The organism is Bradyrhizobium sp. USDA 4452 (assembly GCF_054063575.1).
Genome location: NZ_JBSSGK010000002.1, coordinates 1 through 49460 on the forward strand (window position 1 = coordinate 1; position 49460 = coordinate 49460).

The window sequence follows — 49460 nt, forward strand, 5'->3', positions numbered from 1 at the left end:
CGAAAAAGCCCACTGTCCACTCGGACAATGGGCTCATGTGCAATGGTTGGAATCAGATGACGATGCTATCGCCAGCCCAACGCGGCAGGCCGGCGATAAAGCCTGGCTTGGTGTTGGTGTCGAGCAGGATCTGGTCAGACAGGCGCTTGGCGGCGGAGACCGCCTTCCGGTTCTTCAGCATCTGCGTGCCGTCATGCGGCGTCCAGAAGCGGGAGCGCGGTACGAAGGGCTCGTTGATGCGGGCCTTGAACCTGCTCCACTTCGACGGCATGGAGACCTTCAGCTCAGCAGTCTTCGGCTTGACGCCATATCGCCCCACGCCCATGAACTGGATCGAGCGCCGCTTCGCCGGATATTCGACCGATGCGTCGTAGACCGGGTAGCGCATGTAGAGACGGTAGCCAGCCCGAGACGGGACATAGAACTTGTGGAAGTTCACCCGATTCGAGAAGACGGCGTTTCCGCTTTCGTGCCCGGCCTGGACGACCAGGTCCGGCTGCGCCTGCACCGGCTCCAGCTGAGGGCTGATCGAGCTGCGCCAGGGCGCCTTCATGATCGGCTCGATCGAGACGATCCGCTTGTAGGCGGTCGACGGGATCGGAAACTTGCGCTTCAGATTGAAGGGCGTGTTGCAGAAGACCGAGTAAGGCAGCTGGGCCTTGATGAAGAGACGGAAGTAGCTTCCGTAGTTCTGGACCTTGGTGTCGGTCTCAGTACCGTTGACAACCCATCGAGCGCGGCGAGCGGTTCGCTCTGCAGCTCGGTTGGGATACGGAAACTTGCCGTTCAGGAAGCGATGCGCCCGCCCGCCGCCCATGAACATGCGATAGTCAGCGGTGGCGTTCTCCCATTCCTGCCAGGTTCGGACCTGCGGCAGCTTTTGCAGCCAGGACTCGCGCTGCTCCTTGGTCAGCGATGGACCGGAGAACAGCGTGCTCGGAGGCGTCTGCGACTTCAGGAGTTTGCTGTCGATGAGATCGAGATACGTCTCGATGCCCTTCAGCGTGCCCTTCAGGCGGTGGTGCTTGATGGCGTTGGCGACGACGCTGCGTCGCTTGGTGACCGGCCAGCTCGAGTCCCAGAGATCGACCGAGAGAGCCCACGCCAGATAAGGCAGGAGGTTCTCGGGACATTCCCACGGGTTCCAGAGAAGCCGGATCGGAATGTTCAGATCCAGGAGGCGATCGACCTGCGAAGCCAGCGTCCGCTCGTATTCGGTCGCGTTCGGCGCCAGGATGTGGTCCATCAGGCGCTTCGGATACTTCGCCATGTTACTCCACCCTGAGCTGCTGCGGCGTGATCGCGGCGCTTTCGATGATGACGCACTGGTCGGTGCCGGCTACGACGTTCTCTGCCGGCGAGATAAGATCGACCGACTGGACGCCCTCCTGGTTGAGGGCGGAGATGATCGCGGACCTGGTGAGGTCTCGGCCGATCAGCGAAACGTTGTCGCGGACCTTCTGCAGCGCCTTGCCGATATCGGCCATCACCAGCGAAGCGTCCGGACCCGGATAGAGCCAGATGTTTGCGACGATCTGAGTGGTGATCGGCCTGACCGGCACGACGCTGACCACGTCGGTGAGCGGCCGAATGCCCTTCGAATTGATACGATCGCGGACCAGTAGGATGGTCGCCGTGGTCGGCACCGGATTGGATCCGCGTGCCATGACGGTGATCTTCACCCTGCCCCTGTCGTCCATCTTCACCGCGGTGGCGTCCCGGACGTTGGTCGGGTCAGCGGTAAGCGCCTGGAAGATGTAGGCGCCTTCGGAGCCGGCGGTCGAGAATGCCTCGGGCGCGAGCTGGGCTCGGCGGCGCAGGCTTTCGTCCGTTTCGCCGGCAGCGCGCTCGACGCCGAAGAATGCAGCCAAGTTGTCGAGATCGCGGCCCTTAGAGAAGGCCAGCATGACGGCGCGAGCCGCCGAGTTGATGCGGGTTCGCACCAGCATTTCGCCGTAGGCTTCCGCCTCCAGGACAATGTTGGTCGGCGACTGCTCAAGCTTCAGAGCAGCCGCGAGCTTGTCGTTCTTGGAGAGCACGTCGTCCTGGTACCGCTTGAGCAGCACCTCGAAGTCGATGGTCTCGATGACGTCGGGCGGCGGCAGCCGCGCGAAGTCGATGTAAAGCGCGGGTGACTCGTAGTTCGGCATCAGGCCCTCGCCTTAGATTGTTGTTTTTGTTCTCTTGAGCTGCGCGTCGATAAGGTCGACGCCCTCAACGGTGATGGTGATGTCGCCGGTCGAGTCGAACGCGTCGATCGACACACGGGAAACCTTGAACTCCGGTTCGTAGGTGTTGATGGCGGAGATCGCCGCCATCATTCCGGTCATGAGGGTTTCCTCATTTCCCGGCTTGTCCTGCATGTCGACGAATTTCGATCCCCACCACAGGCGCATCAGTCGAACGCCGATGCGGGTGGTGAGGATGCACTCGATGGACTGCTTAATGCGTGGCCAGCCCTGAACGTATTCGCCCGTCTTCCGGTCGATATCGATCAGATGCTCAGTTGCCAGCGCCATTCGCAGGAGCCTCCGTCACGACTGCGCCGGCAGCAGCAGTCTTTGCCTTCTTGGCGGGAGCGGCCGGAGCCGGCTTATCCTCGACCTTGGTCAGGGCGTGACCGAGATATTTGGCCTGCCCTTCCGTGAGCGTCACGACCTTGCCAACGGGCTGCTTCAGCCCGCCCAGCCAGATTTCCTTGTCGACGGTGTATTGCGGCATTGTTCTTGTTCCTTGTTACGCAATCTTGGCCCAGACGACCTGCGAGGGACCGGACTCGGTCATCACTCGTTTGTCGGCCATCTCCTTCGGGCCGGTGACGCCGAGATTGACTCGGCCGCCGTTGATGTAGACCCAGCGTCCATCCACGCCGCAGGAGCACTCAGAGGCGCCCTTCACTTCGACGTAGCTTTCCTGGATCGTTACCTTGGTCTTGTCCTTGCCCTGGCTGACGACGATCGAGGAGTCATCGAGCTTGATGTTCGCCTTGTCCTCACCGAACGAAACGTTCAGGTCTTTCTCGGTCCACTTGATGACGGCGGTCTTGTCCTTGAACTGGATCTTGACCTGATCCTTGTCCATGACGACGTCGGCCTTTTCGCCGTCATCGCCGTAGCGGAGGTGGACCTTGTCCTCGTCCTGCCGGTAGTAGGACTTCTTGTCGCCAACCGTCTTGACGATCTTTTCCTGGTCCGTCAGCACCTGCGTGGTGTCGGAATGACCTTGCTCCTCGACCTGCGGGATCTTGCGAGAGGCTTGCTGCTTCTGGCCGGCGCCCTGCCCGTCAGCGCCAGCTGCTCCACCCGGAGCCTGAAGGCTGCCGCCGTTGAGCACTGTCTGGACGGTCTGGACGATGTTGCCGACCGAGGTCAGGTTCGTCAGGCCCTGCAGCTGAGCGAGCTGGCCGAGATTGGCGAAGCCCGACATGTTGCTGATATTGATCAGGCTGCTGATCTGGCCGAAGTCGCCGACGTTGGCGAGGTTCAGGTTGGCGAGGCCGCCCATGTTACCGAGGTTGCCGATCGCGCTGGTGAAGTTCGACATGTCCAGGCCGTTGAGACCGGCCATTCCAGCGAGGCCGCCGAGATCACCCATGGCGTCCATGTTGGCGCCCTTCTTCTGGATGATCAGGTGGTGCAGGTTCTTCGTGACCCGCTGCCAGGTGCTGTACTTGTCGTTGCCGCCCTGTTGGCCGCCGTCAGCAGATGCGCCGCCGGCACCGCCGAATGAGCCGCCCTGTTGGCCACCGTTCTTCTGATCCTCTTCGTCCTCGACCAGATGGACGACTTCATCCGGCTTGTCGTGGGGCGACGGGGTTTCGGGCCCGTAGTGGTAAGGCTCGGCGGTCGCCAGCTCCATCATGCCGTTGACGCCGCGGAGCAGCGCGTACTGGCCCTTCTTCGGAGGGACCGACGACTTGATCGTGCCGTGGGAGAAGCTCTTCCACGGCTGCCAGTCGCTCTTGACGGTGTCGCCGCGCTTGCCGCCCGAGCCGCTTGGGGTGTCGTCCTGCCCATCGTTGAGCTTGACGTACCAGCGCTGCTTCTCGAACTTGACGTCGACGATCTTGCCGAGCCGCTCCTTGCCTTGGATCTTGCGCTCAAGATCCTGCATTCGCCGCTCCATAGCGTGTAGAGCGCGCATGGCGGTTAGTCCTCTGGGGTGATGTCCAGCGTCTCTTCGGCGTGGGCGCCGCTTGCCAGGTTGATCTGGCCGAGCGCCGTGACGCGGCTGCGGGGCACCTTGTTGATCCGTTCTCCGTTGAGGAAGAAATACGAGCGCTCGACCGACCGGTTGACACCGATCATCAAGTCGCTGGTCCACTCAACGATACCGACGGCGATGCCTTCTCGTCGCAGCTCTGGCTGGCTGATGCGTTTGAAAATGACCTTCGTGGCGGGCGCCGCGTTGGGGTCGCCGAAGGTATTCAGGTTCGCCATGATGGCGATCTTCTCGACCAAATCCCAGGCGTCCGCGTCCCCGTCCAACTGGACGTAGCGGTTCTCGTCGATGATGACGACAACCACGCGGAGGCAAGCGTTCAGCTCGCCGGTCGAGTGATGTTCGGTCGGGACATTCATGACTGCGACGCGAGCGCAAGGCGTCTTCAGCGTCCAGTCTGCAATGTCTTTCTCATCAAAGAGGCCATCGTACCAGTCGACGTTCTGGATCTCAGGCGCCGCTGCCTTGATGGCCTCGATGATGTTGTTTCGGAAGTTGACGATCGCGCTCATTAGGTTGCCTTCAGGTGATCGCGGATCATCTTGCTGATGCGCCGCGCGTTCTCAGCGGAAAAGCCCATGAACGGGCGAGCTGGTGAGTGCGGCGTCGTCTTCTTCTTGTACTTGCCGCGGCTGTTCTTCACGCCGTCCTGCACGTACGAGCTATACTTGGCGTCGGAGACGACCTGGAAGCCGTGGTTGTCGACGTCGCCAGTGTGGATGCCACCGACGAGCTTGCCGGTCGCATACAGCGGCCAGTCGGTGCCCTTCAGCTTGATCGTGAGCGCCGCGAGACCTGCCCACCTCTCTCCGGAGGGGCTGGTCTGGGTCTTGTTGATGCGGTTCTGCGTCGAGCGGACCATATACTCGGCGGCCTGTTGCCACACCGGCTCCATGTGCTCCGCATCCTGGAGGAGCTTCGTGATCCGCTTGTTCAGCTGAGCCAGAGACTCAGCATTCATCCTGACGCTAAAGCTGGGCATTACGCCCTACCGCAGTCGAACGACCCTCCAGAACGCTTCACGTTCGGGTTCGTCGTCTCTCCGGTCTCCGGGTCAGTCTCCGGCGGCAGCCCGAGGCCGACCTTGCCGGTCGAAATCTTCTCAAGCAGCGCCAGCGCGTCCTCGTATCGGACCCGCATTTCATCCGTACGCCCGCCGCGGCCGAGCGCGATCTTATAGACCGCGATGTCGATCGCACAGTTCTTCACCACGCCGGGCGTGGGAACTACCGGGATCGTGTACTGGGCCGACAGGTAGGCGTCGCAAATCTCGTCGGCAGCCAGAAGCCCCTTGTCAACGACGAGAGGGTCTGGCGTGCCGTCACGGTCGTAGTCAGCGATCTTGACGAGAAGATCGGTGCCGTAAAGCTCGTCGATGTCTTCCTTCGTCGCGTATCCCATGACCACTCCTGCCGATTACTCGGACTTCTTCTTGGCCTTGCTGGCCTTCTTCTTCGGCGTCGCGGCCTTACCCTCCGTGTCGGGGGTCTCTTCGCTGTCGCCCTCGCCTTCGTCGCCAGCCTCGTCGGCGGCTTCGTCAGCCTGCGCTTCGGTCTGCTCGGGCTGCGTCTCCGCAGTCACCTCGACCTCGGCTTCGGGCTCGACCGTTTCCAGTTCGGGCTCGTCGTTGCCGTGCAGGTTGGCGAAGCGAGCGGCCCGGACTTCATCCGGCACGAGCTTACGGATGCGACGCTTGTAGTTCGCGGTCGCTTCACGGGTGCGGAAGCCTTTTGCTCCAAGCATTCTTGTTCTCCAGAGTCACAAAGAACCCTCCCCGGCTTCGAGAGCCAAGGAGGGTCTTGTGTTTCAGCTGTTAACCGTCAGGGGCTGACGATTAGGCGGCCAGCTTGTGCTTGAACGCCACGATGCGGATGATCTTCGCATCGTAGACGCGCTTCCAGTTGGCGACGTCGGCCAGCTCGGTGTTCGACGGGGTCACGCCGGCCTGGTTCGTGCCGAGCCACTTGACGCCACGCGGATGCATGACCCACTGGCGACGGTTCACGATGTACTCCTGGCCCATGCCCTTCAGAGCCTGGCGCTCGACTTCCACCGGCACCTTGGGCGACTTCTCGCCGAAGCCGACCGCACCGGGGCCGAAGATGTAGGTGGTGAACACGCGGTTCGCACCGGCGCCGGTCACCGGCATGCTGTCGTCGACGATGACGGTCTTGCCGAGGTAGGTCGGGATCGTCAGCTTGCCCTGGGAGTCGGGCACGAAGTCGATCAGGTCGGCCTTCACCATCGCCTTCAGGGTCAGCGAGTGGACGGCCACGGCGTTCAGACCGCCCTGCTCGTCGCCGAGCAAGAAGGCTGCGTCGATGAACGAGTCGGCGTCGAAGTTCTCGGCACCACCGGTCAGGGTGGAGATGTCGTTGACGTTGGCCGCCATGTCGGTCGAGCCCATGGCGCCGGCCAGGGTCGCGAGCAGAGCGGTCTGCATGCGCTTGTTCCACCAGTCGGCGAAACGGTTGGCGATCGCGTCGATCGGGTCCGCGCCGGACAGGTCGGCCGCGAGGTCGCTCGAACCGAACGCCTTACCGCGCAGAAGCTTCACGGCCACGTCCTGGCCGGTCGTCATCTTGCTGACGGTCAGGTCGGTCGTGTCGTCGAGGATCTGCTCGGCGTCGGAGGCGTCGAGGTCGTTGAAGAACGGCATGTTGACCGTCTTGCCTTCGATCTCGGCGTCGATGACGCTGGAGAGGTCGGTGATGATCCCCGACTGGAACAGCTCCGACTTCTGCGTCGAGAGCACCTGGACGTACTTGTTGAACTTGGTCGGGACGATCATGTCCGCGAGACGAGTCTCAGTCATTTCTCACTCTTGAGTTTGACTGGCCTTTGCCCTCTTTGGGTGCAGCTTTTTGCATTCATGCAAACGCCGGGGCGCGAACGTCCCGGCGGTTGCGAAGAATGAGCGTGTTGGGGTGTTAGTCCGTGACGCCGGCTGCAGCCTTGAGCTGCTTGGCCAGTTCGGGTTTGGTGTTTTCCAGCACCATCTGCTGGGTGATGTTGCGCGTTTCCTTGGCCCAGGGGTTCACGACCCCGCCGGCCGGCGGATTGCTGGGGGTGTTGGGGTTGGTCCCCAGGCCGCGCTTCTCGTCAGGCTTGAAGAGAGCGGCGCGGCTCTCGCGGATCTCAGCGACGAGATCAGCGACGGTGAACGCGGTGCCCGCGTGGTCCTTGATGCGCGGGTTGCCGTTGGCGTCGATGACATCGACGACGACATTCCCGTCCTTCATGGACGTGCGGACGAACTTGCTCACCAGGAGTTCGACGGCATCCCGCGCGTCGTCCAGTGGGTTGGCTTTTGCGACCTCGGACTTGATCTGGCTGTCGCCCATCAAAGTCTTCAGTTGCCCCGTCAGGCTGTTGTTCGCCGTCTCCAGGTTCTTGACCGTGGTGGTCAGCTCGGTCTCACGCACAGTCCACTGTGCCTGGAGTTGACCCTTGAGGGTCTCGACCTTGGTGTTGGCGATCTGCTCAGCCTCTTTCGTGGGATCGAGTGCGGACAGTCGTGCCGCCGTTTCAACCGCGGTCTTCGCGGCTTCCGGCGTGATGTCTCCGAAGGCGGTGACACGCTCGATCGCGGTGCGAGCCGCGGCGGCGTCGAGGCCTTCGTAGGGCTTCAGCTGCGCCTGGAGCACGGAAACGTTGTTGCGTTCCGCACCGAGCGCCGTCTTCAGGCCCTGGGTGTTGTCGAGTTGGAAACCGTCGACCGGCGTGACGTTCAGGAAGAACTTCCCGTCCTTCTGCACGTAGTAGCCGCGGAGGCCCTCGTCGAGTTCATTGAGATCAGTAACGACTGCTTTGAGCATATCCATCCCGGAAATGCGGGGCATCCCGCCCCTCGTGATAAAAGGACCCCATGGCGTCCCGCCGTGTGGTCCGGTGAATCCCCCAGGAGCGGGGGAATCGAAGTTGCCAGCAGCGATCGGTCGAGGTCCCATCCCGGGAGGCTCGGTTGATCGGTGCTGGCGAATTGGGTGAGCCGCTGAGCGGCCCAAGAGTTCTGTCCGCCCTTGGCGGATGAACGAGACTGGCTGGCACGGCAGGTCTCGAACCTGCGACACCCTCGTTAACAGCGAGGTGCTCTACCGGCTGAGCTACATGCCAAGAAGTTGTTCAGCGGCGGCGCGGGCGTGCGGCGCGCTCTTTGGTATCTCTGCCCGTCTTGTGCAGGATGCGAGCTGAGACCGCTGAAATCGCGCTCTACCGGAGGAATCCAGGAGCGCGCGAACCCACGACGCAAAAAGACCCGCCAGGCGATTGATCCTGGGCGGGCTAGAAGTCGGAGTGAGATTGGTGTTGAGCGGGCACCCATACGGTGTGCCTATGATCTCGCAGGCAGAGCCTAATCGAGCGCTCAGGCAGCCAGAGAAATTTCCTCCACGGGAGTGAAGTCCCGCTCGAAGGCCTCGGGCTTCTCGAACCCGATCGAATTGTCAGCGTAGAAGACGACGATGTCGCCCGCGGCGCAGGACTGCACGCCGAACGGTGTGCTGTAAGTCAGACCGCCCAGGCTGTTCATCTCCAGCTCACCCGATTGAATCCGGGTCACCAGCCATTGCGGCGGCGTCTCGTCAGCGGCTTGACCCCAGAGTGGCAGGCGGAAGGCTTGGACGAGGTTTTTGCTGAGGAAGAGCTGCACGGTCACTCCATTTGCATTCAAGCAAATCTATACGCATGATATGGGGTTTCTGTCAAGGGTCGATCCAAAGAAAATGCAAATCAGTGCTTGCCGAAGAAAAGCCAGATCAGCCACAGCGCAAACAGGGCGGGAACCGCCTTCCCGAGCAGGAAGGCCAGCCCGACGTTGCGAGCCATCCTGACATCTCCTGCTATCTGCTGGACGTGTTTGTCGCCGGGCGGAGCACCCAATACCTCCGGCCGCGGAAGGCTGCCGGAGGGCATCGGAGGATCGTCGTCAGGTGACAAGTACGGGGCCGGGAGGCCTTTCGCCCGCGCTTCCAGGTTCAGAATGTGCTGCCACTTTGGGATCTTTCGCGCCATGCTTGACCTTCTTCTTGCCCTTGACCGTGAACTTGGGCTCGAAGCAGATCGGGCAGCAGTAGTACTCGTCCCCGACCAGCTTATCGAACAGAACCACGGACTTCGGGATCATCCGCACAAGCTCGCGCACCAGCGTGCCCTGCTTCAATGAGCAGGGCTCGCAGAAATATTGCTCGGCTTTCAGTTCCAGTACGATCTCAGCCATGGGACGCGCCACCTACCATGTGCATTTGCACCCGTCAATCAGATTTGCTTTTTGGGCCGATCCTGATTGTTGGGGAAATCAAACGTCTTCGGGGTACCCCCGGTTCCGTTTGCAGGCGTGTTGCTGTTGGCCGCTGCCGGGTCCGTCGTCTTCGACGGGGCGGCGGCTGGGTCGGTGGCGCTGGCGTTCGGATCGGTGCCGGCCGTGAGGGCCTGGTCGATCGCTGCCAGCGCGGTCAGCTCGTTCTGAATGTTGAAATCGTCGCCGAGCAGGTTCCGCTTGTAGACTTCGCGCAACAGGGTCTCTCGCGAGATGCCGCGCTTCTCGTACATGGCGACGAGCTGCTTCACCTCCTCGATCCGATCCTTGGTGTTCGAGAACTCGGTGTTCAGGATCACCTGGACCTGGCTGTAGTCCTTGCCGGTCCACTGCCCCATGAACTTGATCGCCTTCTCCAGCGCGTCCTGGCAGTTGATCGCCATGTCGTGGACGACGGAGTGGACCCGCGTTTCCTGGATGTCGCGCTCGTTCTGCGGCACGTACTGACGGTGCGTGCCCGTGACCGGGTTGAGCGCCATCATGTCCATCTGCATTTCGAGCTTGTCGAGATCCTTGGCGCCGCTCTCGATCGCCGTGCCGCGGGGCTCGACGTAGTACCAGCGGCCATTGGCTTCCGGCGCGTAGAGCACCTTGTAGGGGCCGATCGCGAACTGCTTCTCGTCTTCCGGGTCGATCTGGACGCCGGAGCACGCCAGCATCGGGAAGCGCGCCGCCGACAGGATCGACCGCTGGTCCGAGCTGGAGATCCAGTGCTCGATCTGCTTGTAGGCGAGATCGATGAAGATCGGCCGAGCCAGGTAGTCGGCTTCCTTTTCGCCGGCATACATGGTCACGAAGGGAACCTCGGCCATGTTCTGCAGCGGGGTCTCTTCGATGAAGTCCCAGTTCGAGCCGCCGGACTGAGCCTTCTGCTCCCAGAGCTGCACGATGCCCGACGTCTTGGTCGGGTCAATCTCGATCACGCGGATCTGGTTGTAGAGCACCTCCTTGAAGCCGTCGCGCTCGGCGCGCTGGCTGCGGATGCGGACGTGGACGGTCTTGGTGTCGCCGCCGACATACATGTCGTAGGCAGCTGCCACGTCGTCGACCTTGTACATCTTCATGAAGGGGCGAGCGCCGGATGCCTTCTGATCGGCGAGGCTCTTCATGTTGTAGGTATCGGGATGGTCCACCAGAAGGTGGCACATGCCGTCGAGCATCGAGTTGTTGAAATACTGGTGCCCGAAGATGTGCAGGTGGTTGCCCTGCAAATCGATGTCCTGGGTCCACAGATCGAGGTCAGGATCGCCGTTCTGGACCTTCAGCAGGGTTCGGAAGGGCTTGGCGGAAGCCGCATCCACGGCCTCCCTGAGCTTGTTGAGAGCGAACGTGGAAGCCAGTCGTGCCTGGTACCGGGTGTCCGACTCCTTCTCGTATTGCGGAAGGAAGGTGGCGCCCTGTGCCCGCATGGTCTCCGTGCCGCCGTAGACGGCGCGGAGCATCGCGGTGCGGGTCTGCATCGTTTCCGCGGCAGACGAGAGCTGCCCGGGATTACCCGTCTTGGGGGACGGGGTGTATTTGATCTGAGTGTCGGCCATTTCTTGGGGACGTCCTGACTTTACCAGTCAAGGATCGCGGCCTTGCGAGGTCCGAGGAGTTCGTTGAAGGCGTCGGACGCTGCGTCCACCTGGTCATCATGGGTGCCAAGCGGGAACATTTCCAACTCATCGGTGAAGCACTCATTCCAGTGCGCCTTCACCATCTTCATGTTGCGACCTTCGCACTGCGCAGCGAACGCTGCAGCGCGGGTCTCCTTCGAGCCTGTGGGGCGGATTGCCTTGATGCGATAGCCGGCGAGCCGGCGGATGAAATTCTGGGCCTGGCTCTTGCCGGCCTGGCCCGGGTCTTGCGGGATGACGATCTGGACCGAGTGTCCGTCGCTGCGCGCGGTGTCGAAGATCTTCTTCTCGACTTCGAGCGCGGAGCCGCGGAAGCGGATCACGTTCTCGATGTAGAAGATGCCGTTCATGTCCTTCGACATCAGGACGCCGACCGTGTAGTCGCCGTCAGCTGTCGCGGCCAAATCCCATGCGCGCACGCGGACGCGGCGGGCCGGCATCTCGCCGGGCTGCTCGAACCAGGCGGCGCTGAACATGCCGCCGTCGTCGGCCATCGGCTGCTGCTGGTAGAGAGCAGCGAAAGACCGTTCGCCCAGAACGTCCATGCGGTCGGTGAGAGCCGCATAGGAGAACCGGTTCGGCGCCAACGGCTCGTTCGGCTTTCGTCCGAGGGCGTCGCCGGGGACCGTGCCATCGTCGTTGAGGATCAGATCCTCGGTGCCGTCCTCGCGCTTGATCTTCTTGGTGTAGGGCAGTGCCGGCAGGTACAGGATGTCCCACGGCAAACCCTTGCCTGACTGCGCCAGGTCGACCAGGCGGCCGGCGATGTCGTCGTAGTGCCACCGCGTCAGCGTGAGGACGATTGCGGCGTCCTCTTCGAGACGGGTGTAAACGACGTCGCGGTACCAATCCCACTGGTCCTGACGGAATGAGGCGGAGTTGGCGTCCTTGCGGTCCTTGATCGGATCGTCGATCAGGAACAGGTTTGCACCCTTACCGGTGGTACCGGTGCCGACGCCGACCGCGAAGTATTTGCCGCCCTTCTCCAGCTCCCATTCATCGGCAGCGCGATTGTCGGAGCGGATCTTGGCGTCCGGGAAGAGCGTCTTGAACTCTTTGCCCTGGACGATGTTGCGGACGTCGCGGCCGAAGGTCGTTGCGAAGTCGCCGTTGTACGATGCCGAGATGACGTTCTTCTCGGGGTTCCTCGCCATGTACCAGGCGGGAAAGCGGCGGGTGGACAGCTCCGACTTGCCATGTCGCGGCGGAGCGAACAGCATCAGTCGCTTGATCTCGCCGCGCTCGACCGCCTCCAGCTTCTGGGCAACCAGGTGGTGGAACGGGTCGGCGTAGTATTTGTGGAGCGTGTACTCAGTGAAGTCGATGAGGTGCTCGCGGCCCCTCCGACGACGCAGGAGTTCGGCCGCCGCCTCCTCCGGGGAGACGTCGATCAGGTTGTTCATTTTGTTCTTGTTGTTGAGATGGAGCGGCGCGGCGGAATCGAACCGCCGTCTTGGCGAGCGACGCAGAAAGGTTGATCAGACCCACCGCTGCCGCCGTTGCGAACCGGTCACCGCGAAAAGAGGACCCCACGCCCTCTGGCCAAGAGGATCGTCCTGTTGATTCAGGACTTCGTATTGCGGTCGATCTGACTGCTCGTGCAGGCTGCTATGTGCGACTTAGTCCGCGCCCTCGTGGAAGGTTCTTTGGCGGATACCCCTTACCGAGACCAGTTTCGGCACAGGCAGTCAGATGCGATCCCGTCAGGGGTCTTGTTTGCTGGATTAGAACTTGAAGCCCGGCGCCTGGATCTCCAGGTCGGCCTTGCTGCTGGAGCGGACGGCGACTTCCACGAAGGCGGTCGGAGCGCCATTAACGGTCGGGTCGCCGTAGAACTTGACGATGCGGAGCCACTTCCCGTCCGTGTCCTGAACGAGGTCGGACACGGTGACGAGACGGGCATCTTCCACCTGCAGTTTCTGGTGGACGATCGAGATCGAAGACATGAGCTGCTCCTTAGACGATGTGCAGCTTGGCTGCGTCGTATTGGGCGAACACGCCCTTCTCCCAGAACCCGACCTTGCCGCGCATGGTGAAGGAATCGCCGGTCTTGGCGTAGTTGGCGAACGACGTCGCGGCTGCCTCGACGTACTCGGTGGCGCGCTCGTCGAGCTTCGGGATGTCGATCAGCGCGGTGCCGATCTTCAGGGCGTCGGTTGACACGTTGAGGCCGGCGAAGAACGCGGCGTCGTTGGTGTGGTTCTTGACGATGAAGTGGCGGGAACCCGTGAGGATCTTGGCGGCACCTTCGATCTCGCTCAGCGACTGGACGGTGCTGCCGACGACGTGCATGACGGTCACGTTCATCTTGCCGTCTTCGACCATGGCGAGCAGACCGATCTCGCTGAGCAGGGTCAGCGTGGGGGTCAGCAAGCCGGCCTGGATGTCGATCACGGTGACCGGGCTGCTGGGCAGCGCGTCGAACACCTTGATCTGGCCGTCCGAGCTGGACAGGTCGATCACTTCCGTCACGTCGGGATGGAAGCGCTTGAGATTGCCCTCGGGCATCTGCGTGTCGATCGCTCGGGCTTCGACGCCCTGAGCCTTGAAGTAGTCGAGCACTGTTCGTGCCACGACGGTCTTGCCGACACCGCCTTTATCGGCGCCGACGATTACCAGGTGGGGAAGTCCCATCTTGAGTTCCTCTTTGGGAGTTTGGATTTGGATCGGCGGAGGGTCCGGCTGGATCTCTCGCTTCACTTCGGAGAAGTTTCGCGCCTGCTGCTGGCTCATCTCCAAAAGTTCACGCCGTTGCTGGCGGATGCTTTCGGAGACGCCCATGGCGCCTCGCCTGTCGACAGCCATCGGTCACTCGCTAGTTCGGGGTGCCGTAGGTGTCGTACAGCTCCGGTAGCAGCCCCATGTTCGAGAGCACCTGAAGGACGGTCTTGGCGGCGGTCTCATCGCCCCGGATGGGGATCAGGGACTCGCGGGCGAACACGTCGTCGAACAGGCGCTGGTCGATCGCCCTCGCCTCCTCCTCGGTCTGCTTGCGACCGTACGGCTGGTACGGCTTCACGCGCTCGATGATGAAGTTGAGGTTGTTGTAGCTGTTGAACAGGCTGCGAGCTGACTGCTCCACTGCGTGGCGCTCGCGCCCATCGGAAACATAGGCGACACCGAGCAGCAGCGGAGAGTCGGTCACGATGAAGTCGACCTTGCCGACGAGGCGCCGCTGCCGGCGTTCCTGTTCAGCCGTGACGTAGAGCTGGCGCTTCAGATCGCTCCAATTCTCGTCGTAGGTCAGCTCCTTGGCGAACTCCGTCACCAGCTCGCAGCGGACGTTGAGGAGCTTCAGGAGGAAGAACACACCTGCAGCGGTGGTGCTCTTGCCGGCTCCGGGGGCCGCCGATGAGATTGATGACGAAGCTCATGTTGCCTCAGTGAACGGTGTCTGACTTCTTTGCCGGCGGCTGCCGCGGTGATGCGGCCTGGCCTGCGATCTCGAGGAGCTGGTCCTCGGTCATCTCGTTGGCCGGCTTGGTGACGTTGAGGTTGGTGGTGTTCTCGTCCTTCTGGCCGAGGTAGTTCTTGCCCAGGAAGATCGCGGCGGGCGCGTTCTTGTCGGCGAGTGCCAACTGCTTGCGGCGGAGCGAGACCTTCGCGTGCATCAGGCCGTCGTCCCAAACCTCACGAGCTTCGGGATATTCGCCGAGGAAGGTCGAGAAGGTCTTCTTGCAGACGCCCAACACGGCGGCGGCTTCTTCCTGGGTGCAGAACAGCTTGCCCAGCTCGCCGAGCGTTCGGAGCGTCACTTCGTCCGGCTGGAGCTTGGTGTTGCGGCGCTTGATCGGCTCGGCAAGCACCTCGTCGAGGAAGGCAGTCTCCTCGCCTTCCTTCTTGGCGGCAGCCTCTGCAGCGGCCTTGCGCGCAGCAGCTTCCTCCTTCGTCGGGCGACCCCGACGACGCGGCGTGTCAGTCATGTGCTTTTCTTCTTGTTATTGGAGCGTCGTGACGATGTCGTCTTCGTCCATGTCACGCAGATCGAGAGTGACGTACAGGCCATCCGGTGGCATGACCAAACCGATCACGACAGCCTCCTCCGGGTCCTCTGTGTAGTCGCCGAACTTGTCGTAGAAGTCGGTGATCGGGACGACGAAGCCGTGGTCGTGGACAGCGACGCGGTTCTGCAGATCGAACCGGTAGCCCATCAGTCTCGCAGGCCGGGGAAAGCCAGGTCGACCCACTTCAGGATCTCCTGCTTCGGCGCAGCTCCCGTCTTCATTGATGTGACGATGCCGTCCTTGACGGCGACGAGCGCCGGCACCTGGCCGACCTTGAAGCGCTGGGTGGCGGCCACGCAGTGCTCGACATCGGCCTTGACGAAGGTGACCTTGCCGGCCAGCTCCTTCTCGATCGCGTCCAGCGTCGGCGTCATCGCCTTGCACGGCTGGCACCAGCGTGCCTCGAACTTGATGACGACCGGCCCCTCGGCCTGGAGAACGTCGGCGGGGAACGAGCTGTCGGTAACGGATTTCATCGGGAGAAGATCTTCTTGAGTGAGGAGATGCCCGCCACACCGCAAATCGTCAGGACGATTTGTTCCTGCATGGTGTTGTAGGGCGCGGGGAGCGCGGCAATCTTCCAGCTGCCGACCTCATGGCCGAGCAGCGGGATCGAGTCGAAGACGACTGCCGCAACGTGAAAGAACAGGACGGCGAAGGCGACCGGCACCATCCAGGCGGTGAACCAGTGCTCCCGATCGTCCTTGCGCATGTCGGCCGCCATGCGGGCGACCTCGACCTTGTAGCGCAGCTCGGCGACATTCAGCTGGACGTCGCCGCCGACCGCGGTCTTGAATTTCTCAAGGTCTGCGTCGGTCTTCTTGTTCAGCCAGTCGAGGAACGAGGTCCCGAACTTGGGCAAGAGGCCCATGATGATTGAGAACAGCATTGCGGTCCTTGAAACGAAAAAGGCCGCCCCGAAGGACGGCCTGGTTGGTGTGCGTTGTGCGGTCTCAGACGATGGACGCGGCCAGGATGAAGAGCTGGTCCAGCTCCTCATCGGTTTTTCCGAGAGCTGACTTGCAGGCCAGGATGAGCGGATTGGTCCGCTCGATCTGGGTGGCATAGTTCCAACTGTCCTGAACGGTGATGTCCTGACTGTTGACGTAGTCTTCGACCTGTTGGCGCAATCCGAATTGGTAGAGCGCCAGCCGGATCTGCCGAGGCGTCACCAACTGCGGCACGACTGGGGACGCGAGGTAGGCGTCCACCTCCGCCTGCGTCGGCACGACCTGCTCTGTGTCGAGCCATTCAAGGTCGCCGATGGTGTCGCCGCGGAGTACCCATTGGGCTCCAGGGCGAAGCTCAGACAAAGCTGTAGCAAGAGACGTCATCGGCGCACCGTCATGATGGAGTTAGATTTGTAGGCATAGGAGCCAGTCCCGGACCCAACCTGTCCCCACATCGAGAGGATTACTGCCTGATCGGTTGAGTTCTGAAGCGTCCAGGAATTGCTCATCGATCTCGCGTATGAGACCGTGTCCTGGTGCATGTACTGCTGCAGTCCATACCAGCTGCCGAAGCTGTTGCCCCAGCCAGGGATCAGATACGTCAGCGACCCGAGCGTATTGTTGAAGCACGAACACGAGATCGTCTGATGGAACTGCTCATTCGCCCACAGCAACGCAAAGCATCGGACTGCCGAATCCAGCTCGATCGGCGTGCCTGATGTCGTCGCCACCGTGGTCGACGAGTACCTCGCCAAGATAACGCCCGTCTCATTGAACCAGGACCGGACCCAGCGCGTGTCGGGCTGGTCAAAGAACTGGCTCGATGCGCCAGTGAAAACCATGCCGACGAGCGTGTACACTTCGCCGCCAGCGGTATTCATCACCTCGACGACGCCGACGCTGCCGGCCGAAGAACTGGTGATGTGACCAGTCAGGCTCTGCTGCAGCGTCAGGGTGCTGCCCACGATCTTGATGTAGATGTAGTACAGCGTGTTCGCCGCAAATCCTGAGTTGGTCAGCGTGACGCCTGCCGCAGGGATCTGGTATAGCTGACCATTGATCTTGATCAGGTTGCCGTTGAACGGGATCAGCTTGAGCGTGGTCGAGCTGACCATGGTCAGCTTGCACTGTCCGATGGCGCCAGGCAGCAGAAAGTCGACCCACACAGCGCCGTTCCAGTACCGCATGGTCAGCGACGTGGTGTTGAAATAGAAATCACCAGATCCCTTCGCCGCGCCAAGAGGATCGGTCGCAGGATCGGTCGCCTGAGCGCCGTAGTAGGTGCCCCTGAGGTTGTTGTAGGCGTTCAGCGCATTCGTGTAGCTTGCCTGCGCGTTGTCTGCAGAGGTGGATGCATTCGAAGCGGACGTAGCCGCCGCCGTCTTGCTGGTCGCTGCATTGGTTTCCGACAGCGCTGCAGCCGTGGCAGAATTGGATGCGGCGGTCGCACTGTTTGCGGCATTGGTCTCCGACGTGCCGGCATTGGTGGCATGAGTGGCAGCGGACTGCTCGCTCGTTGCCGCGGCAGCCGCTTTGTTGGTCGCGGTCGTCGCGCTGGCAGCCGCATTGCTCTCGCTGGTCGCCGCGTTCGTCTTGGACGTCGCCGCCGCAGCAGCAGAATCCGATGCGCTGGCCACCACGGTGGTGGCGGTCGATGCCGCCTGCTCCGCCGCTATCTTGCTCGTGAGGGCAGACGCTTCGCTGGCGGCAGCCGCTGTGGCACTGTCGCTGGCGTCCTGCTTGTGACCGGCAGCCGCATTCTCCGAGGCCAGCGCCCTGTCCGCAGCGTCGGAAGCCGTGGCCGCTGAGGCCGTCGAGCTTGCCGCGTTGGCAGCCGTCAGCTGCGCCAGCGACGGATCGCCAGGGTCGCCCGGAGGCCCCTGCTCGCCTGCCCGGGCCCTGCGGACCAGCCTCACCCTTCGGGCCTGCCGGACCTGTCTTGCCTTCCGGACCTCGGAACGGGCCGATGTCGATCCAGGCGCCATTCGTCCAGGCCCAGCCGTGTCCGGTGTCCTGGGCGAGGTAGACGTCATTGCCTTCGGCGGCGGCCGGAGGAAGATCGAACACGGTGGCGACGATGCCGGCGAGCCTGATGCCGCGTCCGACGTCGCCCTGCGGCCCTCGCGCCCCCTGCGCTCCAGCAGGTCCACGGAGGCCTTGCTCGCCGGGATCACCCTTGAAGCTCGGGAACATGTCCCGCAGCTGGGTGAGCGAAACCGTCTTGCCGATGTTGTTGATGTAGATCTCGATCTTGACGTCGTCTTCGCTCGGACCGCCCGGAACGCCGACCGGCGGCTGGCTGTCGGCCAGCGCGATCTGCTTGTTCAGGAGGAAGTACTTCGCGCCTCCGGGCGTGAGCGTGACGATCGAGTTCACATCGTAGAAGTCAGTGCCGATGGTGATCCCGCTGAGGGAGATAACGCGATAGCGCGACGTGCTCATCGTTTCTTCTTTTTGTTGATTGGCACCGGTGGCTGGAGTCGAACCAGCGGACTTCGGTTTTGGATACCGTGCCACCACCACTGGCTCACCGATGCAGAATGGAGCCCCTACCCGATTTCTTCACGCGACGGATTGCCCAGTCGTCGGGACGCCTATCTTGGGGATGGCGTGCGCCTTGCGGCTTTTGGTTCGGTCGGCGGGTTGCCCATGTGCCCGCATCTCTTCCGATTGCTCGTACTTTGCCGCCTTCCCTACGTGCTTCTCAGGATCAGCGGCGTGGCGGGAGGCCGTTCCGCCCTCGACCGAATTAGAGAGGATGACCTTCGCCAGGCCTTGCCTGCTGCTCCTCGACAGCGCCCACCCTCCCGCGAGATCACGAGACCAGCTGTGATCCGGGTGGCCCAGGGGAGCGTCACACGCGCGCATGGTCAGTGCTGGCGTTTATCGTGAGCAACGATCCTGGGGCTCAATAGGTGCCCGCCACAACAGACGGTGGCGGGCTGCGCTCGCAACAGCGAGCACTCGGCTTGGCACATGGCCCCATTTAACCAGCCACCCCTATGTCATTTCATTTGACGTGTCGGCTGGCACCGAGAAATTAAGCAGCAAGCGCGTCTTCAAGAGGCCACTTGTAAACGTAGAGACGTCGCTTCACTCTGGCCTCCGGAAGGCCAGACAGTTCGATCGCCTCGGCGAGCGACATTGTTCGCCCGCGGAAGTCTACCCAGCGAGTTGATCGGCGGTTCCGGTTTTGCTCCTTCACCGTTGACCACTTGCAGTTCGAAAGCTCGTAGTGGCCTTCGTTGTCGATCCTGTCGATCGAATGCTTCAACGACGGGCGCTCGCCAACATCCGCTAGAAAGTTTTCGAAGCCATCATGTCCGCGCCAGCGATCACACACAGTGATGCCGCGCTGGCCATAGCTCTCATAGGACGTGCTGGCCGGATCATAGCAGCGCTGGATCATTGCGACCCAAGACCGGTATGTCGGAGACTCGCCGCTGTCGCGGGAATGACCGTGCTTGAACATAAGAATACTCTCGGTTGCCCGATACCCATGAAAAGTTTGTAATGAACCGCCCCTCTCTTGAACTTCCGCTGGTGGAACCAGAACTAATAAGAGCGTCAACCTGAGAGGTGCTATATGCGCAAGATCCTGGTGGCCGTTGCACTGATGCTCGCCGTGATTGGCGGGACGGCCGGCGTCATCATCCACTCGCAGCCGGCCATCGCTGGCGGCGGGCATGACCCCGGTGGTGGCGGCAAGTAAGAGATCTTGGTCGAGGGCTTGCGGTCTACGCGAGCCCTCGACGGCTAGCACCGAGGAAAAGCTCTGGCTTTGTTCGACCCGCACTTCGGGCCACCGCCCCTTGCGGGGTTGGAGGTTACCAGCAACCAAAAGGTCGATCGCGCGATCGACCTATCACGGCCTGCAGTTCGGCTTACGGGGTCCAGGCTACTGCGAGCAGAACTGGTGAGCCCACCGTGGGGGAAAGATAAACAAGAGCGGCGCACCTCGTGTCGGATTACAGGGCTCGTGGGGCACCATCGCCATCGCGCAGTTCCTGCGCTGGACGCATGTCGCGTCACCGCTCTTGGGGGTATAATAGTTGGCTCGTGACCGTCGTCATCCCACAGGACGACGACTCGGATCCTTTCGACCTCGACCTGCATCACGCTGGCCTCAAACGGTCGTCGGCGACTTACCATGGACCTCTTCGCCGATAGGCTGTGCGTATAACGCCGCCGCGTGTCATCACGAGCCAAACAGGTGGGGCGCGTCCAATCCAGAAGTCGACGAGCCTGTGCCTCAACTGCATCGCGTTGACGGGGATCAGCCGTTCCCCTCAGGGGCCGCTTTGAAGAATTACGAGGACTACGGGGCTACTGGCTTACCCGTTAGAGCCGACACCGTTGCCGGTGCGGTACGCCACCTGTTCGTGGAACGTCTCATGCCCGGAAAAGTCTTTCCAAAAACGGGCAACTTTTTTCCGCAAGAGAACGTAAAGAGAATGTCAGGTGCCCGATGTTTTGCAGCTGAGCTGATTTGTCATCGGGCGCGGCGGGGTAAAGGAGGAGAAACCCCCGCCGCAGGCCGGGCTGAGCAGTCGGTCAGGGCTCATTGACCCTGCTCCCTGTTCTGTGCTCCGGGGATGGTTGTTCGTTAGCCAGCTGCCTTGCGCTTGCGTCGGCGCTTACGCTCCAGCCGCAACTCGGTCAGCTTGGTGTTCTTGGATACCTTCCTGATGTGCTTCTTCTTCATGTTCTCTTTCAGGAGACGTGTTCCTGCGGAATGCGCCAGTTCAGCGGCACCGTCGTGCAGGTCAGACAGATGTACGGAACGAGCTTCTCCAGCACCCAGTCGGTGTGAGCCTGGTCGACGCCTTCGCTCGGGCGCACCAGGCGCACGTTGGCGAACATCTTATGGATCGGATCGCCGTAGGCGATCGGCTCCCACTCTTCAGGCTTGAGACCGAGCCAACGGATCATGGCTGCGGCGTGCGTCTTCGACGACGCGACCATGGCGTTGAGCATGGCTATTCTTTCTGGGCGATGGCCTGGTCGATCCAGGCGTAGATTTGCGGGTTGTCGCGCCGGGCCATGATCATCACCGGGGTCAGTCGGTTGATGACCGTCTCTTCGGCCGCACGGCTCTTCAGCTTTGCGGCTTCCCAGCAGGCGTGGTTGATCTCGTGTTCGAGCGTCTCGGCGAAGCCTGAGTCCGGCAGATCCTCGCGGACCTTGATCCAGAACTCGAAGATGTTGCACATCCCCTTGCAGCCTTCTGCGTCGGCCTCCAACGGATTCCAGTGGAGCAGCCGATACTCGAAGATGCCGATCTTGATGATCGACGGCAGCTTGCGGCGGTCGAGCGGGCGGCGGCGCTTCATGACATGTCTGCCTCGGTGCAAGGCCGGATCATCTTCCGGAGGTTCTTTCCCCTCACCCAGATGATGTCCGGGTGTGCATTGGCACCGCGCCAGCCGCGCGCTTCGAGGAACGAACGTACCTTGGCCGGATAGCTGTTGAAGACCAGCAGCGAGATCTCCGGAGCGTGCTCGATGACGTCTGGCTTGCCCGGCTCCTTCGTGATGGTCGATGCTGAATGGAAGCCGAGGGCAGCCTCCGGCATCGCGCACACCAGCTCGGGCCGCAGGATGCTCAGCATCAAGGTGCAGGCCGAGACGCACTCGCCGGTCAGGACGACCTTCGTCCTGGCGTCGCGCATGTCGGAGTACTTCTTGACGAAGTCCACGATGAGCCCGCCGGGATCGTCCGTGATGAACGTGACGTTGCGGCCCGACTCGACCTGGACCGGCACGTCCCTCGCTGACGCTGGCGCCAGGGCGCACAGCATCAGCACGCCCGCGAGGGCGAGTTGCAGCAGTTTCATTGGCGTGGCTTTTGGTGCGCGCCGGCTCAGCCGATGGCGAAGCGCGTGGCGAAATAAACGAGCCAGATCACCAGCGTGGCGATGATGCCGACAACGGCGTGGAGCAGATAGTCGAAGGCCTGGCTGAAGCCGAAGCCGCCGTTGTTCTCGGAGACCGGCCAGAGCTGGACGGCGAGCCAGAGCAGCGCGGTCAAGAAGACCGGGATGGCCCAGGAATTGAGGGTGATCGTCACGGGCGCAGCTCGACCGGGTTGAACGTGAAGGCGCGCTCGATCGAGGCCTGCCAGATCACGTAGCTGAACAGGAAGATGGACAGCGGGAACGGCATCACTTGCCCTCCTCGTCGTCTTCGTCGTCCTGGAAGAACGCCATCTGGTTGAGCGAGGCCTGCTCGATGCCGACCGCGACATTGTCGATGGCGTCGCCGATCGAGGAGAGGCCGGCGTAGAGAGCGACGCCGAGGATGATGGCTTCGATGATCATGTGCTTTCCGTGAAAATGATCTTGGTGCCGAAGCCGCCGCTTGCCGGCCGCCAGCCCAGGTAAAACTCGAGAGAGCCGTTCCAGTAGTTGACGAACGGCAAGAGACCGGCCGCCTTGAACAGCGAGATTGGGAGGACCACGGCGAACGCCGGATGGATGAACCATGCGAGCGCGGCGGCGATCAGCGTGACCGCGATGGCGCCGAACGAGACGCCCGGGTCGAGCACCGCCCAGCGGAAGCCGAAGGCCTGCGGGGTGCAGTCGCGGCCGGTGGTGCGCAGCACCTGGTCCGAGCCGTAGACCCAGTAGTTCTTGTCCTCGACGCCGAGCACGTAGCCGACGAAGTTCATCAGCGGGTTGCGGCAGATGAACCAGTAGAAGCGCCGCAGCCAGATGTTGGTCACCTCCGGCAGGTACGGCGCGCCGTTGTTGACGTCCGGCACGTTCCAGCCGTCATCGCCGACGAGCCACCATAGCGGGTTGAGTTTGTTCCAGATCGAAACTGGCTTGTGGTCGGTGACTTCGGCGGCGTCCATGATGTCCTCAGATGACTTTCAGTTTGCCGTTCGGCGACAGGCGGGTCAGCCACATCGGCAGGACGTTCCTTTCGAAGTGGGCGACCTCGGCGGGCGCCATGCGCCAGTGCGGCCGGATCAGCACGATGTGCTCGTACTGGGCGCCGAGCGCCGTGTCGTGCTGGCGCGCATCCCAGATCTCGGACGAGAGCTTGAAGGCGTCCATGTACTGCCTAGCGATCGTCTCGCTCGCCGCAACTACGGCGCACCACGGGGTGATCGTCTGCAAGCTCATCTTGTGCCTCGCGCCACTCGATTTGATGGTTGATGGTTTCGCGACAGTCGATGCTGTCGCAGCAGCCGCAAGCGAGCGGTCGATACCGCTTCGCCGGCTTCCGGGTTTTGGTCTTCATCACAACGGCGTCTGGAAGACGCCCTTCTCTGCTGCGACCGCGCGCACGGCGCGCTTGACGTCGTCGAGCCGGCCTTGCTTGATCGCGGTCACCGGGGTGATGCCGCCGAGCATTTCGTTGCTGCGGTTCATGAAGAAGGTCGTCGCCTCGGCCACACCGACGAGCGGATCCAGAACCTTGATCAGCTCGTAGGCTTGCAACGCGAACGGGCTGGTCGAGATCGGATCAGGCCTTGGCTCGGCCGGAGACTTCGGCACCGATTTCTTTTCCGGTGATGGAGCCGGCGCATCCTCCGCAGAGGTTTCCGGGATCAGGCTTATCTTTTTTAAGCCGTACCTTTCGAAAGGCTGCTGCGAACCAGGCGACGCCTTCTTCCGTTTTGCCGCAGGCATCGCAGGTATCGCTGGCCATCAGCGATAGAGGTAGCGCGCGGTGAAGCGCTTCGAGAACGCCTTGCCCTCGAACTCCAGGAAGTCGGCCTGCTTGCGCATCCACTCGGCGACCTGGCGCCGGCCGCGCTTGGTCATCTCGGGCGCGTCCTTGACCGTGATGACGGCTGCGGACTTCTCGGCGGTCTTCTTCTTGGCGGGCATGGTTCTCTCTGAAGGGTGGACCCGTGCTGCTCGGAGCAGATCACGGGCTCTTGGGAAACTGGTTTGCGGAGCTGCCTCGCCTTGCGGCGCTGCTCGACGCGCTCCTGCAACTCGCGACCGCGGCGATCGGAGATGTCCTGCTTGCGGTTCATCTTGTGCTGGTGAGCGCGAAGCGCCTTGCCCTGGCCGACGCTCACGCGACGGGCTCGATCAGCTGGCAGCCGTAGTTCTGGCCGCGCTTGACGAAGATGAATGTGCCGGTGACGGCGCCCCCGCTCAGGTGCGGGACGAGCTTGTCGAAGTCCTTCATGAAGAAGGTGACCGACTTGCCGTTCTCGTCGGTGAAGTCGAGGTAGGCCGCCGACCGGCCGCGGTTGAAGCCGGTGTAGGTCAGCTTGGCCTGGAACGGCACGTTGTCGCGCCAGACGACGTCGCCGCGCTTGCCGTTCACGAAGGTCCAGACCTCCGGGTAATGGAGCTGGTTACCGGCCTCGTCGAACGGGATCTGGTAATTGCCAGTCCGCGCCATCAGTGGATGTTCCGGGCGATGACGATCGATCGCGGCGATCACCAGGAAGGCGATCAGCATGGTCTGCGTCAGGCCGTCCCGCATCTCGGCGTGGATCTGATCGCGGATGATCTGCAGCTGGCGACGACGGCTCATGACGGCTTCCTCAGGATGATCGAAACGGCGAGCGGCGTGTACCGCCGCCACATGAACTCGGGGGCGCCTGCCCGGACGGCGAGCTGCCGGGCCAGGCGCTCGTGCGCCGGCATCGTCAGCAGCTCGGCGTCGGCTTCGCTCCAGCCATGGACGCGAGGCTTCGACCGCCGCCAGTTGTTGGCGATCAGGGCCGCGATCGTGAGGCCGAGCCCGAGGCCCAGCAGGATGTCACCGAGCTGCTTCATGCTTCCAGCTCGCGGATCTTCTTGATCGCCGCCTCCATGCCGCGATAGCGGAGGAAGAACGGAACCTCGTTTTTCTGAAGATCGATGTGCTCGATGGTCTGCATCGCCTGAGCGTCGACCTCGGCAGGACCGATTGGTCCAGCAATGCGGCTGAGCGGCCAGCGCGTCAGCGTGACCATGTCGCCGGAATACGGCCTCTCCCGCTGCTGCCAGCATCGGATCTCATCCTCCAACGCCTCGACGGCGGCATGAACGAGATCTTCTTCCTGGCGTCGGCGTCTGCGAGGCATGGTCGCTCCGGAAAGGGTGCCCCGGTCTGCCGTGGGCGAGACCGGGCTCTGGGTAACTTGGTGTCAGCGTTTGCAGACGGCGGTGATCACAAACGCCATCGAGGTGATGGCGAGCGCCCCGAAGGTCAGGACGAGCAATTTCATGGTGAGCACGCCGAGTGCCGCCACGAATTGCAGGTCCGTGAGGGTCATTGGGTTCCTCTGCCCGCGCCGGCCAGTCCGGCGGGAACCGGCTGGCTGGGTTGGGGGCTTGATGATGGCCGTTTGCACGAATGCTAACGTAGCGCAGTAGATACCCCCATATGCAGTTTCCGTCAAGGGTCGATCAAAAGAATGCAAACGAGGGTCCAAGTGGTGCAGAAATGCCACTCAGAACAGCATCCCTCCCGCCGAGGCGAACTGATCCGGGGCCGGCGGCCGGACAGGCTTCGGCGCTGTCTTGAAATTGTGGGTGCCGGAAGTGCGCTTCGCGGGCTTCGAGCACTGAGCCTGGCCGGCGAGCGCGGCTCGCTCCCTTGACGTCAGTCCGTCAGGGTTTCCGCGGTGCGCCGCGATCTGCGAGCACATCGCGATGAAGTATTCCTCGTCATGGTCGCTCTTCATGATGTTCACGACCTTGTGGATCCACTGCACGTTGCCCTTCTCGTAGCCTCGGTGGCTTTCGATGCGGTCGAGCGACGCGGTCGGGTGCATAACCTTCCGGTCGGCCGTCAGCGGGAGGCCGCTGATGCGGCACCGGTCGTTTTGTTCAGCAAACAGCTGCTCGATGTAGCGGGCATCGATTTCGAACTTCAGTCCCCTGCTCTCGGCGCCTTGGCGGGCTCTTCCGATGTACTCGTCCCAGACCGTCGCAAATCGGCTCTCTGCGCTTGCGCTTCTTCTCGGCCTGGTCCACTTCGATCATCTCCGCCTATGGTGTCGTTTGCTTTTCGCTATCATGACGCTCCAATTAATGCAAACGACAGGCCAGCCAGCCCTCTTTGGGTTCAATGTTGGTTCAGTGTTGTTTCTTGATAGGTTAGTAGGCACCTGGTGCCGGTGGTACCGGCAGGAGATTCCGGTGGTACCGGCACCAGATGCCGGTGGTACCGGCACGAGATGCCGGTGGTACCGGCACGAGATGCCGCGGCACCAGATGCCGGTGGTCCCTTACAAATCCCGGTAAGGCCAGCCGCCCTGTTACGGTATGGACTGAGCGCGAAGCGCTCCACCCCGCACCGAGTGTCAGAAACCACAGGTTCGTCCCAATTGACCCAGCTTACCCGACGCCGGGACAACGACGAGCACCGACCAGGTGAATGGTTCGTCTATTGGGGTGACGTGGGTGTCATTCTGCAATTCTGCCCCCCTAAGCCGGGGGATCGGCGTCCAAAATTTGCAAGCCGATTCAGCAATAGGCGTCTTAAGATCAATACTGAATTGTAAGGCACCAAAAGTGGTTGCGTTTCGATTTTTGCCTCGCGCGTTCAGCGCATCCTGTCAAGATGTTGGCTGGAGCCGCGAAAGCTGGCCGTACGCCTCACCGATGAGAAGCAGTATTTTGTCTCTGAATCTTCGGTATCTTCGGTCTCTCGGCTGTTGACGGCGAAGCGCGCAGGCACATGCACCATGCTGTCTTGGCGCGGCAATTGTCGTCATCAGGTTCTCGACAGCTTCCCCATTTAACAAAACATACAGGGCTGGTCGCCTTGCAAAAACATCGGCTGCCGATGCTCACGGTGCGCGCCTGTCGAGGGCCGTAAAGGGTGGTTTGTTGCTGATTCCCAGCATGTCAGATCGAAGCCCATGTTCATATTTTGAAGGTGAGAACGGATGGATTTCCCCTCGACCAAGTCGGTGCATGAACAATCGGACAGCACGGGCCCGCAAGAGAGCTCACCCGCGGCTCCGTCCGCAGCCGCGGCGACCTTTGAGCGGCAATTGAGCGAGATCGCCAACTCAGATGGAGGTGGTGGAGCAATGCCGGCCGCCTCGGCGCTGCAGTCGGCTCAGTCAACTTGGGTTTTGATAGGACGGCAGGGCAAGCATCTCCTTTATTCCGAGGACGCTCGCCTTATTTCGGGGCTTGAGAAGGCCCTTATCGGCAACCCCACCCACCGCAACGCTGGGGACTATCTAACTTCACTTCGCAGCTTTGGCGGCTGGCTCTTCGCAAATAACAAAACGAGCATTGTTGCTCGGCTCAACGACCCGTCGCTGACCCATGATGCACGCGAGTTCGAAAAGAGGCGTCCCTCGAATATCCTTGCGGCATTGAACCATCTCCGGACCTTCCAGTCGACGGGCGGAGTGACGGTCACAGCCCGCACTGAGCTAAATCCTCACCCTCAGGACGCGGATCTCATCAACGAGTACAGAAAAAGAAACAGCGACAAGTACCGGCAGGATGTATGCAACTGCTCTTCGCAGTTTCGGTCACTACCTGCGTGAAAACAACAAGAAGGGCATTGCTACTCGGCTTTCCGGCGGGGCGTTGGATGAAGATGTCAATAGCTATAAGAAGGGCGCCGGTGCTGATTCGAGGATCGGTGCCGCTCTGGCTCAACTCCGAAAATCGCAGGCCGGCGCTAAGGCGATGGAGCCCGAGCGCCATTTTGATCCCAAAGACGCGGCCCTGATGGAGTCGATGCAGGTCGGCGACGCCGCTGCGCAGCACAGTGCGTCGCAGCAAGCTGGCAGTTGGTCAGAGGAATTGAACCATCTCCGGACCTTCCAGTCGACGGGCGGAGTGACGGTCACAGCCCGCACTGAGCTAAATCCTCACCCTCAGGACGCGGATCTCATCAACGAGTACAAAAAAGAAACAGCGACAAGTACCGGCCGGATGTATGCAACTGCTCTTCGCAGTTTCGGTCACTACCTGCGTGAAAACAACAAGAAGGGCATTGCTACTCGGCTTTCCGGCGGGGCGTTGGATGAAGATGTCAATAGCTATAAGAAGGGCGCCGGTGCTGATTCGAGGATCGGTGCCGCTCTGGCTCAACTCCGAAAATCGCAGGCCGGCGCTAAGGCGATGGAGCCCGAGCGCCATTTTGATCCCAAAGACGCGGCCCTGATGGAGTCGATGCAGGTCGGCGACGCCGCTGCGCAGCACAGTGCGTCGCAGCAAGCTGGCAGTTGGTCAGAGGAATTGAACCATCTCCGGACCTTCCAGTCGACGGGCGGAGTGACGGTCACAGCCCGCACTGAGCTAAATCCTCACCCTCAGGACGCGGATCTCATCAACGAGTACAAAAAAGAAACAGCGACAAGTACCGGCCGGATGTATGCAACTGCTCTTCGCAGTTTCGGTCACTACCTGCGTGAAAATAACAAGAAGGGCATTGCTACTCGGCTTTCCGGCGGGGCGTTGGATGAAAGATATCAATAGCTATAAGAAGGGCGCCGGTGCTGATTCGAGGATCGGTGCCGCTCTGGCTCAACTCCGAAAATCGCAGGCCGGCGCTAACGCGATGGAGCTCGAGCGGCATATTGATCCCAAAGACGCGGCCCTGATGGAGTCGATGCAGGTCGGCGACGCCGCTGCGCAGCACAGTGCGTCGCAGCAAGCTGGCAGTTGGCCAGAGGAATTTCTTCCTGCGGAAGGCCACGATCAGGATTTGGGCCGGATGGACGAACCCGGCCCGTCGTCGTCGGCGCCGCAGCCGGCTCAGTCAACTGGGATTTTGAGAGGGCGGAGGAAGCCTCTTTATTCCGAGGATGCTCCCCTTATTTCGGGGCTTGAGGAGGCCCTCCGCAGTGGCAACGCCGCCGAACGCACCGCCAAAGACCTTGTAGGCCCGCTTCGCGCCTTTGGCCGCTGGCTCTTGGCAAATAACAAAACGAGCATTGTTGATCGGCTCGAAAAAGAGTCGCTGGACCGATGATGCGCGTGAGTTCATCGAAAAGGGTAAGGGCAGTCGCCTCCTTATTAGGTCAATAGGTCTTCTCCGGACCTTTCAGTCGACGGGCGGAGTGACGGTCACAGCCACCACTGAGCTAAATCCTTACCTCCAGGACGCGGCTCTCATCATAGAGTACCAAAACGAAGCAGCGACAAGTACCGGCGGTGTGTATGCGACTGCTCTTCGCAGTTTCGGTCACCACCTGCGTGAAAATAACAAGAAGGGCATTGCTACTCGGCTTTCCGGCGGGGCGTTGGATGAAGATGTCGAGGCCTATAAAAAGGACTTCGGTGGCATCCGGACGATCGATGCCGCATTAGGTCAACTCCGAAAATCACAGGCGGGCGCTAAAGCGATGGAGCGCGAGCGCTATATTTCCCCCGGTCCTGATCCCGAAGGCGCGGCACTGATGGAGCCGAGGCGGGCCGGCGACGCCGCAGCGCAGCACAGCTCGCAGGAAGTTGGCAGTTGGCCTAGAGAAACTGCTTCCTGCGGAACGCCACGAGCAGGATTTGGTTTTGGGGCTGATGGACGAACCCGGCCCGTCGTCATCTCTCGAGCCAGTCGCGCGGCACGACCAGGCATCGGATCCCGGAGATTCCATTCGTCCCCTGAACTGGCGCCGGGACGGCCAGCAGTTCTCGGAAGAGCCGATGGCTGCACTTGCCAGGAGCAACCTCCCGCCAAGCGAGGAGATCCTCATCAACGATGAACAGGATGCAGCTGAGTTAAGGCCAGCGAAGAGGCCGAGGACCCTAGACAATCCGCAAGGCCTTGCTATTGAGCGGCTGCTGAGCGAGATCGCCGCGACCCCGGCCCCCACCCATCAACAGGGTGCATCGCCATGGCATGCGCAGCCGATGATGCAGGCGAGCGGGCACGAAGATGCAACGGCGCCGCATGCGGCCGCGACGTACGTCGCGGGCGCCGCCGCGCAGCACAGCGCGCCGCAGGGAGCTGTCAGTCGGCCATTGGTCCTCCCGGAAGGTTACGATCGGGATCTGCGTTTGATGGGGAAAGACGGCCCATCGTGGCCCGAGGTTCCCCCTGGGCAGGCGCAGGACATAGTCCAAGCTGGACGGCAGCAACCTGCGTGGTCCGCCTCAACCTGGTCGCCGCAGATGCCGCTCGACTTTGATTGGAGTATGTGGCCGACGCTGGAAGCAGCGCCGGCGCCGGCTGCCAGGGCTCGCTCAGGCACCTACGGCGGTCTTGAGTCATTGGTGCATCTGGATGCGCCCACGCCGTCCGAATTGCGCGACGATGCTCACTTTGCGGCGGCGCCTTTTGCCAGGGCTCGCTCAGACGCCTACCGCGGTTTTCCATTGGTCGATCTGACTGCGCCCACGCCGTCCGAATCACGTGACGATGCTAATTCTGTACGCCCGTTTCCGAGCACCTCCGCTAATGCTCAGATCGGGGCTTTAGATCCGACAGTCTCGTCTCACGGCCACGGGCTGGTGCTCGATGACACAGAATGGCTGGGCGACCAGCATATCGACAGGGATTACGGGCTCCAGGAGCAGGATTTGCAGAGGAACGATCCGGATCTCGCCGCCCGGACGCGGTTCGTGAATCCCCTCATCGCCCTAAATTATCTGCGCTCTAACGACGATGGCGTCGTGCTAACCGAGTTCCAGCGCATCGTCTATGACGATAATGGTAATGATACAGCCGACTTCCTGTTCCTGCCCGTGATTAATGGCAATCCTGAAGATCCTAATAGCCGCGGCAACCATTGGTCGCTGCTGTTCGTAGATCGCAGCGACCGGTGGCGGCCGGTCGCCTATCACTACGATTCCTACGGCGGACTCAACAACAGAGATGCAGCACATCTCGCAAGAAGGCTGAACCTCCCCCTGGAGCTAGCCGACATGGCCCAGCAGCAGAACACTTATGATTGCGGCGTCTTTGTCGTGGACGGCACGCGGGAGCTGGTTAGGCAATTGGCGCAAGGATGGGAGCCAGACCAGCTGAACCTTAGCAACGTCGTTGCCAATCGGCAGGCGCTGCAGAACCGACTCAGGGGTTGATGTCGCCGTGGGCGGATAGCTCAGGCTGGAGCGGCTCACGCCGACGGCCTGGGCCTCGGGCACGAAGGACCGGAATCAGGCCGCAGCCCAGCAACACAGCCCGGCGCAGCCATCCGACGAGCGCTGTCTGGGGAAGCGCGGCGACTACAACGAAGAACGCTCCCATGGGGCAATCGGACTCCTTCCATACTTCACTTGATCTGCTTTCCGGTTTCCTCGGCCACTTTGAGCGACAGGTCGGCGATCCGACGACTACCCTCCAGAGCAATTTCCACAGACTCCCGCACAATATCACTTTGTGCGGCTACAAATTCCTGAGGGGTCCGCGAGGTCCACAGCTCGCTGATGTAGTCCATGTTCTTCCCGACTTGATGCCGAACCATCTGGCTGTACTCTTCAGAAATTCCATTCATCACTTTGGCAGCAGCATTACTGGTGGAAAGGATCTTTTGCGCATTGCGCGCCGACCGTTCCGTTGCCTTTTTTGCCTGTTGCACCCCTTCTCCTGAGACGCCGAGCGTGCGTCCAAGTTGCTCGGTAGAGCGTCCCACGGCTAAGGTCGTCGCTTCCAGGCCGATCCGCCATGCGTTCTGCACCGTCTCGAGGTTCTGCTTAAGAAAGTCGGAAGTTGATCGGGCCGTTTCTTCTCCGGCTTGAGCGGCACCTTGTCCAACATGCGCGGTCTGATCAGCTGCAGCTTGTCCGGTACGGCTGGTCTGCTCGGCAGCCCGCTCGCCGGCACGGCGAGCTGCATCATCTGCTCCTGGTGTAGACTTGTCGTCCTGGCGTAAGTTTGCCATGCTTGTTCTCCATTTTCTGCGAGTTCCTGACTTGCTTAGCACCGTCAATTGCACTTTTCAGGTCCTTCTGGCCTTATGTTCAGGACAGGTTTCTTCCAAAACGGCTCTACTTGCTTAGCTGGGAACTGAGAACAGCGAACCTACTACTAGTTCTAGCAGTACAGTGATTATGGCTTTGGAAGTGGTCGGTTAGACGCGGCCCTAACCCGGTCGCGGCCACCACCACAAGATCGTCGCCGGGATGCACCCCGTCGATTTCGACCACCAGAAGGTCGAGCGCGGACAGATCCGCAGCCATGAAGTCGGCCAGCCGCGCCGATGCGCGTTGGCAATGTCGTCCATCTGTTCGGCAGCCAGCCGAGATTTCGGTAGCGCGAAGTGCTCGCCGGCCGCGGTCCGCCGCGCCCAGGCTTCGTGGCCCAGGTGAGGAGAGCCCACCGCACGAAGGGGGGCCGCTCAAGCCAACGGATCGTGAAGAGCATCTTCACGTGTAATAGGCCGCCGCTTTGTCGTGGTCGATCAGCGTGGCGATCGTCGTGGTCATTCCCACCCGTAGGCCGCGGCTCAAGAATGACCCCATGCTCATTGACGAGCGGCCTGAATGAGCGTTCGATGAAGACCTCAGCTCCTCCAAGGCTGAGAAACCCCAACCACCCCACGACGGCGAGATCTCACCCCATGGCCCCCAGCCCGAGGTCTCGCTGCCGCGCGCCGGCCGCGGCGGTGACTGGTCTGTTATTCCAGGGCGAAGCCCTCGCTACCCATGCGGCAATTCAGGTCGGCTGTCCCACGTCCCAGGACACGGGACAAATCCCCTTTTGCCAGTGCGGCGGTGGCCGTGGGGCCCCAAAACAGGGGGGTCTTTTGGAAGGGCATACCGCTTTTCGCGGCCTCGGATTTGTGGTAATGCAAACGCCCCCCAAAACCCAGGGAAGGCCCAGGAAGGGCCGCCCGTTTCACCCCTCGGAACCTACATAGGCGGGCCGCAGAGCCTCCCACGGCCCTGGATTTCAAAGCTCAGGCCCAAGTTTCATATCATCGCCCAGTCGATTGGGGGAAATGGCCTTTTAGCGGTGCGAAGTTGATGGGTATTGGCCAACCCAGTCCCCATGTCCAATAAAAAATTAGACTTTGGTAGGGGTATCGATTCGAGCGCTGGGAAACCTCAAGTCAATTAGACTCAAGTCTAATATTTGTTCTCGTTTCGATCTCGTTTCCCTTGGTTCCCAAGCGAGGCGTTTTCCTGAATTGGAATCATCGTTTGCATACCTGCTAACGCATTGATTTACTTACGTTTTCTTTGCTCGATTTCGTTTCGAGGGAATGCAAAGCCCGATTTTTCGACTTGCAAGCTATTGATTTTGCAGCGTTTTTTCTTTGCTTCTAAACTCAAGTCTCGTTGCCTATGGTGATTTTGTGCCCGCATATAGCGGGAGAGGCAAGCGGGCTTTCCCGCGCGTTTTTCCACCTCGCGAATGACCTTCGCAGAGAACGGGAGAGCCATGCCAAAACCTCGGATTTTTCCGGATGGTCTGGAAAAGACGGGGGCGAAACGAGAAAGGCGAAACTCAAATGGCTACCGCTACCGATACCCGCGCCGCTACCGCGCAAGAGATGGCCGAAACCAACGTGTTGCAGTCCGCAACCGAAAAGTATGCCGATACGATCCAGACTCGTGCGGCGGACCTTGCGATTAAGTCGCTTGGCGCGGCCGAGTCGTCGACCTACAACGCCGTGACCATGCTGGCGCTGAACCTTTGCGGCGAGCAAATCCGCGCCGTTCTGACGGATAACAACTATGATCCGCAGAAAGATGCATGGATTTTCACCCGCGACATTTTGGTTCCGGTCGCCAAGGCTGGCAAGATGATTTGGCGCGGTACCGAGTCCCATGCGGCGGCGATCATGTCCGCTACCGCCAGCTTTGACCGGCTTTCGGGCGATGCTTTGAAGGCGGCCGAAAGCGAGCGGAACAAGCTGGCGTCGGAATACGTCAAGCTGAAGCATACCGGCGCAACCGGTAGCAACGGCAAGCCGGTCAACGTCAAGCTTATCGACTCGCTGCAAACGCTCCGGACCTACGGAACGCGCCTTGCCTCTTTCATGCGCCTGAACCACGCGCCGGTCATTCTGGAATGTGCCCGCGCCGCGTCGGTCGAGTCGGCCGAAACCATGTGGAACGCCAAGGTCGGCGAATTGCTTTCCGGGCAGTGGGGTATCATGCAATCCCGCTTGGCCGAATGGCACGACATGGCCAAGGCGGACAAGGCGGACAAGGGCGGCGCGGAAGGCGCGGAAGCCAAGGCGGAAGCCAAAGCCCCCGAGTCGGCGGAAGCGGAAGCCCCCGCGCCGTTGACCGAAAGCGAGAAACTGGCGGCGATCATGGCTGCAGTGGATACGCTTTCGATCGATGCACTGATGACGCTGCAGGCGCACATTAACGCCAAGGTCGGCGCGTCGGTTTCGGCGGAAGCCCCCACGGCGGAAAACGTCATCCTGCTTTTGCCCCCGCCCGCTCCGCAAGCCCCCGCGGACGAAACTCCGGCGGAAGCCCCCAAGGCGGACGAAACGGCGGAAGCCCCCGCCCGCAAGTCCCGGAAGCGCAAGGCGGCCTAAGCCCCCGCCAATCGCCCCCGCAAATCGCAAGGTTCCCGGCCTCACCGCCGGGGGCCTTTTTTTGTGCCGTCCACGGAGTGTGAGCATGCCCCGGAAAAATCGTGCATTCGCCAATGCGAAAACGCCCCCCCGCCCCCTGTCTGACGCGGACTGGCTGGCTTCAAATTTTCCGGGTGGTCGGGAAATGCTCATCACGCCCAAGAGCGGCGAAGAGAGCCGGACCACACTGGCTGAGACCCGCCTCATGATCCCGGAAGCGGACGTCAGCCCCGACACGCTCGCCGGCATGCACAGGATCGAGCTGGCCCGCCGTACATGGGCCGATACCCACTTCGAGGCCAAAGAGCCCCACCTGCGTTACACGCCATTCACTGGCCCCCGCTTCCAGCCTCCGACGCCCGGCTATGCCCGTCGCAAGGCCCGCTTCGCTCAGCGCTGAACGCGCCCCACACCGGAGACCACGCCATGCTGACCGCTCGTCAGACCGGATACCTGCGCTCGCTCGTGACTGCGACCATCCAGAAAGCGGACGCGAGCCAGCCTCGAGTTTTTCCTGACCCTCGGGAAAAACCCGCCTCCCGCCCCACGGTCACACAGGCTAAGCCCCGGGAGAGCGTGCCCCGCTTCATCGTTCAAACGTTCCGGTCAGGCCGGTCCGAGTGCGAACCCTTCGGCGATCTGCACTTCGCCCAACGCCACGCCTCGCTGAACGCCCCCGCAACCGTCTGGTCCGCCGATCGCGTGACCATCAAGGACGGCACCGTCCACCACCCCGTGAGCGAGAAGCCCCTCGCCAGGTACGCCTGAGGATCCGCCATGAAGCGCATACTGAACGCCCGCGTGGATCTCGCCACGGGCGCCCTGATCCTGATGGCCTTCGCCTTCGCCGGCCTGATGATGGGGTCGCTGCACCCCTGAATATTCAACATCTAGTGGGTGGACCCCTGAAAATGGGGTCTCAACCCCCTGATTTGCGGACTGAGGCACCGATTTTGGCATGTACGGCACTAGATTTAGTGTCAGATAGGGCTGGAAATCGCGAAAATGCAAATGTGCTTTTATGTGCAGGGTAAGGTCGACGCGGCCAACTTCTGCGGTTTGCAGGCCATTTGCATCCGAAAGTCGAGAATCTGCGTCTGACCGGTGAGATCGATGAGGCCAGGTACAGTGCCTCTCCCTCCCTCTCTCATCCCTGCATCTCTCCCTGCCTGTAGGTCACTGGCTTGGGATTGAGCTGCTCCGGCGGCCCTCGATGGGCGGCCCCGATTTCGTTCGTCGTCGTCTTGGGAAGTGCCTGTCTCGCAGGGCTTTCCGCCCCATCTCCATCACCGGAGGAACCGATGCGTGCTCGTCTCGATGCGCTGTACCGTGCCTACTCGGGCAGGTCCGGCATCACCCCCGTCCAGTCGGCAATACTGGCTGAGGCGGCCTGTGTCCTCTCTCAGAGAGGAGCCTCTGTCCCCGTGCTCATGGGCACGATCGAGGAGCTGGAGGCGGCCTTCGAATATACCCCGGGCCGTCCGGTTATTGTCGCTCGGCCCATTTTCTCGGGAATTATTCTCGAATTTCCGGGGCGGTGAATCTGCCCTCGGAACCCCCTCCTTATCTCATACGAATTTGCTCGAATTAGGGCGCATTTGCACTTGCATTTGCGTTTGCATTCGTGCATTGACCGCGCACCAACGGAGCCACCCCATGCGCATGTTCACCTGCAAGCTTCTCGGTTTCACTGACTGCATCGGCGCGCCGATCGAGCGGATACCCCTGTCCGGCGTCGTCAAAGCCCGCGTCGAGATGGGCGAGGACCACGACGAGCGCGGCGGCGCCAAGGGGGAAGTGACCATCACCTCCGCGCTCCGCTCGATCGACTTCGAGCGCCGGCTGATCGTCACCCAGAACAACGTCTACCAGTTCTGAGGCCAGGCGATGCGCGGTCAATCCTACGCCCGATACAACGCTCTCAGCTGGGCCACCGGCAAGAGCGCGGCCGAGATCGGCGCCGAGATCGAGGCGGCCGAGCACAAGGCCCTGACCCACACGTTCCAATGGAACGAGGTCGGCAATGCGTCGGACTGCTGGACCCGCGCCGACGCCCTCCGCGAGCTGCTGTCGTCCCCCACGAGCACCTGACAGGACATCCCATGCCCCACGTTTTCACCAACACACCCACCGCTCAGGAAGTGTTCGACGTTGCCTGTGCGTTCTTCGCCGCGTCCCCCGGTCCGTCGACCGGCCTTGACGACATGTGCATGTACCGCGACCCGACCGGTCGCTGCTGCATCGCCGGCAACTTCATCCCGGACGACAGGTACGATCCGCGGATGGACGACATGTCCGAGATGCCGGACTACAAGCCCAACTCTGGCGGCAACGCGCTCAACAATCTGATCGAGCATTTCGGTCAGGTCGTGCCACCGTGGTTCAAGGAGCATCAGCGGCTGCTCACCCGCCTCCAGAGCGTTCACGACGAGCGCGACAACTGGTTTCATCGTGGCTGGGATTACGACCGGCTCGCCGATCACCTGAAGGGCGTCGCCAGCCTCTTCAAGCTGGACGTGTCGGCGATCGAGCAGGTCGCGACGCGCGGCCGGATACCGGCTGGTTGGCAATCGGTGGAGGCGTGAATGTCAGCGCCAGCACCGGGCGACCGCGTCGCATATGCCGCAGCCTTCCTGAAGAACACCGGCCAGTTCACCGGGTCCGGCCCGCAGCGGCGCGGCACGTTCGTGAAGGTCTGGGAGAGCAACCCGGACTTCGGCCGCGTCAAATGGGATGACTTCGAGGCAAACGCCCCTGCCCTCGCCCTGCATTGGGGCGAGGACTACGTCGCCGACGCCCGCGAGCACGGCCAGCTCGTCCACATCAAGAACATCGCGAAGGTCGGGTCCGCCCGCTTCGCTCTGACCTGTGCGGGAGCGTGACATGCAGACCCGGTTCTTCGAAGCGACCGTCCGCGCGACCACCGCCGGTCACGGCAAATCCACGGTCGACCTCAACTTCAGGACGGCCCCGACCATCACCCGGGACGATCTGCACGTCCTGATCTCCGATCTCCTGCTGCTGGCTCACAACATGGCCAGGGATGAGGTGCGCCAATGTCAGTGATCCGCCGCGTCCCTCGTCCCGTCCCCACGCTGTTCGTCATCCGCCGCGATGGCGTCATCGAGTCGGTCGGCATGCGGTCCATGCGGATCGCCCGCGCCGCCGCTCGCAGTTTCAACGATGCCCGCGCCTGCCGTGCGGCATTTGCCAAATGGGTCTGAGATGAAGTGCCTGAAACACATCCTTTCGGATGAGGTGGTCCGCGTCACGGACAAGGAGGCGCAAGCCCTGCGTGACGCGGACCCGCTGGAGCCGAAGTGCTGGCAGTACTGCCCGAAGCACGAGTGGAAAGCCACGGGAGCAAGCCGATGAAGTTCCCCGAAGGCTTCCGGCCGGCGTCCCAGGCAACGATCGACCGCGTCAACAATCCCGACACGTTCGTCGTCGTGTGGTGGAACGGCATCCCGGCCGACAACAGCGGCAAGCGCGAGGTGCTGTACCTGACCGATCGGTTCAACCCGATGGGCACGGCCAACACCTGGGACATCTGGCGCAGCAACGCCAAGCAGTACGCCACCGAGCGCGAGGCCGAGCTGGCCCGCGTCGAGATCATCATCCCGCACATTCGGGATCAGGCCCGAGTGTACCCCAACTGCGAAGCGCACGTCCGAACGGGCGGCATTCCCGGCAAGGAGCTGACATGAAGCGCACCAAGAAGCAGCAGGCGCTCGACGACGCCCGCATCCAACGTGCCGTCACCGGCATGGTCATCCCGATGATGTCGATCCCGGCGCTCCACAGGCACGCCGAAGGTCTGATCGCCAAGGGCGTCGACGACGCCGCGCTGGCGGCCGGCGTCCGCAAGTTCATGGGAGCGAGCTGTGACTGACACCGCGAACGGCGCCGTCCGCAAATCGGCCAAGGTCACGCACGTCTCGATGACCGAGGCCTACACCGACACTTACGCATTCGAGGCGGACGCCCGTAAGGCGTTCGAGGAGTGCAGGAAGTCTGACGTCATCGTCTTCGCCTCCCTGCACATCAGGGACGGCCGGGTCTATCGGCTGATCGCCACATACGAGAACACCGACAGCCTCGATCTGGAAATGGGAAGGTTCGGCGGAGCATGAAGTTCGAGAAGGATGATTGGGTGCGCTCTGCCCGCGTCGGCGCGAAAGGGTCGTTCGTCGGGCAGGTCAAGGAAGTCCTCGACGGCGACGAGTACGTGGTCCGCGATGACGACCGCAAGCGCTGGCTGCGCAAGGGCAGTGAGCTGATCCGGGCCAATCCGAAGGCCGACAATGACAATGAGCGTGCGGACCAGCGTGCCCGCATGCAGCACTGGAGGCTCTGATGCGGCTGATCTACGAACCGACCGGCCAGGAACTGAAGCCCGGTGACAAGGTCCCGACCTTCCGCAAGGAGATGGTCACCGTCCAGTCGTTCAACGAGCGCCGCGTCTACTGCAAAGACGATCGGGGCAACGTGAACGAGTGGTTTCACAGCGTCATCCATAGCCGTGTGGTGGACCCATGACCGAGAAGCAGCGCAAGCGCCGCCGCATGGCGCTGATCCGCATCCTGTCGGACATGTCCCGCAACGGCTGGGCCAATGCCCGCTTCGAGGACTACCACCCGCTCGAAACCGAGCTGGCGCAGCTGGAGGCAAGCCATGGACGATCGTGAAGAGCTGAAGTTCAGAGATTTTCAGGCTCGCATCCGTGCAGCCGAGCGCCGTCACTGCGAAGCCGATCTCTACTGGCGGACCAACCGCTGGGCGATCGACGGACGCGGCATCAATCCTCGCTGGGCGAACACCAGCGAGTCCTGAGGTCCCTGTGTGTGGTTGAAGTGGGTCTGCACACAAAGGCAAGGGAAAATCCCGCAGGACGAGGCGAGTAGCGGTTTCATCCCGTCTCGCATTTTCAAACGGCCTAGCTTCGGCGTTTCGTCCGCGCCTGGCGATGATGGCCACCCATGACCATGATGAGTTTGCGGCCCGGAGAAATGGGTACCCGCTCATAGGTGGCGAGGCCGGCGATGAGAAGTTTGCGGCCCGGAGAAATGGGTACCCGCTCATAGGTTGCTTGCGGCCCGGAGAAATGGGTACCCGCTCATAGGTTGCTGCGACCCAAACGCAGTGGCGAGGCCGGCGCAATCCGGCCATTCAATTTCACCGGAGTTCGAGACATGAAGAAGCGAAAGACGCAGAGCCGACGCTCGCCGATCGCTCGTGATCTGCGGACGCCGAAGTACAAGGCCCGCGTTGTGCCCAACAAGAAGCGCAAGGCGAAGGTCCCGAGTTACAGCAACGACGACGGGGCACGGCCATGAAGTAAGCGACCCCCACTGTGACCCCGAACGATAGTGACTGAGCTTTTTGGACCGGTGAAGCCGCGAGCGACCGGACGCACAGCCCGACCAGCGGCGGGCAAACCAATCCGCTGGTGCAATTCGATGCCCTCGCAGTGTAGCGCCTGCCTTGCGCGATACGGCACGCCGCACGTGCGGACACTGTGAGGCCTGCTGCTCCCCGAAGGATGCAGCGTGGTTGGAGGGAAACCTGCTCGGTCGATGCCGTGTCCCCCCGCGGCTATAGGGCGGAGTGGTGGAGAGAGCACTCGCGAACCACACCAATTCGAAGCCGAGTTTTTCCTGACACTCAGGAAAAGCGGAGCCGTGTCCAACCGATTGTTTGAATGCAAAGGAGACGAAATGGCGACGACAAGACAACAGACGAACACCGCGTTCGTCCGATCGCTGATGGAGCACAGCAAGTACGGCGCCCTCGCCCAGCTGTTCGTGCTCGATGCGCTCGACAAGTGGTCGGAGCTGGTCGCGAAGGCCGAGCCGGCTGCGGTCAATACGCCGCTGATCAACGGCCACGCATGGGTCGGCGTCGCGACGGAGATCCAGGAAAAGCTGAAAGCGAGGATGGGCTGATGGCTGACCTCGAAGGCGACACCTACTCCGCCGAGATCGCGTTCATGGGCCCACCCGACCAGCTGGTCTGCTGTTGCAGCAGCTGTGACTGGTCCGGCACCGCGATCGAGTGCGCCGAGATCGACGACTGCAGCCTGACACCGGGCGATGCATCGCCGTGCGGACGCTGCCCCGAATGCGACTCGCTGGCCTACCTCGACGGTCCGCTCGATCGAGCGAAGGACCGGGTCGAGCGGCTGCTCAAGATCGTTCGCGCTTTCGTCAACCCCGTCGAGGTGATGCACGGCATCCCCGTGCGCCTCGACCTCAATGCCCTCAAGGGCGACGCAGTCAAGCTGCTGGAGGAGATCGACAATGGCTAGGAAGAAGAAAGAGCCCGAGACCTACACCGCCTTGCAGGTGGAGGCGGCCCTCTGCGTGTGGGAATGCCTCAACGAGTGGACGCTCGGCACCGAGGCGCAGGTCGCGAAGCTCGAAAAGGCAGCCAAGAAGGACCCGCATTCCACGGCCGCGATCCGCGTGGAATGGATCGAGATGCGGGAGCAGTGCGGCTCGGCCGAGATGCGCTCGCAGTCGATCGTTCTCGGCCTGTGGTGTCTCGAGATTTACGACATCCTCACCGCGAACGACGAGGAGTTCTTCAGCTACTGGTCATACGACTGGGAGGTGATCCCGGCGATGCTGAAGCACGCTGTCTGCAAGGACGGCAAGGCTTCGATGTATCGCGGCGACTACATCTACACCGGCGGCGGGCTGATCGACGCTCACAGCGCGGCCCAGCTGGTGGCGCAGGAGTTCGCCTGGCTGCGGTACGAGGATGACTGCAAGAGTCAGGCCCGCCAGCAGTGGGCTTACGAGGAGCTGGTCACCGACGACCGCAAGAGCCGCGACGATCCCAGCGATAGCCGGATGCTCTCCGCCTTCGAGCAAGGCGAGGCGCCGCCGGCATTCGTGAAGTGGCTCGGCGAGAAGTACGACCTGACTCCAGCTGGTCCGGGCTTCCGATGAACCCGTTCGATTACTACGACGCCGGACTCCAAGCCGGCCTCGAAGGGAACGATGCATGCCCGCATCTTCCCTTCACCTTTCAGTGGCTGTGGTGGCAGACCGGACAATTCGTCGGCCATCACACGCTCTGCACGCAGCTTGAGGCGATCGTCGCCCACTTCCCGCAGGACTGATCATGCAACCGCTGTTCACCCATGACATCCGACATGTGATCCAGTCGATGCACGGCATCCGTCGCAGTCAGGTCGTCGCCGCACTCAAGGGCCTCGACCTGATCGAGAAGGTCCACCGCATCCATCAGGCGGCGATCGATGCCGGCTGGTCGCTCGACGATGACGAGTGGTGGTGGCGACCGCTGCGGAAGGGCGACAAGCACTTCGACGAATGCCACTTCGGCTTCACCACCGAGCACGACGAAAGCGACTCGGACGACGAACCATCGAACTGCGTGTTCGTCCGCTGTCCGACCTACGCCCTCGCCTACGACCGTGGCGAGATCACCCCCTATGCGAAGAGCCATCTCGCTTTCCGCAAGATCAAATTCGAGGACTGAGATGACCCAGTACGAGCGCTGCGAATGCCCCAAGTCGTCGCCGTGGGGCGCCATCCAGGACAAGCGCGAGCTGGCGCCTGGCATCTGGTCCGTCTCGACCGCAGGTCACGGCGGCATCAAGCTGTCCCGCGAGCGCAATGCGGCGGTCCCGAAGTACATGCGAGCCGAGGCCGGCTGGTACGAGGAGGACTGTCAGTGGTCGATCGCCGCCATGATTCACCCGATCGCCTTCCAGCGCATCATCAAGATCGAGGGCAAGCCTGACCGGAGCGAATACGACATCGCCGTCGAGACGTTCCGCCACTGGCACCCCGATCAGTACGAGCAGTTCTTCGGCGTCAAGCTGGAGAAGGGCCAGTCCCTGATCCGCGACGAGAAGCTGTTCGAGATCGAGAACCGCGAAAAGTTCATCGTCACCGCCGCGTGGGGCGATTGGGCGCACTGGGTGCCGAAGGGCAAGGTCGGCGTCGTCGCCAAATGCCAGCACGTCGAGAAGTGGTTCCTTATCGATCACGATAGGTACCAGAAGCGCGGACGCCACGGACACGTCATCGACGCGACCATCGACACCGAAATCGCCAAACCCGAGAGGCCATAATGAACGACCATCAGGCAATGCTTGCCATCCAGGAACAGATGGATGGCGTGGAGTGGGACAGCGACACACTGTCCGCGATCGGCGACATCATGATCAACGCCGGCTATCGCATCCGCGATATGAACGACGTCGATCTCGAAGCTCGCACCATCCTCGAGTCGCTGCCGAAGGCGCAGCTCGACAAGGCGTGGATGCTGGCGATCGGCAGTGCGGACGAGCTGGGTGATCTGGTCACCTGGATCGACGAGCACCCGTCCGACGAGGAGTTGGACGAGGAAGGCATCCCGGTCACCAACCGCGCCCGCCTCGACACCTGGCTGCAGGGCATCGCCGAGCACCAGGAGCAGGACGCCTATCCCTGCTACGTGCCGGTCCCGCTCGAACTGGTCGGCATCCTCAACATGCTGATCGAGGACTGGTCCGAGGTCGAGAACGCTCACGGCGAGACGTTCACCACCATGCTGACGTCGTCGGAGGGCTAAGATGGCACGCGAATACGTTTCGCCGAGCGGATCGGCCATCATCGGCACGCTGGAGCGGCTGACCGGCCGCTGCGGGATCAGCGGCATTGAGGATGACGGAACGCCCGTCCACGACAGCGACGGCACCGTGATCTTCTATGACGATCAGGTCACCGCCACCAAGGACGGAAAGACCGTCTTCCTCGACGACAACGGCGCCGAGTGGACGTTCGACCAGCTCACCCCCGTCGACGACGAGGATGACGACGATGCGTGAGTTCATCAGCGGCTTCACCAGCGGCGGGTCATTCGACCGCGATCCGAACGACCGCGTCATCGTCTACCTGATCGGTCCGAAGGGCGGCACGCGCTGCTGTGAGGTTCTGGACACCGTCCAGGCCCGCAAGCTTCGGGATGATCTCGACCTGGCGCTGCTGAAGATCCGCGATGCCGAGGTGCGACGGGAGGAAGCCAATGGGCGTTAAGGTCAAGATCACCTACCGCGACCAGTCCGGCGGCGAGCACGAGCGCATCTTCCAGGGCGACGAGATGGGCGATGGCGGCTGTTATGCGGCCATCCAGTTCCTGGAAGACCTCACCGTGAGCGGCCCGGTCCAACTGGTCGACGTGCTCACGATCGATAGCGGCGAGCACTTCGACGACGAAGTCCCGGAGGGCGAGTGATGGTCACAACAGCGAAATGCACCCTGTGCGCCAAGGTGGAGTCGCCCGGCTTCTACACGGGATGCATGGTCAAGGACGGCCATGTCACCGACTGGAACTGCGACGGCGACGGCAACCTGACATGGAAGCTGGACGCGCCGGAGGAAGACAACAGCATGAACGAGTATCCCGAGCCCGTGTACGAGGCGGAGGATATCGGCTGCGACTGCAACGACGCCGGCATCGAGTCTGAGTGGGAATGGACGCCCGATCAGAACGCCTATGTCTGCAACGGTTGCGGAGAGGTTCAGTGAACCGGCTCGCCATCCGGGTGCAGCATCACCCCAACGGAACGCCGACGATTGCCGGCGTCCCGACCAGATACATGCGGGATGTCTTCACCCTCGCATCAAACCGGCTGTACGAGATCGAGAAGCAGTACAAGGCCAAGCCGGCCGATCCCGACCTCAACGACCCCTGGCTGGCGATGATGCGTCCCATCGTCGATATCCTGGCCACCACCCCACCCTACCGCCACGGCTATGAAGACGTGCCGGTGACCCAGCTCGACAAGTCCGGCCGCTTCTGCCGGTTCCGGGCTGTTCGTCAACAGCGAGAGTCCCGCCTCCGAGTCGCTGAGGTGATGGACATGATCCTCGCCTCCTACAAGCAGCGACGACGACCATAACCGACAAGGAACTACGACTATGAAACTGCGCGCAATTGCAGCGCTGGCGGTAACGCTGGCGCTTGCCTTCTCTTCTCCCGCCAAGGCCGAAAACGTCGACGCGGATTTCGTCGCCCTGGCAACGATCTCCTACGCTGTCCTGCAGAAGTGCTCGTCGAGCTACGAGTTCATCGACGGAGGCGCACGGCGCGCCGCTGATCGGATGGGCGCCGACTTCGAAACCTACGCTCCTGCCACCATGAACGCGATCTTCGTCATCATGGACATGGAGTACGACCGCACGAAGCTGATCCCGTCCGTAACGCAGCGGGTCCGCTCACACCTCGAAGAGCTGCTGGTCGAGATCAAAAAGGGCGACCGCGTCTTCTGCAAAAAGTACGGCGCCGTGATGGTCAACATCGGCTTCATGAGGAAGATCAATTGAGGCTCCAGGCGGACCCGCGCGAGTTCCTCAGCGTTCGAAACCTGGGGCTCGCGCTCCTCCTGGCCGCAGCGTTCGCTGTCGTTCTGGGTGGACTCGTGAAATAGCACTTGCTTGAATGCAAATGCTATGCAATCCTGATGCAAATGAAGGGAACTGCAAATGGCCTACCAACTAAGGCTCGGAGAGATGATCGAGGCGATGTATCGCGCCAAGATGCCCGACGAGGTCAAAGCCTACACCGATCAGCTCGAAAAGATCGGAACCGAGATGTCGAAGGCGCTGGCCGCCAAGATCGGCGTCAAGGGCGGCGAGGTGACCTACGGCGCCGGCATGTTCGCGGCACCGTTCTGGCCCGCGACCGATCGCCAGCCGCTCCCCGAGGAGCTGGAAGACCTCGACTGCGAAGACTGCTGGGGAGAAGACTGATGTTCGCCATCGGTCTGCCTCCGGGCAAGCGCCTGCCGTTCGGCACGGTCGTCGTCCACACCGTCACCTTCAACCACACGCATCGGGACCGTGCCGGCTTCACCTGGGTGGAGCCGATCACTCTCGACATTCACATGCTTGGCCTGCTCCCGATCATGAGCCGACCCTGCAACGACAATGAGGAAGCCGCCTGATGGGCCTGCCAGAACTAGCGCTTACGGACCACGATGCCGCTGTTCAGGCGCTTCTCCCGGATGGCTCTGACCCTGTCCAGCATGGCGTCATGCGAGATGAAGCTGATGTTGGCCTTCTCGGCCGCGATCCGGAATGCCTGGACGGCGAAGTCCGGCGTCACGTCGAACCAGTCCCCGACCAGGCGGCGGTTCGCCTTGTCGAACATGGCGGCGGCATCGTTGAAGATCCGGACGGCGAACGCCTCGTTCGTGGTCCAGATCGCATGATGGACCTTCAGCGGCTCCCAGCTGCCGGGCTGCAGGCACTCGATCCGCTTCTTGAGGTTGGTCGAGGCGCCGAGCCGTAGCGGCCGACCCCCGAGGGGGCCGGCTGCATAGACGCAGGCGAACTGAAGTTCATCGAAGATAGCGCGTTCCGGCTTCGTTTGGAGCCAAGGTAACCCATAGACCAATTCAGTTTTCTGCATGCCTCCCTATACCTGAACGTTTGCTTAAATGCAAATTTGCACTTGCAATTAATGCAAACGACGGTCTATAGGCGCGCAGCGAAACACCCCGTCAATCCAAGCGCGGGCCGCCGTCACTGACGGGGTGACCTCAACCAGTCGGCCGCAATCACCAAAGGAGAACTGCAAATGGACCCCACCATGGGCCAAACGTCCACCTACGGTCTCGTCCTCGCGAACGAGCAGCAGCCGACCAACCTGTTGCCCGCTCCAACCGAGACGGCATCCGTCGTCAGCATGTCCGGCTACCTCAACCGAGCCGACTTGCAGGCTGACCAGGCTGCCGGCACGGAAGCCTCGGGCCTGACCACCGAGATCGACAACGGCGCCCTGCTCGCCGCCGCTATCGGTTCGCCGATCGCCGAGACCTCGGAAGTCTTCGCTGCTGACACCTCGACCGAGGAAGTCTTCGCCGCCATCACGGCCGAAGAGCCGGTTGTCGAAGCGCTGCCGGCGCCGGAAGCCCCGCCCTCGCCGCCGAAGTATCCGGTCGGCAAGGTCGACTTCAACAAGCCGTTCGAGATCTTCCGGACCGACGACAATCAGGACTTCCTCACGGAGGTCGTGATCCTCTCGGTGCTGGCCGATGCCACGCATCCGGTCGTGATCGCCGGCTACCACGACAGCGAGGGTGAGCGCGTCGTCCTCCAGTTCGACCTGGACGGCGATGACATCCGCGGCGACTGGGTCTTCGAGAACATCTCGACCGAACCGCAGACGAAGTTCGTTCGCCTGTTCATCGACGAGGATCGGGCCCTCTCTGTCGACGAGACGCTCTACGACACCCAGTTCGCAGCCGATCGAGCGAGCAACCACGCCTACGATGACGTGTTCGGCGTGTTCCCGATCACCATCCCGCCGCGCGTCTCGGCCAGCGCCGTCGTCGAGTCGACAGTCGTCGAGGGCGACGGCTCGGACTTCAACGAGGAAGAAGAGCACGACGAGGGTGGTGACGAGTCCGGCGACGAGGTCGTGGCCGAGGTCGTCGAGGCTGCTCCGCCGCATCCGGATGCGAAGTGGGTGAACGGACGCCTGATCGCCCCGGGTCAGACCGTGTCGGCCTATCGCCAGCGCTTCGGCACCCGCCAGGTCGAGGTCATCAAGACCCGCGATCACGCCTACCAGACGCTGTTCGTCAAGCCGCATGACGGGACCAACCCGTACTGGGCTCTGAACAAGAACATCCGCTGATCCCAACCACTGCCCGTCCTCTTCGGAGGGCGGGCACCCTTCCCCCTTGGAGATCGACATGCCGGACAGAGTTTCCTTCGACAACAACATCGCCTTCGACCAGGGCTGGGGCATCTTCGACTGCGACGGCAGCGAGAACGGTCCCTGGCAATTGCAGAAGCTCGATGAGTGCGACCGCCTCCGGGATGACCTGGAAGCGTGGCGCCTCGTCGTCGACTACGCCAACGCCGGCAGCGAATACCACCAGAAAGCGCTGCAGTTCCTGGCTGATCACAATCCCCTGGAACACCGCTGCATCATCGACACCATCAACAAGAAAGCCGTGGCATGACCATCCGCATCGTCTCCGAAGCCGAGTTCGCTCAGCGCATCAGAACCGTCCTCTTCAACCAGTGGGTTGAGCATGTCGGCTGCGTCACCGGCCCCGGCCGATCCGGCGCTGTCGCCGCGGTTTACGCCTCTCACATCCTCGGCATCCCGTTCATCCCGTTCGGCGCCAATGTCCCGGACAAGTTCGAGCTGCTGCTGATCGACACTGCCCGCGAGAGCGGCCGGACGCTCCGCAAATCGGCCAGCTGGTACACCAAGAAGATGGGTCGGGCGCCGACCGTCATCGCGGTCTACGAAGAGCCGCCGCGCATCGCCTTCTGGTACGAGGCGCCGAAGCCTCAGCGCTATCGCCACGAGCTGGGGTTCGCCGCATGAAGCGATCAATCATCCTTATCGCCGCGTTGCTGCTCACCGGCTGTGACGAAGGCAACAGCAATCTTCCCTTGCCTCGCCTCGTCTGCACACAGGTGACCAGCACTTACAGCTGCGGTCGCGGTGGGACGTGCGAGCAGTGCGGCAACTGGGAGATCGGCTGCCCGAAACCGCTGGAGCTGCGCGAGATGACCGGCAGCACTGGCCCCTATCTCGCCTGCCGACTGCAGAGGGAGCGCTCCAATGCTTCAACAGTACCGCCGAATGCGTCACCCGTGCTGCAAGGGAAATCCTGAGCAGCGCGACATCGGCGCCGCCTTCCGCTTCCTGCTCGAAACCAGCACCTGGAAGCGACACCACGAGCCGTTCTCGAAATCAGATCGAGGACGGCAGCGCCGGCAAGAGCGGCGTTTCGTCGACATCAACAAGCGGTTTGCCCGCACATGAGTGACCTCCGTGATAGCTGCTCAGAACATGTCCTCGGGTACATCAGAACCCACTTCGATTGTCCCTTTTGCGACTACGACTTCCACGAAGAAGGCGACAAATCCAGCGAAGTCATCGAATGCCCGTCGTGCCTCGAAAAGTTCTGGTGCCGAGAGGTCCGGTGACGGCTTCTTCGTTAGATGCGGCAAGCAGTACACCAATGCCGAGATCGACATCATCAGGCGCAATCGGCATTTGAGATTGCACGATCTGCACGCGCTGCTGCCGGGCCGGTCGAGGCAATCGGTCTCGGGTAAGCGCAGCTCTACCGGCTTCACCTACCGCCGGCCGCCATTCACCCGCGGCGAGGACGAGGAGATCAGGCGTGCTGCTGCGACCAAGGGTGCCACCGGCATCTCCCACATTCTGCCGCACCGCACGAAGTGGGACATCACGAAACGCGCCCAGGAGCTGGGCGTCACCCTGTTCAATTCTCACGAGCTGCCGCTGAAGATCCTCGGCGAGCCGCTGGCAGACGCCATCCGCAAGCGAGCCAGGGAGGACGGCATCTCGGTTCGCGCTCTCGATGCCGAGCTGGGCACAGGGCTTTACTTCACCAGCTGCGCCGCGCTCCGAGCACAGCGCGGCAGCAAGCCGAACATGACTGCAATCCGCAAGGCGATCGAGTTCTTCGACGCTGCGCTCATACCAGGTCCGGAGGGGACCTTCACCATCGACTGGAAGGACGAATAACATGGGACTTTCAACCAAGGGACCGATCACCCGGTATCGCGGATCGTGGGCTGACCTGGAGCGCCGGCGCCGCGAGGCAACGCTTGCGATGATCGAGGACGACCGTGTGGACGCCGCGATCACAATCGCCGGCCTCCGCGAGCAGGCCCGCGCGTTCGAGGGGATCGATCGTGTCCGAGGTCTCTGACGAACAAGCCGGCAGGCCTGTGCTCTACGCCAGGCTGAACGGCAACACGCTTCGCGCCAAATGGCCCGGCAAACGCTGGCACGGCGCATACCTCAGCATCCATGAGGCATGCGACGCGGCGCACAAGGATGGACTCGAGTCATTCCTCATCGACTACGTCGTCGAGGAAAACTGATCGGGTCTAACTGGGGATGCTTGATGAGGTCCCCACCA

At 62.0% G+C, this 49460-nt stretch carries 83 protein-coding genes, 2 tRNA genes and 1 pseudogene; 43 read left to right on the forward strand and 43 right to left on the reverse strand.

Annotated elements, in window-relative coordinates; genetic code table 11:
• Positions 1-52 precede the first annotated feature (52 nt).
• The 27 genes from ACVISU_RS41065 to ACVISU_RS41195 all read right to left on the reverse strand — a co-directional run bounded on the left by ACVISU_RS41065 (position 53) and on the right by ACVISU_RS41195 (position 19583).
• Positions 53-1270, reverse strand: a complete 1218-nt coding sequence (locus ACVISU_RS41065) for a phage tail protein I (RefSeq protein WP_051447825.1) — start codon at positions 1268-1270, stop codon at positions 53-55.
• A 1-nt stretch (position 1271) separates the two neighbouring features.
• Entirely contained in the window at positions 1272-2150 is an 879-nt protein-coding gene (locus tag ACVISU_RS41070) for a baseplate assembly protein (RefSeq protein ID WP_028340245.1), read from the reverse strand.
• A 12-nt stretch (positions 2151-2162) separates the two neighbouring features.
• The gene (locus tag ACVISU_RS41075; RefSeq protein ID WP_051447826.1) at positions 2163-2519 is read right to left on the reverse strand and encodes a GPW/gp25 family protein; all 357 of its coding nucleotides are present in this window, start codon (positions 2517-2519) and stop codon (positions 2163-2165) included.
• The gene (locus ACVISU_RS41080; protein ID WP_028340246.1) at positions 2503-2721 is read right to left on the reverse strand and encodes a hypothetical protein; all 219 of its coding nucleotides are present in this window, start codon (positions 2719-2721) and stop codon (positions 2503-2505) included. Before ACVISU_RS41080 ends, ACVISU_RS41075 begins: the two co-directional genes overlap by 17 nt.
• Before the next feature lie 15 nt (positions 2722-2736).
• A complete protein-coding gene (locus tag ACVISU_RS41085; RefSeq protein WP_028340247.1) occupies positions 2737-4113 on the reverse strand; it encodes a hypothetical protein in 1377 nt (458 codons plus the stop codon).
• 35 nt (positions 4114-4148) lie between these two features.
• Entirely contained in the window at positions 4149-4733 is a 585-nt protein-coding gene (locus ACVISU_RS41090) for a hypothetical protein (RefSeq protein ID WP_028340248.1), read from the reverse strand.
• Complete coding sequence (locus ACVISU_RS41095; RefSeq protein WP_028340249.1) at positions 4733-5182, reverse strand: phage virion morphogenesis protein; 450 nt, start codon at positions 5180-5182, stop codon at positions 4733-4735. The genes ACVISU_RS41090 and ACVISU_RS41095 overlap by 1 nt, the downstream gene beginning before the upstream one ends.
• A gap of 20 nt (positions 5183-5202) precedes the next feature.
• On the reverse strand, positions 5203-5622 hold the full coding sequence (locus ACVISU_RS41100; RefSeq protein WP_028340250.1) for a gp436 family protein: 420 nt from the start codon (positions 5620-5622) through the stop codon (positions 5203-5205).
• 15 nt (positions 5623-5637) lie between these two features.
• The gene (locus ACVISU_RS41105) at positions 5638-5964 is read right to left on the reverse strand and encodes a hypothetical protein (protein WP_028340251.1); all 327 of its coding nucleotides are present in this window, start codon (positions 5962-5964) and stop codon (positions 5638-5640) included.
• Positions 5965-6055: 91 nt separating this feature from the next.
• Entirely contained in the window at positions 6056-7036 is a 981-nt protein-coding gene (locus ACVISU_RS41110; protein WP_028340252.1) for a major capsid protein, read from the reverse strand.
• 115 nt (positions 7037-7151) lie between these two features.
• The gene (locus tag ACVISU_RS41115) at positions 7152-8063 is read right to left on the reverse strand and encodes a hypothetical protein (RefSeq protein ID WP_155258439.1); all 912 of its coding nucleotides are present in this window, start codon (positions 8061-8063) and stop codon (positions 7152-7154) included.
• 198 nt (positions 8064-8261) lie between these two features.
• Positions 8262-8337: transfer RNA gene (locus ACVISU_RS41120), tRNA-Asn, on the reverse strand.
• Between the two features lie 250 nt (positions 8338-8587).
• Positions 8588-8878, reverse strand: a complete 291-nt coding sequence (locus tag ACVISU_RS41125; protein WP_028340254.1) for a hypothetical protein — start codon at positions 8876-8878, stop codon at positions 8588-8590.
• A 270-nt stretch (positions 8879-9148) separates the two neighbouring features.
• Positions 9149-9439: a hypothetical protein gene (locus ACVISU_RS41130; RefSeq protein WP_028340255.1), complete on the reverse strand. Its 291-nt coding sequence runs from the start codon at positions 9437-9439 to the stop codon at positions 9149-9151.
• A 38-nt stretch (positions 9440-9477) separates the two neighbouring features.
• Positions 9478-11076 carry a DUF4055 domain-containing protein gene (locus ACVISU_RS41135; protein ID WP_172647899.1) on the reverse strand — a complete coding sequence of 533 codons (1599 nt, stop codon included), beginning with the start codon at positions 11074-11076 and terminating at the stop codon, positions 9478-9480.
• Positions 11077-11096: 20 nt separating this feature from the next.
• Entirely contained in the window at positions 11097-12560 is a 1464-nt protein-coding gene (gene terL, locus ACVISU_RS41140; protein WP_051447827.1) for a phage terminase large subunit, read from the reverse strand.
• Positions 12561-12881: 321 nt separating this feature from the next.
• Positions 12882-13103 (reverse strand): hypothetical protein, encoded by a 222-nt coding sequence (locus ACVISU_RS41145; RefSeq protein ID WP_028340257.1) that lies wholly within the window; start codon positions 13101-13103, stop codon positions 12882-12884.
• Between the two features lie 10 nt (positions 13104-13113).
• Positions 13114-13791 (reverse strand): P-loop NTPase family protein, encoded by a 678-nt coding sequence (locus ACVISU_RS41150; protein ID WP_028340258.1) that lies wholly within the window; start codon positions 13789-13791, stop codon positions 13114-13116.
• Between the two features lie 181 nt (positions 13792-13972).
• Positions 13973-14515: an AAA family ATPase gene (locus tag ACVISU_RS41155; protein WP_456711033.1), complete on the reverse strand. Its 543-nt coding sequence runs from the start codon at positions 14513-14515 to the stop codon at positions 13973-13975.
• A 22-nt stretch (positions 14516-14537) separates the two neighbouring features.
• Complete coding sequence (locus ACVISU_RS41160) at positions 14538-15080, reverse strand: hypothetical protein (RefSeq protein WP_035631366.1); 543 nt, start codon at positions 15078-15080, stop codon at positions 14538-14540.
• Positions 15081-15095: 15 nt separating this feature from the next.
• Positions 15096-15308 carry a hypothetical protein gene (locus ACVISU_RS41165; RefSeq protein WP_028340259.1) on the reverse strand — a complete coding sequence of 71 codons (213 nt, stop codon included), beginning with the start codon at positions 15306-15308 and terminating at the stop codon, positions 15096-15098.
• Positions 15308-15637 (reverse strand): thioredoxin family protein, encoded by a 330-nt coding sequence (locus tag ACVISU_RS41170; protein WP_028340260.1) that lies wholly within the window; start codon positions 15635-15637, stop codon positions 15308-15310. Before ACVISU_RS41170 ends, ACVISU_RS41165 begins: the two co-directional genes overlap by 1 nt.
• A complete protein-coding gene (locus tag ACVISU_RS41175) occupies positions 15634-16050 on the reverse strand; it encodes a hypothetical protein (protein WP_028340261.1) in 417 nt (138 codons plus the stop codon). The genes ACVISU_RS41170 and ACVISU_RS41175 overlap by 4 nt, the downstream gene beginning before the upstream one ends.
• A gap of 64 nt (positions 16051-16114) precedes the next feature.
• Positions 16115-16495: a hypothetical protein gene (locus tag ACVISU_RS41180; RefSeq protein ID WP_028340262.1), complete on the reverse strand. Its 381-nt coding sequence runs from the start codon at positions 16493-16495 to the stop codon at positions 16115-16117.
• Positions 16492-18027, reverse strand: coding sequence for a hypothetical protein (locus ACVISU_RS41185; RefSeq protein ID WP_456711009.1), 1536 nt, complete (start codon positions 18025-18027; stop codon positions 16492-16494). Before ACVISU_RS41185 ends, ACVISU_RS41180 begins: the two co-directional genes overlap by 4 nt.
• A 546-nt stretch (positions 18028-18573) precedes the next feature.
• Positions 18574-18646: transfer RNA gene (locus ACVISU_RS41190), tRNA-Trp, on the reverse strand.
• 505 nt (positions 18647-19151) lie between these two features.
• Positions 19152-19583 carry a hypothetical protein gene (locus ACVISU_RS41195; protein WP_051447830.1) on the reverse strand — a complete coding sequence of 144 codons (432 nt, stop codon included), beginning with the start codon at positions 19581-19583 and terminating at the stop codon, positions 19152-19154.
• 114 nt (positions 19584-19697) lie between these two features.
• Here ACVISU_RS41195 and ACVISU_RS41200 point away from each other — a divergent pair, with 114 nt between their 5' ends.
• A complete protein-coding gene (locus ACVISU_RS41200) occupies positions 19698-19823 on the forward strand; it encodes a hypothetical protein (protein WP_256438751.1) in 126 nt (41 codons plus the stop codon).
• Between the two features lie 1001 nt (positions 19824-20824).
• On the opposite strand, the gene ACVISU_RS41205 is transcribed toward ACVISU_RS41200, so the two are convergent.
• From ACVISU_RS41205 to ACVISU_RS41245, 9 genes are all read right to left on the reverse strand, one after another.
• Positions 20825-21088 (reverse strand): hypothetical protein, encoded by a 264-nt coding sequence (locus ACVISU_RS41205; protein WP_028340264.1) that lies wholly within the window; start codon positions 21086-21088, stop codon positions 20825-20827.
• Positions 21089-21090: 2 nt separating this feature from the next.
• Entirely contained in the window at positions 21091-21444 is a 354-nt protein-coding gene (locus tag ACVISU_RS41210) for a hypothetical protein (protein ID WP_028340265.1), read from the reverse strand.
• On the reverse strand, positions 21441-21947 hold the full coding sequence (locus ACVISU_RS41215; protein ID WP_051447831.1) for a hypothetical protein: 507 nt from the start codon (positions 21945-21947) through the stop codon (positions 21441-21443). The genes ACVISU_RS41210 and ACVISU_RS41215 overlap by 4 nt, the downstream gene beginning before the upstream one ends.
• Positions 21948-21973: 26 nt before the next feature.
• Positions 21974-22180: a hypothetical protein gene (locus ACVISU_RS41220; protein WP_028340266.1), complete on the reverse strand. Its 207-nt coding sequence runs from the start codon at positions 22178-22180 to the stop codon at positions 21974-21976.
• 94 nt (positions 22181-22274) lie between these two features.
• Positions 22275-22430 carry a hypothetical protein gene (locus ACVISU_RS41225; protein ID WP_155258441.1) on the reverse strand — a complete coding sequence of 52 codons (156 nt, stop codon included), beginning with the start codon at positions 22428-22430 and terminating at the stop codon, positions 22275-22277.
• Positions 22427-22966 (reverse strand): hypothetical protein, encoded by a 540-nt coding sequence (locus ACVISU_RS41230; RefSeq protein WP_028340267.1) that lies wholly within the window; start codon positions 22964-22966, stop codon positions 22427-22429. The genes ACVISU_RS41225 and ACVISU_RS41230 overlap by 4 nt, the downstream gene beginning before the upstream one ends.
• Before the next feature lie 7 nt (positions 22967-22973).
• The gene (locus ACVISU_RS41235) at positions 22974-23240 is read right to left on the reverse strand and encodes a hypothetical protein (protein WP_155258442.1); all 267 of its coding nucleotides are present in this window, start codon (positions 23238-23240) and stop codon (positions 22974-22976) included.
• A 117-nt stretch (positions 23241-23357) separates the two neighbouring features.
• Positions 23358-23750 (reverse strand): hypothetical protein, encoded by a 393-nt coding sequence (locus ACVISU_RS41240; protein WP_456711010.1) that lies wholly within the window; start codon positions 23748-23750, stop codon positions 23358-23360.
• Positions 23751-23768: 18 nt separating this feature from the next.
• Entirely contained in the window at positions 23769-23951 is a 183-nt protein-coding gene (locus tag ACVISU_RS41245) for a hypothetical protein (RefSeq protein WP_028340270.1), read from the reverse strand.
• Between the two features lie 23 nt (positions 23952-23974).
• Between ACVISU_RS41245 and ACVISU_RS41250 the strand changes: the two genes are divergently transcribed.
• The gene (locus tag ACVISU_RS41250; protein ID WP_456711011.1) at positions 23975-24178 is read left to right on the forward strand and encodes a hypothetical protein; all 204 of its coding nucleotides are present in this window, start codon (positions 23975-23977) and stop codon (positions 24176-24178) included.
• On the opposite strand, the gene ACVISU_RS41255 is transcribed toward ACVISU_RS41250, so the two are convergent.
• The 5 genes from ACVISU_RS41255 to ACVISU_RS41275 all read right to left on the reverse strand — a co-directional run bounded on the left by ACVISU_RS41255 (position 24145) and on the right by ACVISU_RS41275 (position 25843).
• Positions 24145-24615: a hypothetical protein gene (locus ACVISU_RS41255; protein ID WP_456711012.1), complete on the reverse strand. Its 471-nt coding sequence runs from the start codon at positions 24613-24615 to the stop codon at positions 24145-24147. The two genes, ACVISU_RS41250 and ACVISU_RS41255, sit on opposite strands and share 34 nt — an antisense overlap.
• Positions 24612-24860 (reverse strand): hypothetical protein, encoded by a 249-nt coding sequence (locus ACVISU_RS41260; RefSeq protein WP_028340272.1) that lies wholly within the window; start codon positions 24858-24860, stop codon positions 24612-24614. Before ACVISU_RS41260 ends, ACVISU_RS41255 begins: the two co-directional genes overlap by 4 nt.
• Complete coding sequence (locus ACVISU_RS41265; RefSeq protein WP_155258444.1) at positions 24857-25039, reverse strand: hypothetical protein; 183 nt, start codon at positions 25037-25039, stop codon at positions 24857-24859. The genes ACVISU_RS41260 and ACVISU_RS41265 overlap by 4 nt, the downstream gene beginning before the upstream one ends.
• Positions 25040-25213: 174 nt before the next feature.
• Positions 25214-25342, reverse strand: coding sequence for a hypothetical protein (locus tag ACVISU_RS41270; protein ID WP_256438753.1), 129 nt, complete (start codon positions 25340-25342; stop codon positions 25214-25216).
• A gap of 177 nt (positions 25343-25519) precedes the next feature.
• Positions 25520-25843 (reverse strand): hypothetical protein, encoded by a 324-nt coding sequence (locus tag ACVISU_RS41275; protein ID WP_456711013.1) that lies wholly within the window; start codon positions 25841-25843, stop codon positions 25520-25522.
• 1119 nt (positions 25844-26962) lie between these two features.
• Here ACVISU_RS41275 and ACVISU_RS41280 point away from each other — a divergent pair.
• A pseudogene (locus tag ACVISU_RS41280) lies at positions 26963-31067 on the forward strand (Ulp1 family isopeptidase).
• Between the two features lie 191 nt (positions 31068-31258).
• Here ACVISU_RS41280 and ACVISU_RS41285 read toward each other — a convergent pair.
• On the reverse strand, positions 31259-31867 hold the full coding sequence (locus ACVISU_RS41285; protein ID WP_028344174.1) for a phasin family protein: 609 nt from the start codon (positions 31865-31867) through the stop codon (positions 31259-31261).
• Positions 31868-33439: 1572 nt separating this feature from the next.
• Between ACVISU_RS41285 and ACVISU_RS41290 the strand changes: the two genes are divergently transcribed.
• The 33 genes from ACVISU_RS41290 to ACVISU_RS41450 all read left to right on the forward strand — a co-directional run bounded on the left by ACVISU_RS41290 (position 33440) and on the right by ACVISU_RS41450 (position 45482).
• A complete protein-coding gene (locus ACVISU_RS41290; protein ID WP_194483159.1) occupies positions 33440-34483 on the forward strand; it encodes a hypothetical protein in 1044 nt (347 codons plus the stop codon).
• A gap of 184 nt (positions 34484-34667) precedes the next feature.
• The gene (locus tag ACVISU_RS41295; protein WP_456711014.1) at positions 34668-34922 is read left to right on the forward strand and encodes a hypothetical protein; all 255 of its coding nucleotides are present in this window, start codon (positions 34668-34670) and stop codon (positions 34920-34922) included.
• Positions 34923-34948: 26 nt separating this feature from the next.
• A complete protein-coding gene (locus ACVISU_RS41300) occupies positions 34949-35290 on the forward strand; it encodes a hypothetical protein (protein ID WP_194483161.1) in 342 nt (113 codons plus the stop codon).
• Positions 35291-35823: 533 nt separating this feature from the next.
• Positions 35824-36063, forward strand: coding sequence for a hypothetical protein (locus ACVISU_RS41305; protein ID WP_194483162.1), 240 nt, complete (start codon positions 35824-35826; stop codon positions 36061-36063).
• 115 nt (positions 36064-36178) lie between these two features.
• Entirely contained in the window at positions 36179-36400 is a 222-nt protein-coding gene (locus tag ACVISU_RS41310) for a hypothetical protein (protein ID WP_194483163.1), read from the forward strand.
• Between the two features lie 9 nt (positions 36401-36409).
• The gene (locus ACVISU_RS41315) at positions 36410-36613 is read left to right on the forward strand and encodes a hypothetical protein (RefSeq protein WP_028344181.1); all 204 of its coding nucleotides are present in this window, start codon (positions 36410-36412) and stop codon (positions 36611-36613) included.
• 11 nt (positions 36614-36624) lie between these two features.
• Positions 36625-37107: a hypothetical protein gene (locus ACVISU_RS41320; RefSeq protein ID WP_194483164.1), complete on the forward strand. Its 483-nt coding sequence runs from the start codon at positions 36625-36627 to the stop codon at positions 37105-37107.
• Positions 37108-37404, forward strand: a complete 297-nt coding sequence (locus ACVISU_RS41325) for a hypothetical protein (RefSeq protein WP_194483165.1) — start codon at positions 37108-37110, stop codon at positions 37402-37404.
• Between the two features lies 1 nt (position 37405).
• On the forward strand, positions 37406-37588 hold the full coding sequence (locus ACVISU_RS41330) for a hypothetical protein (protein WP_028344184.1): 183 nt from the start codon (positions 37406-37408) through the stop codon (positions 37586-37588).
• Positions 37579-37746, forward strand: a complete 168-nt coding sequence (locus ACVISU_RS41335) for a hypothetical protein (RefSeq protein ID WP_194483166.1) — start codon at positions 37579-37581, stop codon at positions 37744-37746. The genes ACVISU_RS41330 and ACVISU_RS41335 overlap by 10 nt, the downstream gene beginning before the upstream one ends.
• Positions 37747-37842: 96 nt before the next feature.
• Complete coding sequence (locus ACVISU_RS41340) at positions 37843-38229, forward strand: hypothetical protein (RefSeq protein ID WP_456711015.1); 387 nt, start codon at positions 37843-37845, stop codon at positions 38227-38229.
• Complete coding sequence (locus tag ACVISU_RS41345) at positions 38226-38414, forward strand: hypothetical protein (protein WP_028344186.1); 189 nt, start codon at positions 38226-38228, stop codon at positions 38412-38414. The genes ACVISU_RS41340 and ACVISU_RS41345 overlap by 4 nt, the downstream gene beginning before the upstream one ends.
• Complete coding sequence (locus tag ACVISU_RS41350; RefSeq protein WP_194483168.1) at positions 38407-38655, forward strand: hypothetical protein; 249 nt, start codon at positions 38407-38409, stop codon at positions 38653-38655. The genes ACVISU_RS41345 and ACVISU_RS41350 overlap by 8 nt, the downstream gene beginning before the upstream one ends.
• Complete coding sequence (locus ACVISU_RS41355) at positions 38652-38879, forward strand: hypothetical protein (protein WP_194483169.1); 228 nt, start codon at positions 38652-38654, stop codon at positions 38877-38879. Before ACVISU_RS41350 ends, ACVISU_RS41355 begins: the two co-directional genes overlap by 4 nt.
• A complete protein-coding gene (locus ACVISU_RS41360) occupies positions 38879-39061 on the forward strand; it encodes a hypothetical protein (RefSeq protein ID WP_194483170.1) in 183 nt (60 codons plus the stop codon). The genes ACVISU_RS41355 and ACVISU_RS41360 overlap by 1 nt, the downstream gene beginning before the upstream one ends.
• Positions 39058-39210: a hypothetical protein gene (locus ACVISU_RS41365; protein ID WP_194483171.1), complete on the forward strand. Its 153-nt coding sequence runs from the start codon at positions 39058-39060 to the stop codon at positions 39208-39210. Before ACVISU_RS41360 ends, ACVISU_RS41365 begins: the two co-directional genes overlap by 4 nt.
• The gene (locus ACVISU_RS41370; protein ID WP_194483172.1) at positions 39197-39355 is read left to right on the forward strand and encodes a hypothetical protein; all 159 of its coding nucleotides are present in this window, start codon (positions 39197-39199) and stop codon (positions 39353-39355) included. Before ACVISU_RS41365 ends, ACVISU_RS41370 begins: the two co-directional genes overlap by 14 nt.
• A 359-nt stretch (positions 39356-39714) precedes the next feature.
• A complete protein-coding gene (locus ACVISU_RS41375; protein ID WP_194483173.1) occupies positions 39715-39858 on the forward strand; it encodes a hypothetical protein in 144 nt (47 codons plus the stop codon).
• 381 nt (positions 39859-40239) lie between these two features.
• Positions 40240-40467, forward strand: a complete 228-nt coding sequence (locus tag ACVISU_RS41380) for a hypothetical protein (RefSeq protein ID WP_194483174.1) — start codon at positions 40240-40242, stop codon at positions 40465-40467.
• On the forward strand, positions 40467-40829 hold the full coding sequence (locus ACVISU_RS41385) for a hypothetical protein (RefSeq protein ID WP_194483175.1): 363 nt from the start codon (positions 40467-40469) through the stop codon (positions 40827-40829). The genes ACVISU_RS41380 and ACVISU_RS41385 overlap by 1 nt, the downstream gene beginning before the upstream one ends.
• Positions 40822-41475: a hypothetical protein gene (locus ACVISU_RS41390; RefSeq protein ID WP_194483176.1), complete on the forward strand. Its 654-nt coding sequence runs from the start codon at positions 40822-40824 to the stop codon at positions 41473-41475. Before ACVISU_RS41385 ends, ACVISU_RS41390 begins: the two co-directional genes overlap by 8 nt.
• Positions 41472-41648, forward strand: coding sequence for a hypothetical protein (locus tag ACVISU_RS41395; protein WP_194483177.1), 177 nt, complete (start codon positions 41472-41474; stop codon positions 41646-41648). Before ACVISU_RS41390 ends, ACVISU_RS41395 begins: the two co-directional genes overlap by 4 nt.
• A 2-nt stretch (positions 41649-41650) precedes the next feature.
• Positions 41651-42028 (forward strand): hypothetical protein, encoded by a 378-nt coding sequence (locus tag ACVISU_RS41400; RefSeq protein WP_194483178.1) that lies wholly within the window; start codon positions 41651-41653, stop codon positions 42026-42028.
• A 1-nt stretch (position 42029) separates the two neighbouring features.
• Positions 42030-42626 carry a DUF7007 domain-containing protein gene (locus ACVISU_RS41405; protein ID WP_028344194.1) on the forward strand — a complete coding sequence of 199 codons (597 nt, stop codon included), beginning with the start codon at positions 42030-42032 and terminating at the stop codon, positions 42624-42626.
• Complete coding sequence (locus ACVISU_RS41410) at positions 42626-43108, forward strand: hypothetical protein (protein WP_194483179.1); 483 nt, start codon at positions 42626-42628, stop codon at positions 43106-43108. The genes ACVISU_RS41405 and ACVISU_RS41410 overlap by 1 nt, the downstream gene beginning before the upstream one ends.
• 1 nt (position 43109) lies before the next feature.
• Positions 43110-43364 carry a hypothetical protein gene (locus ACVISU_RS41415; RefSeq protein ID WP_194483180.1) on the forward strand — a complete coding sequence of 85 codons (255 nt, stop codon included), beginning with the start codon at positions 43110-43112 and terminating at the stop codon, positions 43362-43364.
• Positions 43357-43572, forward strand: coding sequence for a hypothetical protein (locus tag ACVISU_RS41420; protein WP_194483181.1), 216 nt, complete (start codon positions 43357-43359; stop codon positions 43570-43572). Before ACVISU_RS41415 ends, ACVISU_RS41420 begins: the two co-directional genes overlap by 8 nt.
• Positions 43562-43771: an NADPH-dependent FMN reductase family protein gene (locus ACVISU_RS41425; RefSeq protein WP_194483182.1), complete on the forward strand. Its 210-nt coding sequence runs from the start codon at positions 43562-43564 to the stop codon at positions 43769-43771. Before ACVISU_RS41420 ends, ACVISU_RS41425 begins: the two co-directional genes overlap by 11 nt.
• The gene (locus ACVISU_RS41430; RefSeq protein ID WP_194483183.1) at positions 43771-44064 is read left to right on the forward strand and encodes a hypothetical protein; all 294 of its coding nucleotides are present in this window, start codon (positions 43771-43773) and stop codon (positions 44062-44064) included. The genes ACVISU_RS41425 and ACVISU_RS41430 overlap by 1 nt, the downstream gene beginning before the upstream one ends.
• Positions 44061-44438 carry a hypothetical protein gene (locus ACVISU_RS41435; protein WP_194483184.1) on the forward strand — a complete coding sequence of 126 codons (378 nt, stop codon included), beginning with the start codon at positions 44061-44063 and terminating at the stop codon, positions 44436-44438. Before ACVISU_RS41430 ends, ACVISU_RS41435 begins: the two co-directional genes overlap by 4 nt.
• A 19-nt stretch (positions 44439-44457) precedes the next feature.
• Entirely contained in the window at positions 44458-44862 is a 405-nt protein-coding gene (locus ACVISU_RS41440; RefSeq protein WP_194483185.1) for a hypothetical protein, read from the forward strand.
• Positions 44863-45021: 159 nt separating this feature from the next.
• Positions 45022-45288 (forward strand): hypothetical protein, encoded by a 267-nt coding sequence (locus ACVISU_RS41445; protein WP_194483186.1) that lies wholly within the window; start codon positions 45022-45024, stop codon positions 45286-45288.
• Positions 45288-45482 (forward strand): hypothetical protein, encoded by a 195-nt coding sequence (locus tag ACVISU_RS41450; protein ID WP_194483187.1) that lies wholly within the window; start codon positions 45288-45290, stop codon positions 45480-45482. The genes ACVISU_RS41445 and ACVISU_RS41450 overlap by 1 nt, the downstream gene beginning before the upstream one ends.
• A gap of 14 nt (positions 45483-45496) precedes the next feature.
• On the opposite strand, the gene ACVISU_RS41455 is transcribed toward ACVISU_RS41450, so the two are convergent.
• Positions 45497-45949 (reverse strand): hypothetical protein, encoded by a 453-nt coding sequence (locus ACVISU_RS41455; RefSeq protein WP_194483188.1) that lies wholly within the window; start codon positions 45947-45949, stop codon positions 45497-45499.
• A 168-nt stretch (positions 45950-46117) separates the two neighbouring features.
• Between ACVISU_RS41455 and ACVISU_RS41460 the strand changes: the two genes are divergently transcribed.
• From ACVISU_RS41460 to ACVISU_RS41490, 7 genes are all read left to right on the forward strand, one after another.
• A complete protein-coding gene (locus ACVISU_RS41460) occupies positions 46118-47179 on the forward strand; it encodes a hypothetical protein (protein WP_194483189.1) in 1062 nt (353 codons plus the stop codon).
• A 58-nt stretch (positions 47180-47237) separates the two neighbouring features.
• Positions 47238-47510 carry a hypothetical protein gene (locus ACVISU_RS41465; protein ID WP_194483190.1) on the forward strand — a complete coding sequence of 91 codons (273 nt, stop codon included), beginning with the start codon at positions 47238-47240 and terminating at the stop codon, positions 47508-47510.
• Positions 47507-47884 (forward strand): hypothetical protein, encoded by a 378-nt coding sequence (locus tag ACVISU_RS41470; protein WP_194483191.1) that lies wholly within the window; start codon positions 47507-47509, stop codon positions 47882-47884. The genes ACVISU_RS41465 and ACVISU_RS41470 overlap by 4 nt, the downstream gene beginning before the upstream one ends.
• A complete protein-coding gene (locus ACVISU_RS41475; protein ID WP_194483192.1) occupies positions 47881-48177 on the forward strand; it encodes a hypothetical protein in 297 nt (98 codons plus the stop codon). The genes ACVISU_RS41470 and ACVISU_RS41475 overlap by 4 nt, the downstream gene beginning before the upstream one ends.
• Positions 48178-48568: 391 nt before the next feature.
• Complete coding sequence (locus ACVISU_RS41480; RefSeq protein WP_028344210.1) at positions 48569-49060, forward strand: hypothetical protein; 492 nt, start codon at positions 48569-48571, stop codon at positions 49058-49060.
• A gap of 1 nt (position 49061) precedes the next feature.
• On the forward strand, positions 49062-49247 hold the full coding sequence (locus tag ACVISU_RS41485) for a hypothetical protein (RefSeq protein ID WP_028344211.1): 186 nt from the start codon (positions 49062-49064) through the stop codon (positions 49245-49247).
• A complete protein-coding gene (locus tag ACVISU_RS41490) occupies positions 49231-49422 on the forward strand; it encodes a hypothetical protein (RefSeq protein WP_172647873.1) in 192 nt (63 codons plus the stop codon). Before ACVISU_RS41485 ends, ACVISU_RS41490 begins: the two co-directional genes overlap by 17 nt.
• Positions 49423-49460: the final 38 nt, after the last annotated feature.

Bases quoted from the DNA above. Each gene is read 5' to 3' on its own strand.
- ACVISU_RS41105 (WP_028340251.1), bottom strand. From the start codon at position 5,964: ATGCTTGGAGCAAAAGGCTTCCGCACCCGTGAAGCGACCGCGAACTAC.
- ACVISU_RS41175 (WP_028340261.1), bottom strand. From the start codon at position 16,050: ATGCTGTTCTCAATCATCATGGGCCTCTTGCCCAAGTTCGGGACCTCG.
- ACVISU_RS41355 (WP_194483169.1), top strand. From the start codon at position 38,652: ATGAAGTTCGAGAAGGATGATTGGGTGCGCTCTGCCCGCGTCGGCGCG.
- ACVISU_RS41170 (WP_028340260.1), bottom strand. From the start codon at position 15,637: ATGAAATCCGTTACCGACAGCTCGTTCCCCGCCGACGTTCTCCAGGCC.
- ACVISU_RS41130 (WP_028340255.1), bottom strand. From the start codon at position 9,439: ATGGCTGAGATCGTACTGGAACTGAAAGCCGAGCAATATTTCTGCGAG.
- ACVISU_RS41300 (WP_194483161.1), top strand. From the start codon at position 34,949: ATGCTGACCGCTCGTCAGACCGGATACCTGCGCTCGCTCGTGACTGCG.
- ACVISU_RS41425 (WP_194483182.1), top strand. From the start codon at position 43,562: ATGGGCGTTAAGGTCAAGATCACCTACCGCGACCAGTCCGGCGGCGAG.
- ACVISU_RS41295 (WP_456711014.1), top strand. From the start codon at position 34,668: ATGCTCATCACGCCCAAGAGCGGCGAAGAGAGCCGGACCACACTGGCT.
- ACVISU_RS41235 (WP_155258442.1), bottom strand. From the start codon at position 23,240: ATGAGCTTGCAGACGATCACCCCGTGGTGCGCCGTAGTTGCGGCGAGC.
- ACVISU_RS41390 (WP_194483176.1), top strand. From the start codon at position 40,822: ATGGCTAGGAAGAAGAAAGAGCCCGAGACCTACACCGCCTTGCAGGTG.
- ACVISU_RS41135 (WP_172647899.1), bottom strand. From the start codon at position 11,076: ATGGCCGACACTCAGATCAAATACACCCCGTCCCCCAAGACGGGTAAT.
- ACVISU_RS41420 (WP_194483181.1), top strand. From the start codon at position 43,357: ATGCGTGAGTTCATCAGCGGCTTCACCAGCGGCGGGTCATTCGACCGC.
- ACVISU_RS41255 (WP_456711012.1), bottom strand. From the start codon at position 24,615: ATGAGCCGTCGTCGCCAGCTGCAGATCATCCGCGATCAGATCCACGCC.
- ACVISU_RS41260 (WP_028340272.1), bottom strand. From the start codon at position 24,860: ATGAAGCAGCTCGGTGACATCCTGCTGGGCCTCGGGCTCGGCCTCACG.
- ACVISU_RS41475 (WP_194483192.1), top strand. From the start codon at position 47,881: ATGAAGCGATCAATCATCCTTATCGCCGCGTTGCTGCTCACCGGCTGT.
- ACVISU_RS41335 (WP_194483166.1), top strand. From the start codon at position 37,579: ATGTCAGTGATCCGCCGCGTCCCTCGTCCCGTCCCCACGCTGTTCGTC.
- ACVISU_RS41240 (WP_456711010.1), bottom strand. From the start codon at position 23,750: ATGCCTGCGGCAAAACGGAAGAAGGCGTCGCCTGGTTCGCAGCAGCCT.
- ACVISU_RS41455 (WP_194483188.1), bottom strand. From the start codon at position 45,949: ATGCAGAAAACTGAATTGGTCTATGGGTTACCTTGGCTCCAAACGAAG.
- ACVISU_RS41095 (WP_028340249.1), bottom strand. From the start codon at position 5,182: ATGAATGCTGAGTCTCTGGCTCAGCTGAACAAGCGGATCACGAAGCTC.
- ACVISU_RS41100 (WP_028340250.1), bottom strand. From the start codon at position 5,622: ATGGGATACGCGACGAAGGAAGACATCGACGAGCTTTACGGCACCGAT.
- ACVISU_RS41410 (WP_194483179.1), top strand. From the start codon at position 42,626: ATGAACGACCATCAGGCAATGCTTGCCATCCAGGAACAGATGGATGGC.
- ACVISU_RS41165 (WP_028340259.1), bottom strand. From the start codon at position 15,308: ATGGGCTACCGGTTCGATCTGCAGAACCGCGTCGCTGTCCACGACCAC.
- ACVISU_RS41465 (WP_194483190.1), top strand. From the start codon at position 47,238: ATGCCGGACAGAGTTTCCTTCGACAACAACATCGCCTTCGACCAGGGC.
- ACVISU_RS41115 (WP_155258439.1), bottom strand. From the start codon at position 8,063: ATGCCCCGCATTTCCGGGATGGATATGCTCAAAGCAGTCGTTACTGAT.
- ACVISU_RS41345 (WP_028344186.1), top strand. From the start codon at position 38,226: ATGAAGCGCACCAAGAAGCAGCAGGCGCTCGACGACGCCCGCATCCAA.
- ACVISU_RS41305 (WP_194483162.1), top strand. From the start codon at position 35,824: ATGCGTGCTCGTCTCGATGCGCTGTACCGTGCCTACTCGGGCAGGTCC.
- ACVISU_RS41245 (WP_028340270.1), bottom strand. From the start codon at position 23,951: ATGCCCGCCAAGAAGAAGACCGCCGAGAAGTCCGCAGCCGTCATCACG.
- ACVISU_RS41380 (WP_194483174.1), top strand. From the start codon at position 40,240: ATGGCGACGACAAGACAACAGACGAACACCGCGTTCGTCCGATCGCTG.
- ACVISU_RS41440 (WP_194483185.1), top strand. From the start codon at position 44,458: ATGAAACTGCGCGCAATTGCAGCGCTGGCGGTAACGCTGGCGCTTGCC.
- ACVISU_RS41195 (WP_051447830.1), bottom strand. From the start codon at position 19,583: ATGTTCAAGCACGGTCATTCCCGCGACAGCGGCGAGTCTCCGACATAC.
- ACVISU_RS41360 (WP_194483170.1), top strand. From the start codon at position 38,879: ATGCGGCTGATCTACGAACCGACCGGCCAGGAACTGAAGCCCGGTGAC.
- ACVISU_RS41110 (WP_028340252.1), bottom strand. From the start codon at position 7,036: ATGACTGAGACTCGTCTCGCGGACATGATCGTCCCGACCAAGTTCAAC.
- terL (WP_051447827.1), bottom strand. From the start codon at position 12,560: ATGAACAACCTGATCGACGTCTCCCCGGAGGAGGCGGCGGCCGAACTC.
- ACVISU_RS41285 (WP_028344174.1), bottom strand. From the start codon at position 31,867: ATGGCAAACTTACGCCAGGACGACAAGTCTACACCAGGAGCAGATGAT.
- ACVISU_RS41200 (WP_256438751.1), top strand. From the start codon at position 19,698: ATGCGCAAGATCCTGGTGGCCGTTGCACTGATGCTCGCCGTGATTGGC.
- ACVISU_RS41215 (WP_051447831.1), bottom strand. From the start codon at position 21,947: ATGAAACTGCTGCAACTCGCCCTCGCGGGCGTGCTGATGCTGTGCGCC.
- ACVISU_RS41315 (WP_028344181.1), top strand. From the start codon at position 36,410: ATGCGCGGTCAATCCTACGCCCGATACAACGCTCTCAGCTGGGCCACC.
- ACVISU_RS41370 (WP_194483172.1), top strand. From the start codon at position 39,197: ATGGACGATCGTGAAGAGCTGAAGTTCAGAGATTTTCAGGCTCGCATC.
- ACVISU_RS41310 (WP_194483163.1), top strand. From the start codon at position 36,179: ATGCGCATGTTCACCTGCAAGCTTCTCGGTTTCACTGACTGCATCGGC.
- ACVISU_RS41330 (WP_028344184.1), top strand. From the start codon at position 37,406: ATGCAGACCCGGTTCTTCGAAGCGACCGTCCGCGCGACCACCGCCGGT.
- ACVISU_RS41395 (WP_194483177.1), top strand. From the start codon at position 41,472: ATGAACCCGTTCGATTACTACGACGCCGGACTCCAAGCCGGCCTCGAA.
- ACVISU_RS41065 (WP_051447825.1), bottom strand. From the start codon at position 1,270: ATGGCGAAGTATCCGAAGCGCCTGATGGACCACATCCTGGCGCCGAAC.
- ACVISU_RS41085 (WP_028340247.1), bottom strand. From the start codon at position 4,113: ATGCAGGATCTTGAGCGCAAGATCCAAGGCAAGGAGCGGCTCGGCAAG.
- ACVISU_RS41180 (WP_028340262.1), bottom strand. From the start codon at position 16,495: ATGACGTCTCTTGCTACAGCTTTGTCTGAGCTTCGCCCTGGAGCCCAA.
- ACVISU_RS41450 (WP_194483187.1), top strand. From the start codon at position 45,288: ATGTTCGCCATCGGTCTGCCTCCGGGCAAGCGCCTGCCGTTCGGCACG.
- ACVISU_RS41405 (WP_028344194.1), top strand. From the start codon at position 42,030: ATGACCCAGTACGAGCGCTGCGAATGCCCCAAGTCGTCGCCGTGGGGC.
- ACVISU_RS41230 (WP_028340267.1), bottom strand. From the start codon at position 22,966: ATGGACGCCGCCGAAGTCACCGACCACAAGCCAGTTTCGATCTGGAAC.
- ACVISU_RS41375 (WP_194483173.1), top strand. From the start codon at position 39,715: ATGAAGAAGCGAAAGACGCAGAGCCGACGCTCGCCGATCGCTCGTGAT.
- ACVISU_RS41270 (WP_256438753.1), bottom strand. From the start codon at position 25,342: ATGACCCTCACGGACCTGCAATTCGTGGCGGCACTCGGCGTGCTCACC.
- ACVISU_RS41430 (WP_194483183.1), top strand. From the start codon at position 43,771: ATGGTCACAACAGCGAAATGCACCCTGTGCGCCAAGGTGGAGTCGCCC.
- ACVISU_RS41205 (WP_028340264.1), bottom strand. From the start codon at position 21,088: ATGCTCAACGCCATGGTCGCGTCGTCGAAGACGCACGCCGCAGCCATG.
- ACVISU_RS41075 (WP_051447826.1), bottom strand. From the start codon at position 2,519: ATGGCGCTGGCAACTGAGCATCTGATCGATATCGACCGGAAGACGGGC.
- ACVISU_RS41415 (WP_194483180.1), top strand. From the start codon at position 43,110: ATGGCACGCGAATACGTTTCGCCGAGCGGATCGGCCATCATCGGCACG.
- ACVISU_RS41225 (WP_155258441.1), bottom strand. From the start codon at position 22,430: ATGATCATCGAAGCCATCATCCTCGGCGTCGCTCTCTACGCCGGCCTC.
- ACVISU_RS41385 (WP_194483175.1), top strand. From the start codon at position 40,467: ATGGCTGACCTCGAAGGCGACACCTACTCCGCCGAGATCGCGTTCATG.
- ACVISU_RS41470 (WP_194483191.1), top strand. From the start codon at position 47,507: ATGACCATCCGCATCGTCTCCGAAGCCGAGTTCGCTCAGCGCATCAGA.
- ACVISU_RS41325 (WP_194483165.1), top strand. From the start codon at position 37,108: ATGTCAGCGCCAGCACCGGGCGACCGCGTCGCATATGCCGCAGCCTTC.
- ACVISU_RS41160 (WP_035631366.1), bottom strand. From the start codon at position 15,080: ATGACTGACACGCCGCGTCGTCGGGGTCGCCCGACGAAGGAGGAAGCT.
- ACVISU_RS41080 (WP_028340246.1), bottom strand. From the start codon at position 2,721: ATGCCGCAATACACCGTCGACAAGGAAATCTGGCTGGGCGGGCTGAAG.
- ACVISU_RS41290 (WP_194483159.1), top strand. From the start codon at position 33,440: ATGGCTACCGCTACCGATACCCGCGCCGCTACCGCGCAAGAGATGGCC.
- ACVISU_RS41445 (WP_194483186.1), top strand. From the start codon at position 45,022: ATGGCCTACCAACTAAGGCTCGGAGAGATGATCGAGGCGATGTATCGC.
- ACVISU_RS41275 (WP_456711013.1), bottom strand. From the start codon at position 25,843: ATGCACCCGACCGCGTCGCTCGACCGCATCGAAAGCCACCGAGGCTAC.
- ACVISU_RS41210 (WP_028340265.1), bottom strand. From the start codon at position 21,444: ATGAAGCGCCGCCGCCCGCTCGACCGCCGCAAGCTGCCGTCGATCATC.
- ACVISU_RS41145 (WP_028340257.1), bottom strand. From the start codon at position 13,103: ATGTCTTCGATCTCGATCGTCCACCAGAAACTGCAGGTGGAAGATGCC.
- ACVISU_RS41150 (WP_028340258.1), bottom strand. From the start codon at position 13,791: ATGGGACTTCCCCACCTGGTAATCGTCGGCGCCGATAAAGGCGGTGTC.
- ACVISU_RS41485 (WP_028344211.1), top strand. From the start codon at position 49,062: ATGGGACTTTCAACCAAGGGACCGATCACCCGGTATCGCGGATCGTGG.
- ACVISU_RS41070 (WP_028340245.1), bottom strand. From the start codon at position 2,150: ATGCCGAACTACGAGTCACCCGCGCTTTACATCGACTTCGCGCGGCTG.
- ACVISU_RS41365 (WP_194483171.1), top strand. From the start codon at position 39,058: ATGACCGAGAAGCAGCGCAAGCGCCGCCGCATGGCGCTGATCCGCATC.
- ACVISU_RS41090 (WP_028340248.1), bottom strand. From the start codon at position 4,733: ATGAGCGCGATCGTCAACTTCCGAAACAACATCATCGAGGCCATCAAG.
- ACVISU_RS41320 (WP_194483164.1), top strand. From the start codon at position 36,625: ATGCCCCACGTTTTCACCAACACACCCACCGCTCAGGAAGTGTTCGAC.
- ACVISU_RS41400 (WP_194483178.1), top strand. From the start codon at position 41,651: ATGCAACCGCTGTTCACCCATGACATCCGACATGTGATCCAGTCGATG.
- ACVISU_RS41460 (WP_194483189.1), top strand. From the start codon at position 46,118: ATGGACCCCACCATGGGCCAAACGTCCACCTACGGTCTCGTCCTCGCG.
- ACVISU_RS41265 (WP_155258444.1), bottom strand. From the start codon at position 25,039: ATGGTCACGCTGACGCGCTGGCCGCTCAGCCGCATTGCTGGACCAATC.